The sequence below is a fragment of the Algoriphagus ratkowskyi genome (assembly GCF_002150505.1).
Taxonomy (GTDB): domain Bacteria; phylum Bacteroidota; class Bacteroidia; order Cytophagales; family Cyclobacteriaceae; genus Algoriphagus; species Algoriphagus ratkowskyi.
In genome coordinates, this window is the sequence record NZ_MSSV01000009.1 from 57,672 (window position 1) to 115,342 (window position 57,671).

The 57,671-nt window shown below is 38.7% G+C and carries 52 protein-coding genes, 1 tRNA gene and 1 pseudogene (2 of these 54 cut by a window edge); 28 read left to right on the top strand and 26 right to left on the bottom strand.

Going from position 1 to position 57,671, the window contains the following annotated elements; translation table 11 throughout:
• From dapA to BVH02_RS11465, 4 genes are all read left to right on the top strand, one after another.
• Nucleotides 1-201 carry the 3' end of a 4-hydroxy-tetrahydrodipicolinate synthase gene (gene dapA / locus BVH02_RS11450; RefSeq protein WP_086501591.1) on the top strand. Its footprint begins 663 nt before the window's first position, so 201 of the gene's 864 nt are visible here — the last part of the coding sequence; the start codon falls outside the window, past its left edge; the stop codon is at nucleotides 199-201.
• Between the two features lies 1 nt (nucleotide 202).
• Nucleotides 203-1,513, top strand: coding sequence for an exodeoxyribonuclease VII large subunit (gene xseA, locus BVH02_RS11455; protein ID WP_086501592.1), 1,311 nt, complete (start codon nucleotides 203-205; stop codon nucleotides 1,511-1,513).
• Nucleotides 1,510-1,698 carry an exodeoxyribonuclease VII small subunit gene (gene xseB / locus BVH02_RS11460; protein ID WP_086501593.1) on the top strand — a complete coding sequence of 63 codons (189 nt, stop codon included), beginning with the start codon at nucleotides 1,510-1,512 and terminating at the stop codon, nucleotides 1,696-1,698. Before xseA ends, xseB begins: the two co-directional genes overlap by 4 nt.
• Nucleotides 1,699-1,834: 136 nt before the next feature.
• Nucleotides 1,835-2,539, top strand: a complete 705-nt coding sequence (locus BVH02_RS11465) for a hypothetical protein (RefSeq protein ID WP_086501594.1) — start codon at nucleotides 1,835-1,837, stop codon at nucleotides 2,537-2,539.
• Between the two features lie 98 nt (nucleotides 2,540-2,637).
• On the opposite strand, the gene BVH02_RS11470 is transcribed toward BVH02_RS11465, so the two are convergent.
• The 6 genes from BVH02_RS11470 to BVH02_RS11495 all read right to left on the bottom strand — a co-directional run bounded on the left by BVH02_RS11470 (nucleotide 2,638) and on the right by BVH02_RS11495 (nucleotide 11,193).
• A complete protein-coding gene (locus tag BVH02_RS11470; RefSeq protein ID WP_086501595.1) occupies nucleotides 2,638-3,138 on the bottom strand; it encodes a UpxY family transcription antiterminator in 501 nt (166 codons plus the stop codon).
• A gap of 147 nt (nucleotides 3,139-3,285) precedes the next feature.
• Complete coding sequence (locus tag BVH02_RS11475; RefSeq protein ID WP_086501596.1) at nucleotides 3,286-6,690, bottom strand: efflux RND transporter permease subunit; 3,405 nt, start codon at nucleotides 6,688-6,690, stop codon at nucleotides 3,286-3,288.
• 4 nt (nucleotides 6,691-6,694) lie between these two features.
• Complete coding sequence (locus tag BVH02_RS11480; protein WP_086501597.1) at nucleotides 6,695-7,828, bottom strand: efflux RND transporter periplasmic adaptor subunit; 1,134 nt, start codon at nucleotides 7,826-7,828, stop codon at nucleotides 6,695-6,697.
• Nucleotides 7,829-8,082: 254 nt separating this feature from the next.
• Nucleotides 8,083-9,462, bottom strand: a complete 1,380-nt coding sequence (locus BVH02_RS11485; RefSeq protein ID WP_086501598.1) for a TolC family protein — start codon at nucleotides 9,460-9,462, stop codon at nucleotides 8,083-8,085.
• A gap of 42 nt (nucleotides 9,463-9,504) precedes the next feature.
• Nucleotides 9,505-10,131, bottom strand: a complete 627-nt coding sequence (locus BVH02_RS11490) for a TetR/AcrR family transcriptional regulator (RefSeq protein WP_086501599.1) — start codon at nucleotides 10,129-10,131, stop codon at nucleotides 9,505-9,507.
• Between the two features lie 507 nt (nucleotides 10,132-10,638).
• Nucleotides 10,639-11,193: an REP-associated tyrosine transposase gene (locus BVH02_RS11495; RefSeq protein WP_086501600.1), complete on the bottom strand. Its 555-nt coding sequence runs from the start codon at nucleotides 11,191-11,193 to the stop codon at nucleotides 10,639-10,641.
• 883 nt (nucleotides 11,194-12,076) lie between these two features.
• Here BVH02_RS11495 and purL point away from each other — a divergent pair.
• Entirely contained in the window at nucleotides 12,077-15,757 is a 3,681-nt protein-coding gene (gene purL / locus BVH02_RS11500) for a phosphoribosylformylglycinamidine synthase (protein WP_086501601.1), read from the top strand.
• 178 nt (nucleotides 15,758-15,935) lie between these two features.
• On the opposite strand, the gene BVH02_RS11505 is transcribed toward purL, so the two are convergent.
• The 5 genes from BVH02_RS11505 to BVH02_RS11525 form a co-directional block, all read right to left on the bottom strand.
• Entirely contained in the window at nucleotides 15,936-16,310 is a 375-nt protein-coding gene (locus BVH02_RS11505) for a hypothetical protein (RefSeq protein WP_086501602.1), read from the bottom strand.
• A 6-nt stretch (nucleotides 16,311-16,316) separates the two neighbouring features.
• Nucleotides 16,317-16,823, bottom strand: coding sequence for a tetratricopeptide repeat protein (locus BVH02_RS11510; protein WP_086501603.1), 507 nt, complete (start codon nucleotides 16,821-16,823; stop codon nucleotides 16,317-16,319).
• Between the two features lie 312 nt (nucleotides 16,824-17,135).
• Nucleotides 17,136-17,417 carry a hypothetical protein gene (locus tag BVH02_RS11515; protein WP_086501604.1) on the bottom strand — a complete coding sequence of 94 codons (282 nt, stop codon included), beginning with the start codon at nucleotides 17,415-17,417 and terminating at the stop codon, nucleotides 17,136-17,138.
• A gap of 3 nt (nucleotides 17,418-17,420) precedes the next feature.
• A complete protein-coding gene (locus BVH02_RS11520) occupies nucleotides 17,421-17,690 on the bottom strand; it encodes a hypothetical protein (protein WP_143244207.1) in 270 nt (89 codons plus the stop codon).
• A 478-nt stretch (nucleotides 17,691-18,168) separates the two neighbouring features.
• Complete coding sequence (locus BVH02_RS11525; protein WP_086501606.1) at nucleotides 18,169-18,351, bottom strand: hypothetical protein; 183 nt, start codon at nucleotides 18,349-18,351, stop codon at nucleotides 18,169-18,171.
• Nucleotides 18,352-18,816: 465 nt separating this feature from the next.
• Here BVH02_RS11525 and BVH02_RS11530 point away from each other — a divergent pair, with 465 nt between their 5' ends.
• The 5 genes and pseudogenes from BVH02_RS11530 (at nucleotide 18,817) to BVH02_RS11545 (ending at nucleotide 21,984) form a co-directional block, all read left to right on the top strand.
• Entirely contained in the window at nucleotides 18,817-19,281 is a 465-nt protein-coding gene (locus BVH02_RS11530; protein ID WP_086501607.1) for a PIN domain-containing protein, read from the top strand.
• Nucleotides 19,271-19,426, top strand: a complete 156-nt coding sequence (locus BVH02_RS21405) for a hypothetical protein (protein ID WP_158093884.1) — start codon at nucleotides 19,271-19,273, stop codon at nucleotides 19,424-19,426. Before BVH02_RS11530 ends, BVH02_RS21405 begins: the two co-directional genes overlap by 11 nt.
• Before the next feature lie 318 nt (nucleotides 19,427-19,744).
• Nucleotides 19,745-20,050 (top strand): annotated as a pseudogene (locus BVH02_RS11535) (phosphoribosylformylglycinamidine synthase subunit PurQ); the annotation flags it as partial.
• A gap of 238 nt (nucleotides 20,051-20,288) precedes the next feature.
• Nucleotides 20,289-20,822, top strand: a complete 534-nt coding sequence (locus BVH02_RS11540) for a hypothetical protein (protein WP_086501609.1) — start codon at nucleotides 20,289-20,291, stop codon at nucleotides 20,820-20,822.
• A gap of 328 nt (nucleotides 20,823-21,150) precedes the next feature.
• Nucleotides 21,151-21,984: a hypothetical protein gene (locus BVH02_RS11545; RefSeq protein ID WP_143244208.1), complete on the top strand. Its 834-nt coding sequence runs from the start codon at nucleotides 21,151-21,153 to the stop codon at nucleotides 21,982-21,984.
• A 331-nt stretch (nucleotides 21,985-22,315) separates the two neighbouring features.
• Here BVH02_RS11545 and BVH02_RS21765 read toward each other — a convergent pair whose 3' ends face one another.
• Together BVH02_RS21765 and BVH02_RS21770 are read right to left on the bottom strand one after the other, a co-directional pair.
• Complete coding sequence (locus tag BVH02_RS21765; RefSeq protein WP_223271865.1) at nucleotides 22,316-22,609, bottom strand: hypothetical protein; 294 nt, start codon at nucleotides 22,607-22,609, stop codon at nucleotides 22,316-22,318.
• Entirely contained in the window at nucleotides 22,606-22,842 is a 237-nt protein-coding gene (locus tag BVH02_RS21770) for a transposase (protein WP_223271864.1), read from the bottom strand. Before BVH02_RS21770 ends, BVH02_RS21765 begins: the two co-directional genes overlap by 4 nt.
• Before the next feature lie 344 nt (nucleotides 22,843-23,186).
• On the opposite strand from BVH02_RS21770, the gene BVH02_RS11555 reads away from it, so the two are divergent.
• The 3 genes from BVH02_RS11555 to BVH02_RS21655 all read left to right on the top strand — a co-directional run bounded on the left by BVH02_RS11555 (nucleotide 23,187) and on the right by BVH02_RS21655 (nucleotide 26,160).
• Nucleotides 23,187-24,986 carry a DUF885 domain-containing protein gene (locus BVH02_RS11555; RefSeq protein WP_086501611.1) on the top strand — a complete coding sequence of 600 codons (1,800 nt, stop codon included), beginning with the start codon at nucleotides 23,187-23,189 and terminating at the stop codon, nucleotides 24,984-24,986.
• Between the two features lie 189 nt (nucleotides 24,987-25,175).
• Nucleotides 25,176-25,832: an endonuclease/exonuclease/phosphatase family protein gene (locus tag BVH02_RS11560; RefSeq protein ID WP_205635732.1), complete on the top strand. Its 657-nt coding sequence runs from the start codon at nucleotides 25,176-25,178 to the stop codon at nucleotides 25,830-25,832.
• A gap of 4 nt (nucleotides 25,833-25,836) precedes the next feature.
• A complete protein-coding gene (locus BVH02_RS21655; RefSeq protein ID WP_205635733.1) occupies nucleotides 25,837-26,160 on the top strand; it encodes an endonuclease/exonuclease/phosphatase family protein in 324 nt (107 codons plus the stop codon).
• A gap of 204 nt (nucleotides 26,161-26,364) precedes the next feature.
• On the opposite strand, the gene BVH02_RS11565 is transcribed toward BVH02_RS21655, so the two are convergent.
• Both BVH02_RS11565 and BVH02_RS11575 read right to left on the bottom strand, forming a co-directional pair.
• Entirely contained in the window at nucleotides 26,365-27,531 is a 1,167-nt protein-coding gene (locus tag BVH02_RS11565) for a hypothetical protein (protein ID WP_086501612.1), read from the bottom strand.
• Between the two features lie 355 nt (nucleotides 27,532-27,886).
• The gene (locus tag BVH02_RS11575) at nucleotides 27,887-28,345 is read right to left on the bottom strand and encodes a COG2426 family protein (RefSeq protein ID WP_086501614.1); all 459 of its coding nucleotides are present in this window, start codon (nucleotides 28,343-28,345) and stop codon (nucleotides 27,887-27,889) included.
• Nucleotides 28,346-29,053: 708 nt separating this feature from the next.
• Here BVH02_RS11575 and BVH02_RS11580 point away from each other — a divergent pair.
• The 10 genes from BVH02_RS11580 (at nucleotide 29,054) to BVH02_RS11630 (ending at nucleotide 39,914) form a co-directional block, all read left to right on the top strand.
• The gene (locus BVH02_RS11580) at nucleotides 29,054-29,287 is read left to right on the top strand and encodes a hypothetical protein (protein WP_146260387.1); all 234 of its coding nucleotides are present in this window, start codon (nucleotides 29,054-29,056) and stop codon (nucleotides 29,285-29,287) included.
• A 107-nt stretch (nucleotides 29,288-29,394) separates the two neighbouring features.
• Nucleotides 29,395-30,999: a SulP family inorganic anion transporter gene (locus BVH02_RS11585; RefSeq protein ID WP_086501616.1), complete on the top strand. Its 1,605-nt coding sequence runs from the start codon at nucleotides 29,395-29,397 to the stop codon at nucleotides 30,997-30,999.
• A 30-nt stretch (nucleotides 31,000-31,029) separates the two neighbouring features.
• Nucleotides 31,030-31,680: a carbonic anhydrase family protein gene (locus tag BVH02_RS11590; RefSeq protein WP_086501617.1), complete on the top strand. Its 651-nt coding sequence runs from the start codon at nucleotides 31,030-31,032 to the stop codon at nucleotides 31,678-31,680.
• A 467-nt stretch (nucleotides 31,681-32,147) separates the two neighbouring features.
• Nucleotides 32,148-33,419, top strand: a complete 1,272-nt coding sequence (locus BVH02_RS11595; protein WP_086501618.1) for a DUF445 domain-containing protein — start codon at nucleotides 32,148-32,150, stop codon at nucleotides 33,417-33,419.
• Nucleotides 33,420-33,614: 195 nt separating this feature from the next.
• Entirely contained in the window at nucleotides 33,615-34,076 is a 462-nt protein-coding gene (locus BVH02_RS11600; protein ID WP_086501619.1) for an SRPBCC family protein, read from the top strand.
• A gap of 144 nt (nucleotides 34,077-34,220) precedes the next feature.
• A complete protein-coding gene (locus tag BVH02_RS11605; protein ID WP_086501620.1) occupies nucleotides 34,221-35,648 on the top strand; it encodes a bifunctional metallophosphatase/5'-nucleotidase in 1,428 nt (475 codons plus the stop codon).
• A 465-nt stretch (nucleotides 35,649-36,113) separates the two neighbouring features.
• The gene (locus BVH02_RS11615; protein WP_086501622.1) at nucleotides 36,114-37,181 is read left to right on the top strand and encodes a sensor histidine kinase; all 1,068 of its coding nucleotides are present in this window, start codon (nucleotides 36,114-36,116) and stop codon (nucleotides 37,179-37,181) included.
• 296 nt (nucleotides 37,182-37,477) lie between these two features.
• Nucleotides 37,478-38,290, top strand: coding sequence for an alpha/beta fold hydrolase (locus BVH02_RS11620; protein ID WP_086501623.1), 813 nt, complete (start codon nucleotides 37,478-37,480; stop codon nucleotides 38,288-38,290).
• Nucleotides 38,291-38,298: 8 nt separating this feature from the next.
• Nucleotides 38,299-39,495 carry a sensor histidine kinase gene (locus BVH02_RS11625; protein ID WP_086501624.1) on the top strand — a complete coding sequence of 399 codons (1,197 nt, stop codon included), beginning with the start codon at nucleotides 38,299-38,301 and terminating at the stop codon, nucleotides 39,493-39,495.
• A 17-nt stretch (nucleotides 39,496-39,512) separates the two neighbouring features.
• A complete protein-coding gene (locus BVH02_RS11630) occupies nucleotides 39,513-39,914 on the top strand; it encodes a response regulator (RefSeq protein ID WP_086501625.1) in 402 nt (133 codons plus the stop codon).
• Between the two features lie 191 nt (nucleotides 39,915-40,105).
• On the opposite strand, the gene BVH02_RS11635 is transcribed toward BVH02_RS11630, so the two are convergent.
• Nucleotides 40,106-41,125 (bottom strand): zinc-binding alcohol dehydrogenase family protein, encoded by a 1,020-nt coding sequence (locus BVH02_RS11635; protein WP_086501626.1) that lies wholly within the window; start codon nucleotides 41,123-41,125, stop codon nucleotides 40,106-40,108.
• Nucleotides 41,126-41,171: 46 nt separating this feature from the next.
• On the bottom strand, nucleotides 41,172-41,909 hold the full coding sequence (locus BVH02_RS11640; RefSeq protein WP_086501627.1) for a phytanoyl-CoA dioxygenase family protein: 738 nt from the start codon (nucleotides 41,907-41,909) through the stop codon (nucleotides 41,172-41,174).
• Between the two features lie 313 nt (nucleotides 41,910-42,222).
• On the opposite strand from BVH02_RS11640, the gene BVH02_RS11645 reads away from it, so the two are divergent.
• Nucleotides 42,223-43,125 (top strand): sugar phosphate isomerase/epimerase family protein, encoded by a 903-nt coding sequence (locus BVH02_RS11645; protein WP_086501628.1) that lies wholly within the window; start codon nucleotides 42,223-42,225, stop codon nucleotides 43,123-43,125.
• Nucleotides 43,126-43,302: 177 nt separating this feature from the next.
• Here the strand turns inward: BVH02_RS11645 and rapA are convergent, their stop codons facing one another.
• From rapA to BVH02_RS11665, 4 genes are all read right to left on the bottom strand, one after another.
• Nucleotides 43,303-46,131 (bottom strand): RNA polymerase-associated protein RapA, encoded by a 2,829-nt coding sequence (rapA, locus tag BVH02_RS11650; RefSeq protein ID WP_086501629.1) that lies wholly within the window; start codon nucleotides 46,129-46,131, stop codon nucleotides 43,303-43,305.
• Nucleotides 46,132-46,608: 477 nt separating this feature from the next.
• On the bottom strand, nucleotides 46,609-46,950 hold the full coding sequence (locus BVH02_RS11655; protein ID WP_086501630.1) for an STAS domain-containing protein: 342 nt from the start codon (nucleotides 46,948-46,950) through the stop codon (nucleotides 46,609-46,611).
• Between the two features lie 107 nt (nucleotides 46,951-47,057).
• Entirely contained in the window at nucleotides 47,058-47,531 is a 474-nt protein-coding gene (locus BVH02_RS11660) for a Fur family transcriptional regulator (protein ID WP_086501631.1), read from the bottom strand.
• 54 nt (nucleotides 47,532-47,585) lie between these two features.
• Complete coding sequence (locus BVH02_RS11665) at nucleotides 47,586-49,802, bottom strand: RelA/SpoT family protein (protein WP_086501632.1); 2,217 nt, start codon at nucleotides 49,800-49,802, stop codon at nucleotides 47,586-47,588.
• Between the two features lie 156 nt (nucleotides 49,803-49,958).
• Between BVH02_RS11665 and BVH02_RS11670 the strand changes: the two genes are divergently transcribed.
• The 4 genes from BVH02_RS11670 (at nucleotide 49,959) to clpX (ending at nucleotide 53,431) form a co-directional block, all read left to right on the top strand.
• Nucleotides 49,959-50,040 (top strand) — tRNA-Leu (locus tag BVH02_RS11670).
• A 92-nt stretch (nucleotides 50,041-50,132) separates the two neighbouring features.
• Nucleotides 50,133-51,455 carry a trigger factor gene (tig, locus tag BVH02_RS11675; RefSeq protein ID WP_086501633.1) on the top strand — a complete coding sequence of 441 codons (1,323 nt, stop codon included), beginning with the start codon at nucleotides 50,133-50,135 and terminating at the stop codon, nucleotides 51,453-51,455.
• Between the two features lie 75 nt (nucleotides 51,456-51,530).
• Nucleotides 51,531-52,205 carry a ClpP family protease gene (locus tag BVH02_RS11680; protein WP_086501634.1) on the top strand — a complete coding sequence of 225 codons (675 nt, stop codon included), beginning with the start codon at nucleotides 51,531-51,533 and terminating at the stop codon, nucleotides 52,203-52,205.
• Nucleotides 52,205-53,431: an ATP-dependent Clp protease ATP-binding subunit ClpX gene (gene clpX / locus BVH02_RS11685; protein WP_086501635.1), complete on the top strand. Its 1,227-nt coding sequence runs from the start codon at nucleotides 52,205-52,207 to the stop codon at nucleotides 53,429-53,431. The genes BVH02_RS11680 and clpX overlap by 1 nt, the downstream gene beginning before the upstream one ends.
• A 31-nt stretch (nucleotides 53,432-53,462) precedes the next feature.
• Here clpX and lpxB read toward each other — a convergent pair whose 3' ends face one another.
• The 5 genes from lpxB to BVH02_RS11710 all read right to left on the bottom strand — a co-directional run.
• On the bottom strand, nucleotides 53,463-54,584 hold the full coding sequence (gene lpxB, locus BVH02_RS11690; RefSeq protein ID WP_086501636.1) for a lipid-A-disaccharide synthase: 1,122 nt from the start codon (nucleotides 54,582-54,584) through the stop codon (nucleotides 53,463-53,465).
• Nucleotides 54,585-54,675: 91 nt separating this feature from the next.
• Nucleotides 54,676-55,062 (bottom strand): four helix bundle protein, encoded by a 387-nt coding sequence (locus tag BVH02_RS11695; RefSeq protein WP_086501637.1) that lies wholly within the window; start codon nucleotides 55,060-55,062, stop codon nucleotides 54,676-54,678.
• A 72-nt stretch (nucleotides 55,063-55,134) separates the two neighbouring features.
• Nucleotides 55,135-55,554 carry a 6-pyruvoyl trahydropterin synthase family protein gene (locus tag BVH02_RS11700; RefSeq protein ID WP_086501638.1) on the bottom strand — a complete coding sequence of 140 codons (420 nt, stop codon included), beginning with the start codon at nucleotides 55,552-55,554 and terminating at the stop codon, nucleotides 55,135-55,137.
• Between the two features lie 157 nt (nucleotides 55,555-55,711).
• On the bottom strand, nucleotides 55,712-56,557 hold the full coding sequence (locus BVH02_RS11705) for a DUF1735 domain-containing protein (protein WP_086501639.1): 846 nt from the start codon (nucleotides 56,555-56,557) through the stop codon (nucleotides 55,712-55,714).
• A 22-nt stretch (nucleotides 56,558-56,579) separates the two neighbouring features.
• Nucleotides 56,580-57,671 carry the 3' portion of a SusD/RagB family nutrient-binding outer membrane lipoprotein gene (locus tag BVH02_RS11710; protein WP_086501640.1) on the bottom strand. Its footprint extends 492 nt past the window's final position, so the window shows 1,092 of its 1,584 coding nt (coding positions 493-1,584); the start codon falls outside the window, past its right edge; it ends in the stop codon at nucleotides 56,580-56,582.

Below are 57,671 nucleotides of genomic sequence, written 5' to 3' on the forward strand. Positions count from 1 at the left end.
GGAACTGAAGATAAAAGTCTGCAAGCGGCATTTTCACTTTTACCGCTGAATAACCTGATGTATGCAGAAAGCAATCCTGTGGGAATCAAAAACCTACTGTACCACTTGGGGATTTGCGGAGATCAAGTTAGACTTCCTATGCTTCGCGCCAGTCTAGACCTGAATCAAAAAATCAAGGCGGAATTCCAAAAATTGAAGTAGCATGCAAAATGCAAGATCGATATCTGAACTCAATCGGCTAATCCAACAAGCCTTGGAGACGGAACTTGATCCGGTGATTTGGGTAGTTGGCGAAATCGCGGATTTTCGTCAGGCTCCTCAGGGACATGCTTATTTTGAACTGGTAGAAAAGCAAGGGAACACCGTACAAGCGAAGATCAAAGCCAATCTTTGGTCGTTTGCCTATCGCTCAGTCGCAGCTAGATTTGAATCCATAACTGGTTCCAGCATCAAAAATGGAATGAAAGTGTTAGCGCAAGTCGCGGTCAACTTCCATCCAGTGTATGGGTTGAGTATCAACGTGAAAGACATTGACCCTTCTTTTTCATTGGGTGAAAGAGCTAGAGTCCGTCAAGAAACTATAGATAGACTGACGAAAGAAGGTTTATTGAGGCTAAATGCGAGACATTTACTTCCTGCCGTAATTCAAAAAATTGCGATCATTAGTAGTCCTACAGCAGCAGGATATGGTGATTTTGTAAATCAACTTGAAAATAACAGCTACGGCTATCGAGTTTATCACAAACTTTTTCCTTCTGCAATGCAGGGAAATGAAGCAGTGGCTTTCTTGATTAAAAGTCTAGAACAAATAGAAGCTGTAAAAGATGAGCTGGGTATAGAGGCGGTAGTGATGATACGCGGAGGTGGAGCCCAATTGGATTTAGATTGCTTTGATGAATATAGGCTTGCTGCCAAGATCGCTAATTTCCCCATACCAGTACTCACAGGAATTGGGCATGAGCGAGATGAAAGTATAGCGGATTTGGTAGCACATACCCAACTTAAGACACCTACGGCAGTGGCAGAGTTTTTACTTTCTGGATTCAGAGAATTTGAGGAAAATCTAGGCATAGCGATGCAAAGACTAGATAGAGCCACTCGTCAAAAACTCAATGAAGAGCAATCCAAAGTACATCAGATCACTCATCAGGTAAAAGCACATTCTGAAAGCCGTATGAAGTTGGAGGCTGAGAAACTTAACGCAGCTTTTAATAGAATCCGGGTTTCAGGTAAAAATATTTTGCAAATTCAGGAAAATACTCTGGCTAGTTTTGAAAAAAACATAGTAAGGGGATTGAATGGCTTTTTGCAAAAACAAAAACAAATTATAGATTCCAAGGAATTAGTGCTTCGTCAATTGAATCCAGCCATTATTTTAGCCAGAGGCTATACGCGGACAGAAATCAAAGGTAAGCCGATTACTACTGCTCACATCCAGCTTGGAGATGAATTGCAGACACATACATCCAAGCAAAAAATCAGTAGCATAATTACACAAATTGAGGAAAAATGAGCGAACTAAACTACAACCAAGCTATGAGCAGGCTAGAAACAATTCTGGCTGAACTTGAAGAAGGTAAGAAAAGTGTGGATGAACTTTCTGAACTAGTAAAAGAAGCTGCCGAGCTTGTTAAAACCTGTAGAAACAAATTAAAAACGACTGAGGAAGACATTCAGAAGGCCTTTGATGGTGCTTAGTATTATGTATTTGTTATACACATTTCTGTAGATCTCTGCCTTTTTTACAATTTCATGTAGTGTATTGGCATATTTGTTGCCCAAAATAACACAAGTCCTACTATCAAGTCATTTACTCTTTTTAGGATTCGTAGTTATGTTAAAAAAAATCAAACTCTCCGCATTCATTCTTTTCCTTTTCGCAGGCATGCAGTTGTCCGCCCAAAGTTTTTACAAAGAGATGCAATCAAAAGATAATATTATCAGTATAGGAATAGGTCCATCCTTCGCATATCTTGACAATGGAGGACAGTATAGAGATTATAATTTCGAACTTAAGCCTTCTATCTCCGCCTCATTTTCTAAAAGATTAACAGATAGGTTTGAGATCAAAGCAACGGGTGGAGTGCAGTGGATTACGAGTGGAGGAAATCCTAGTACTACTGCTACCAATATATGGAAAGCTAATAATTCCTCATTTACAGCCATCGGCTCTGTTTACTATTTTGATGTGATGCCCAGCATGTATTTAGTTCCATTTGGAAATCACATGAACCGAAGCTTATTTAACTTTTACGGTGGATTTGGATTAGGAGTAATGCATTCGAGCACTGAGCAGACCAAATCATTCAATTCAGAAGAAAAACCAGGTCGCGAAAAAATAACCACGGGTTACGTTCCTATCAGAGTTGGTCTTAGCTACTCACTCGGTCCATTATCAGATATTGCTTTGGAAGGCTCAATGCTGGCTTCATTCACAGACAATTTAGATGGAAATGTTGGCGTCAATAAATACAGCGACCACCTCGTTCAGGGTCAGATAGTTTTTAGAAGATATCTCTTCTCCACTTTTGATAGATAGAAAAATCAAGTAATTAGTGATATCTTGGTTCGAATCTGCGACGCTATAAACAGCTCAGTGGCATAAAAATTCGTAATCTCATCCCAGGAGATCAAAAATTAAATTGTTACCTCTAAAAATTTTCGAGGAACCGAAATCAATAAATTTTGATAAATTCCGGGAATACGAACTAGGAAATAATCTTTATTTCCTTTCTCAATCACCTCTCCAGTCATATTTTGTAAGGGTCCGCCTATTACGACAACTTTTTCACCAAGATCTATCGATGACCCGTCTGATTCCACTCCTACACCAGTGTCAATTACACGCTTGATAATGTCCAAATCCTCCTCACGAATAGTAGCATGCTGTCCCGAAAAATGCACAAACTTAACTGCGCTGGGAACCTGAAGACACTCCCAAAGCTTATTACGAGTGGTCTTGACAAAAACATAACCATTAAACATTGCACGCTGTACTTTCTTTTTTCGATCAGACCACTGCCGAAGCTCCTCTATCATAGGTAAATAAACTTCAAATCCATTATCTCTCAAACGATCAGCCACCTTCTTTTCTGATCGTGAGGCTGTGTACATCACATACCACTTTACTTCTTCCATCAATTAATTCTACTATTTGGGTGAGCGAATTTACAAATTCCATCCCTTACATCCTTTAAAGTGAAATGTTAATGTGCTCAAAAAGCAAAAAACCTCCGAGACATAGCCTCGGAGGTTTTAAAAAAAAAACCACCAACCTTAATCCAATCAAGATTTAAGTTTGCTGATTCTCATATTGAGTTTATCTGCCAACAAATACATGACTGGTACGATGACTAACGTAAGGAATGTAGCAAAGGTTAGCCCAAATATTACTGTCCAAGCCATCGGTCCCCAGAAAGCTGCATTATCTCCACCTACATAGAATTGGGGATCAAATTCAGTCAGCAAAGTTCCGAAATTAATATTCATACCTATCGCCAAAGGAATTAATCCTAAAACAGTAGTAATTGCCGTAAGCAACACTGGTCGTAATCTAGTCTTTCCAGACTCTATGATACTTGCTACCATCAATGGATAAGGCAAACATTGCTTTGGCCCTAAATCTAGCTCATCTCTCTTTCGCTCACGAACCAGATTAGTATAATCTATCAGTACTATCGCATTGTTTACCACTACACCTGCTAGAGATATAATTCCAATCCCAGTCATAATGACCACGAAGTCCATATTGAATATTACTAGACCTAAGAATACTCCGATCGTACTCAAGACAACGGAAGCCATGATGATAAAAGGCGTTGTGATAGAGTTAAACTGAGCTACGATAATTAAGAATATCATTGACACGGCGATACCTAATGCTCCTAGCAAAAAGTCCATTGACTTCTGCTGCTCCTCTTGCTCACCCGTGTATTTGACAGAAATCCCGTCAGGCACCTCAAAATTTTGGAGTGCTGCCTGAATCTGTGCATTCACAGCAGTTGGATTATACCCATCAAGCACGTTAGAGAAAATCGTAATCGCTTTTTCTAAATCCTTTCTTTTCACAGAACCATAGGTGGAACCATACTTTATATCAGCAACCGCCGAAATAGGAACTTCTCGCTTATCTCCAAATTTATCTCTAAAGCCAATTTTTTTGTTAACAAGGGTATTTATATCATATCTGAAATCTTCTTTTAATCTCAATTGAATAGGATAATCGTCCTCTCCCTCTTTGTATTTAGAAACTTCCAGTCCAAAAAGAGATGTACGTAAGTCAGTGGCGATCTCGGAAGTAGAAAGACCAAATCGTCTTGCTTTATCCCTGTTAATATTTAAGATCACCTCTGGATTCCCCAATGACAAATCTGACTTCAATTCTTCAACACCAGGAACATTTTGATCATTGAGGTATTCCTTGGTTTTATTGACAAAAGCAATTAGCTGATCGTAATCTTCACCCGCAAACTCCAAATTGATTGCCTTCCCTACTGGAGGACCATTGCTTTGTTTATCTACAGTCACAAGTACGCCCGGGTATTTATCCGCCAGCACTCGGATCTTCTCCATGGCGCCGTTGGTATTAATCCCCTGTCTGTCTATATAGTCCACAAAACCTATGGTGATCTTAGCTTTGTGTGGCGTAGGCTGACCACTTGGTCCTTCCATAGGATCGCCCGTTCCTTCTCCCACTTGAGAGATTACCGATTCCAAAATATTGGTATACTCATCGAGTGCTTCCATTAGCTCATCTTCCATTACATCCACAAATTCATTCGTGGCCTCGATGTCCGTACCTATAGGAAACTCAATAAAAACGTTTACCAATTGAGGCTGATTGTCCGGAAAGAAAAGCACCTGAGGAGCCCTCACAACCAGCAAAACTAATGACAGAACAAGCAATAGAACTGTACCGCCAAGAAAAGCATACGGCTTTTTCCCATTAAGGGCATACAATAAAGATGACTCGTAGAAATTCTCCATCTTGACCAGAAAAACTGTCTGGAACCAACGGATAGCTCTTCTAAGAACGAACACATTGAAAATAGTCAGCACACAAACAATCAGCATTAAGGACCCCATAGCCACCCATCCAATGATGTAAAACAAGGCGGAGAGAATTAGAAATACTCCAGCTACAATAATCGATTTCTGCTTGGGCTTATTCACGCTCACGTCTTCCACTTTCATGAAAAGTGCTGTCAAAACCGGATTGATTACTAAGGCTACAAAAAGAGAAGATGACAGCACAATTATCAAAGTGATCGGGAGGAATTTCATAAACTCACCTACCGTATCCTGCCAAAATGCTAAAGGTAGAAAGGCCGCCAAGGTAGTAGCTGTAGACGTTATAATCGGCCAAGCAACTTCTCCTACGCCTTCTTTTGCCGCTTGAGTCGCACTTTTTCCTTCAGACATCAGTCGGTAAATATTCTCTACCACCACGATCCCGTTATCTACAAGCATACCTAATGCTAGGATCAAGGAGAATAGCACCATGAGGTTTAGCGTAATCCCAAATGCATTCAATATCAGGAATGAGATAAACATGGAAAGCGGAATTGCTATTCCCACAAAAAGTGCATTTCTAAATCCTAGGAAGAACATCAACACCAATACCACCAAGATTACCCCGAAGATGATAGAGTTTTCCAAGTCACTTACTTGAAGTCTCGTAGCCTTGGACTGATCATTAGTAATACTAATCTCTAGATCCGGAGGGAATCTATTTGCTTTGGTTTTATCGATTATCTCCTTGATTTTATCAGCTGCATAGAGCAAATTCTCACCACTTCTTTTTACTACGTTTATCGTCACTACTGGGAGATTCTTACTTCTAGCGTAGCTAGTTCTCTCTTTGTATGTATCCTTTACCTCTGCTACATCTCTGAGGTAGACAATCTTCTGACTATCTGTTTTGACAATGATATTCAGGATTTCCTGAGGGTCGGTAAACTCGCCATCGATACGAAGCGTGCGTTGAAAATCTCCCGATCGAATATTACCACCAGAAATAGTCACGTTTTCTGTTTGAATTGCTGTAGCGATATCATTAAAACTTACCCCTACTGATTCCATTTTATAGGGATCAGCATTGATTTGAATTTCTCTTTCAACAGTTCCAGCTAAGTCAGCTTTCGATATTTCGGAGAGTTTCTCAATTTCATCCTCTAGGTACTCACCAAATTTTTTCAGTTCCGCCTCAGAATAATTTCCTGAGATATTTACATTCATGATCGGGAAATCCGACGTATTGATTTCCAATACATTAGGATCTTGATCTAGGTCTGTTGGCAACTCACTTTTGGACTTGTCCACAGCATCCTTTACATCCTGAATCGCCTTAGAGATCTCCACGCCAGGGTTGAACTCAACTACAATAGAAGAGAAATCCTGAACAGAGGTTGAGGAGATGTTTTTCACATCGTTCAGAGACTTCAGCTCTTTCTCTATAGGTCTAGTAATCAGATTTTCCATATCCACTGGTGAATTACCAGGATAAGGCGTTCCTACGTAAACTGTAGGTATTACAATCTCAGGAAAGCTTTCCTTCGGCATGTTGCGATATGCACTCAAGCCAAGGAAGGTAATAATCAGCGTAAGAATCACCACTGAGGTGGAATTATCCACCGACATACTGGATAATCCGAACTCGCGTGTTTTTATTGGTTTTTGATTTTCCGCCATCTTATTACTGCTGAGCTACGTTCACGTTGAAATTATCTCCTACTTCTCGAAAGCCTTTGTCTACAAGCACTTCGTTCCCTTCTATTCCTTTTAGGATTTCGGTATCCCTGTCAAAACTTTTCCCTCTTTCCACATACTTTTTCTTGGCTACTCCACCCTCAACCACAAAAATGTAATCACCTCTATTATCACTTAGTATAAGATAACTCGGCACAATGACTGCATCATTATTTTCGTAATCCTGAATCTTTAAAACAGAAATCATATTCGGTTTTACCATTGGAATCCTTGGCAGAAAAACTTCCACTTTGAAGGTTCTATTGTTAGAGTTGATGATGGCACCTACAGCAGACACTTTAGTTTGTAGCGACTGATTGATTGAAGGAAAACTTACATCTACAGAATCTCCTTTGGAAAGTACTCCAACGTATGACTCAGAAATATCTGCTTCAATAAATAGATCACTATCACCCACAAACTGAAACATGGAGGCACCTGGCTGTACTAATTCTCCCAATCTTACCTGAACAGTTTCGATAGTTCCTGCGAAGGGAGCACGAATTATAGCTTTCGCAAGCTCAGTCTTCACAGAGGCAAGATTTCTTTCCAAACCTTCCTTTCTATTTTTTGCTTCCAAAAACTGTACTTCTGTACCGATTTGCTGATTCCAAAGTCGTTCTTGCTTTTCAAATAAGGTATTGGCCAGATCCATGTTATTCTCCAATTCATCTATAGATCTCTGAATAGACTCGGAATCAATACGTGCCAGAACAGCGCCTTTTTCCACTCTCATACCTTCTACAGCTGGCACTTCAAGGATTCTACCAGATGTTTCAGCACTGATATTCACATTTTTCTTAGAAAGTACAGAACCTGTCACTTCTACATAATGCTCAAACCTTCCCCTCTTCGCCTGAGCTGTGGTAATGAGAATTGATTTCTGATTCGCTTTTGCATAGTCAGGATCAAGTTGCATCAACTCCGCTTCAATTTCTTTTATCTGATTGGCGATTTCGTTTGACTCAGTCTTAAGACTCTCCAGTTCAGCTTTTTTAGCTTCCACTCCTTCTTCTTTGGCACAGGAAAGAGCCAAGAAGGCTAGCGCAATTAGTGGTAAAAATCTATGTGTTACTTTCATATGATTACAATTTGTTTTTTAACTGTCATATGGAATCTCGCAAGGCTTTTTGTTATGCCTGTTTGTGGCTTATGAGTCTTGCTCGATTTCAACTGATGATATTTTTTTTTAACTGTCATCCCGATTACTATCGGGAGAAATCTCGTATAGGAAACTCATCCTAATGTGGGATGGTTTGCAGCTACTTGATTTCATGATTTTTTTGATAATGTGGTAGTTGTTTACTTCTCTTTAGGCAAAAAAGGAAGGTTAGGTTAATCGTTAATTCCCTCTTTTAATATTCCAAGAGCCTTTTCCAAATCTACTTTGGAAATCAATCCATCGTAAAGTGCGCCTAGGTAATTGATTTCTGATTCTATCAATGCAGCATCTGCTTCCACCACCTCTAGGTTAGAGCCCACACCTTCATTGTATTTAATTTTTGAAATATCATATACTTCTTGCGCCAAGGCCATATTCTCCTTTTGCACATTCATGATATTCAAATCATTCTTCAAATTAGTTTTAGCTTGAAAAATCTCGAGAGAGATATTATCATCTAGAAAATAACGTTGATTATTCAATTGATCCAGTTGGATACGGTTTCTCTGGATACGCGCACTTTTCAAAAAGCCATCAAAAATTGGAATTTGCATCGTGACACCTAGTAGTGAGCTACTAAACCAATTTCGATTATCATAGATGTTACCCAACTCATTGGAGGCGCCAGATCGCTGATAGTTTGCATTAAGTGTGATTTTTGGAATGTATTGCACCGTATTATTTCTCAAATCCAGTCCCACTAATTCTAAATTTTTCTCCAGTTGACTGACTTCCACTCTTGTCACTCCTTCCATAGTCAACAACTGATTCAATTGATCTCCAGGATTTAAATCTGCTAAGGTTTCTGTAATCAGAATATCATAATCTTTAGGTAGGCCCATTTGAATTTTCAGCAATTGCTTACTGATCTCATAGGCGGTGCGGCTGCGCTCTACCTGGGTGTAAGTGTTGTTACGCTGAACTTGGATTCGCGACACATCAATTTTTTCCGCTAATCCAGCCTCATAGATTGCTTTGGTTTCATCCAAAAGTGAATCAATCCTCGTGAGATTAGCCTCAGCAAGTTTGATACGTTCTTTATTCACCAAAACGCCAAAATAGGCTTTCTTCACATTTACGAGAACATCATTCTCAGTTTTAATCCTATCATATTCTGTAAGCTCACGAAGGGTTTTTGAAGCTCTCAATCCGACAAAGAAAGATCCATCAAACAGCATCTGACTCGCAGTCACTCCCAAACCCGATTGATAGCTTACACCAAATCTTGCTGGAATTACATCCGAGTCAATACTTGGATCTCCGAAAGGAGGCTCATTTGGAAGAAAGATCACCTGAATAGCAGGATTGTAATTGAAATTAAATGATCCATTAATCTGGGGAAGACCTTTGGACAACTCCTCTTTCACCGTAGTCTCGGCTATTAAAAGCTCCAACTTGGCATTCTTCGCATCCACATTATTCTCCAAAGCATACTCAAGAGTCTCCTTAAGATTGAGTTGTAGCGTCTCCCTGGGCGGAGCTTCTTGTGCAGTAGCTTGTAACTTGAATAAACTCAAGGCAATAACTACTAAATAAATCTTTGATTTAAACATGATATAATTCTAAAAGGATCTTTTCTCTGTTAATTACTAGGGTTAGACTGTTTCTATTCCCTGTGTTATTTTATCTGACTTTTGCTTCTGCAAATAAGCCTGTCTGCCTTTTTCGGTAAATATTCCATGGAGGAAATGATCCAACATTTCTAAGTGAAGCGTTAAAAGGCTAAATTCTTTATTAGCAGAGCTCTGGCTCATCATGGTGGCGCTAATTTGATCCACCCTCATATTTGCTAAAATCTTTGCGTTGATCTCTGGACGAAAGTAGCCAAGTCGCTTGCCTTTTTCAATGACACCGACGATGTCTGTCACAATAATTTCTTCCTTAAACTCATTAAACATTTTCCATACTTCAGGGAAGTATTTCTGAATTTCGAGCAGAGCCATAGGATTCAAGTTTGCAAAACGCTCACGAACAATCTTGGAAGTATAAACTAAATGCTCTATTACTCCATCCTCACCGGCCATCACTTTGTTTAACACGTATTGATCTTCTTGCAAAACCTTTGTGAAGGCATCTTTGACAAGTTGCTTTTTATCTTTGAATTCTTGATAAATAGTCTTTTTGGAAATCCCCGCCAAGCGTGCAATATCCTCCATAGTAATGGCCCTAACTCCATACTGGCTAAACTGTTCGCTTGCAATACCTAAAATCTTATCTCTCATCTACTCATTTCCACTTATTATGCGATGCAAAACTACGGAAACTTTGAACAACACAAAAGTTTCCACCGTCTCAAAAACGAACAATCTTCGGTGTTAAAAGAAAAATTATATAGAAAAGCGTGCGAAAATGGACATTAAGTTGCTCTATTAGAATTTAAGATGGTAGAAAGTTAAAAGTAAGTAGCAAGACATAAGTATCAAGACTTTAGATTTTAGACAGGTTTGGTTCAAGTCTTTAGAGTGTCTGATTCAAAAGAGTGCCTGGTTCAAGTCTTTAGACTTGGACCACAGCAATGAAGTCTCCTGACTTCCGTTTCAATTTTAAACTATAGCAGTCTGAAGACTGCATTGGAAATAGACACAAGTAATGAGACTTGCGCCAATTAAGTATAATAAACAAGTCTGGTTCAAGTCTTCAGACTTGGACCACAGCAATGAAGTCTCCTGACTTCCATTTCATTTTCAAACCATAGCAGGCTGAAGACTGCATTAAACCCAATTAGTCAACTATTGAATATGAATCACATCAATCAATTTTTCTGGAAAACCTGCATAGCTTGATGCGCTGCTATAGACATAATCCTCAGCTGAATACACCAATCCGGCAATTACTGGATTCTGGTGTATGTAATGGAGACATCTACTGATCCTTTCATTTGTATTTAGCTCAATAGGATGATTATGTTGTTGCCATAATTGAAAATTCGTGTTGTTTGAGTTTTTTGCCCCCGCTTTCCTAAAATGATCAAGCAAAAACTCTTTTCTGCTTTCATCTTGGCTGGTCTGGATACATTTAAGTATTTCTGTAGCAGTAAATTTTTTGAAGTCACGTATAATTGCCTCGATGGTTGGTTCACTGTTTCTGCCAATGATCAAATGAATATGACTTGACATGATGCTAAATGCACACAAGTCCAAGCCTTTATTGTTTTGGCAGTATTTTAAAGATTCTATCAGGATATCTCTATAGTGCTTTCGAGTGAAGAGATCTATCCATTCTACTATCGTGAAAGTGACAAAATATAGTTTCTCCTGATCTCTGATTTTGTATTTTCTGCTCATTTAAAAAATGATTTGGCAACTACTAGTAAGTTACTTAAAAGTGAACTATAATTTTTCATGAAATAGGTATATATCGTATCTGGTTCAAGTCTTCAGACTGGACCTACAATAATGAAGTCTCCTGACTTCTATTTCATTTTCAAACCATAGCAGTCTGAAGACTGCATTGGGTTAGGCACAAGTCATGAGACTTGCGCCAATTAGGGTCTTTAGAGTGTCTGATTCAAAAGAGTGCCTGGTTCAAGTCTTCAGACTTGGACCACAGCATTGAAATCTCCCGACTTACGTTTCAATTTCAAACCGTAGCAGTCTGAAGACTGCATAGGAATAGGCACAAGTCATGAGACTTGCGCCAATCAAGGCTTAACTGTGAATTGGATTTTAAACCTTTAGAACCATACTTTATCAGTCAAAAATGACTATAATAGGTATCTTAGTAAGCTAGGCAGCAGGTAACAGTTTATCCTTTAAACTTAATTCTAACTCATGTTTCCAACTTCGTCACTTTATCACAGAGCTTTTCGTTTTCCAAAAACGTATATGAGACGCAGGAAATTTCTTGCTTCAATGGTAGTCAGCTCACCTGGCATAATCAGGCCTAAGACGAAAGGATGGTTTCTTTTTTTTAAAGATAAATTGGTTTCAAAAACACGGGAAATTTGAATAAAAAAGCAATCTCATCTGATTAAGCCTCTTGCTTCGTTCACAAAAATTTGAAACAGGTTACACCTCCTCACAAGGACGAGCACCTATAAATTGTCACTGTAACTTGTGACTGATCACTATATTTCCCTTCCCGCAGCAGTGGACACGTTATTTCCATTTTCAAATTTTTCAATCTACGCCTCAATTCCGTACCTTTGAAGCTTACCAGCCAAAGGACATGATTTTCTTCTTTGAATCCCCTCTCAAAACCGTTTACGCTGTACAATCTCCACAACCTTTCGCATCCGAAGACTTAGAAAAGCTGACTTGGCTTTTCGGCGGAGCTACAGCAATTAGCAACCCATCGCTCACCGGAAATTATTCAGGACCTCGCAAGGAAATGATTACTCCATGGTCAACTAATGCAGTGGAAATCACCGCAAACATGGGGGTCCCTGGCGTCATCCGTGTAGAGGAGTTCTTTCCAATGAATGAAGGAGACAGCATAGACCCAATGCTTCAGCATAAGTTTGATGGACTGGATCAGGAGATTTTTGATATACACTTGCAGCCAGAAGCGATCGTAGAAATCAACGATATCGCTGCATACAGCAAGGCAAATGGCTTGGCGCTTAGCCAGGAAGAGGTAGATTATTTGGATAATATTTCCAAGCAATTGGAGAGACCACTGACGGATTCTGAGGTTTTCGGATTTTCTCAAGTGAACTCGGAGCATTGCCGACACAAGATTTTCAACGGTACTTTTATAATAGATGGAGTAGAAAAGCCACAGACGCTTTTCCAACTCATCAAAGAAACTGCTAAAGCGCATCCTAACCGTATCGCTTCTGCTTACAAGGACAACGTAGCCTTTGTTGGTGGTCCAAAAGCACAACAATTCGCACCGAAAACAGCGTATCAGGCTGACTTCTTCGAAACTCGTGAGATCGAAACAGTAATTTCCCTAAAAGCTGAAACACACAACTTCCCAACTACCGTGGAGCCTTTCAACGGCGCGGCCACTGGAGCTGGTGGAGAAATCAGAGATCGTATGGCTGGCGGAACTGCCTCTATTCCTTTGGCGGGAACGGCAGTTTACATGACTTCTTATCCTCGTTCCGAGAAAGGAAGATCTTGGGAAAGCAAGCTTGCTGAGCGTCCTTGGCTGTACCAAACGCCTATGGATATCCTGATCAAAGCTTCCAACGGAGCTTCTGATTTTGGAAATAAATTTGGTCAGCCGCTGATCTGTGGATCTGTTTTGACTTTCGAGCATGAGGAAGATGGCAAGCACCACGGTTTTGACAAAGTAATCATGCTGGCTGGTGGCGTAGGCTTCACCAATGCTAAATACACCAAAAAGAACGAACCAAAAGCCGGTGATCAGATTGTGATCATGGGTGGTGACAACTATAGAATCGGAATGGGCGGTTCGGCGGTTTCTTCCCTGAATACCGGAGAACTTTCCAACGCAATCGAGCTTAATGCAATTCAGCGTTCCAATCCTGAGATGCAAAAGCGTGTTTCCAATGTGATCCGCGCTATGGCCGAAAGCGAAAACAACCCAATCATTTCCATCCACGATCACGGAGCTGGCGGACATTTGAACTGCCTTTCTGAACTCGTGGAAGATGCTGGGGGAACAATCCACATCGACCAACTTCCAGTAGGTGACCCTACCCTTTCTTCCAAAGAGATCATCGGAAACGAATCTCAGGAACGTATGGGATTGGTGATTGGCAAAAAAGACGTAGATACTTTGCATCAGATCTCCGACCGTGAGCGCGCGCCATTCTATGTGGTGGGTGAGACCACTGGAGATATGCATTTCAAATTTGAAAATAGCAAAACTGGCGAGAAGCCGGTGGACTGGAACCTCAGCTACATGTTCGGCTCTTCTCCTAAGACCATTTTGGAAGATGATACCACCAACGCATCTTTTGCGGAAGCAAACTACGAAGCTGACCTGATCCAAGCATATATCCGCGAGGTATTGCAACTGGAAGCAGTGGCCTGTAAGGATTGGTTGACCAATAAAGTCGATAGATCCGTGACGGGTCGTGTAGCTACGCAGCAGACCGTCGGCGAGATCCAACTTCCGCTGAATGACGTCGCCGTAATGGCATTAGACTTTACTGGAAATAAAGGAATCGCAACTTCCATCGGCCATGCCCCAGTGGCAGCTTTGGCAAATCCAGAAGCAGGTAGCCGATTGGCGATCGCTGAGGCGATGACCAACTTGATCTTCGCACATATTCAAGATGGCTTGCAGGGAATTTCTCTTTCTGCCAACTGGATGTGGCCTGCGAAAAACAAAGGCGAAAACGACAGACTTTATAGAGCGGTAGAAGCAGTTTCTGAATTTGCGATTGAGATAGGTGTGAATATCCCTACGGGAAAAGACTCCCTTTCTATGACTCAGAAATATCCTGATGGAAAAACGGTTTATTCTCCAGGTACGGTGATTATCTCCACGGTAGGCGAGTGTAGCGACATCAAGAAAACTGTGAAAACAGCACTACAACCTATCAAAGGAAGTAGAATCCTGTACATAGATTTTTCTAAGGATGAGTTCAAACTGGCTGGATCCAGCTTCTATCAGGCCTTGAACAAGGTTGGAACAGAAACTCCAGACGTCAAAAACCCTAGATACTTTGCAAAAGCATTTACGGCTGTTCAGGATTTGATTGATCAGACTTGGATCCTTGCAGGCCATGATATCTCTTCAGGTGGATTGGTTACGGCCCTTTTGGAAATGTGTTTCCCTACTCAGAATGTAGGCTTGAAAGTAAAACTAGACCGACTTCATGAAGGAGATTTGGTGAAAGCATTATTCGCTGAGAATCCAGGAATCCTGATTCAAGTAGAAGATGATCACGCAGTGGAAGCCTTATTGGTGGAAGCTGACATTGATTATGTGGAACTGGCGAAAGTGACTGACTCTGGAAACATCGAGTTTGCAGGAAAAGACCTGACGCTGGACATCGCTGATCTTCGTGATGTATGGTTTAGATCTTCTTATTTATTAGATAGAAAGCAAAGCGGTGAGCAACTTGCCAAAGACCGTTTTGACAATTATAAAAATCAGCCACTTTCTTATGACTTCGCTGAAGGCTGGAAAGGTAGTTTCGAGACTGCTGGATTAGATCCATTCCGTACCGAAAAGGGTAAGGCGAAAGCAGCGATTATCCGTGAGAAAGGCGTGAACGGCGATCGCGAGATGGCTTATTCACTCTGGCTGGCAGGATTCGAAGTGAAGGACATTCACATGACTGATCTGATTGCCGGTCGAGAAAATCTGGAAGATGTGCAGATGATCGTCTTCGTGGGTGGATTCTCCAACTCCGATGTACTAGGTTCGGCCAAAGGCTGGGCAGGTGCATTCCTCTACAATCCAAAAGCCAAGCAAGCACTGGACAACTTCTACGCTAGACCAGACACCTTGAGTTTGGGTGTATGTAACGGTTGTCAACTGATGGTAGAACTTGGCCTGGTCACACCAGATCACACCGACAAACCAAAGATGCTACACAATGCATCCCATAAGTTCGAATCTACCTTCGTGAACGTGACTATCCCTCAAAACGAGTCAGTGATGCTAGGATCACTTAGCGGACAGAGACTAGGCGTATGGGTAGCACACGGAGAAGGTAAGTTCTCACTTCCACAAGCTGAAAGTGACTACAACTTCGCGATGAAGTACAGCTACGATGCTTACCCAGGCAATCCAAACGGTTCCGATCATGCTACAGCAGGTATCGCTTCTGCCGACGGTCGTCACTTAGCGATCATGCCCCACATCGAGCGAAGCTTGAAACTATGGAACTGGGCACATTATCCTGCTGACAGGAAGGATGATTTCACACCATGGATGGAGGCGTTTGTGAATGCCAGGGAGTGGGTGGAATCGAATTCATAAAGCTGAAATCAGAAAGCAGAAAGCAGAAGCTTGACAAAAACATTAATTCCCTCGGAGAAATCTGAGGGATTTTTTTTGAAGTCAGAATATCTTGACATAGGACTTTAGAAGAAAGTTCTAGATTTTGGAATTACTTAACCGATAAACCTTGTACAGGGCATTATTGAGCGAAAAGAAATTATCTTTCGATAATTTTAAAAAACCCATCATTTCTTTTAAAATCTTCAAGACTCTGATATTTGTTTAATTCTGATAAATTTATTTTACCAAAAAAAACTTCAGAATTACTCTCTTCACCATATTTATCTTTTTTTGTGTAAATATAAACCAGATCATAAGCCCCCGTTTTATTTCGAAATTCATCCCATATAAGTTCGTCAAATTCATCAGCATTAGTTGTTACACTGGAAGGGCCCTCAATTCCAGTTACGTATCTAAAATTATGGAGATATACTTTGTTGTTTTTGAGTTCTACACTTGGCGAATTTGAATCGCAACTTGCAACCAATAAAATGAATAGGAAAAAGAACGATTTAATAAATATTTTTCTCATACAATATTAATTACAAGCTTTATTGATAGTTAAATAAGCTTTAGAATAACCTAATTCTCCTGATTTTGACAAATCAATGCAACCACTTTCTGTTTTTCCCAATTTAATTTTAGCGATTCCTCTTTGGTAAAAGAAAAGTGAATTTTTAGGATAGTACTCTATAGCCTTAGTAAAGTCCGAAATCGCTCCAAAAAAATCACCTAGATTCCCCTTGCATTGCCCTCTTGCAGCGTAAAGCCCTCCCTCGGAGGGATTTAAATCGATCGACTTTGTGAAGTCAATTATGGCTTCCATATTTCGTTTAAGTTCTACCATTGACAGTCCTCTTGAATAATAGTAAAAAAATTCATTTGGGTTAAACATAATAGCTTCTGAGTAAAATTTTATAGAGGCTTCAAAATTCCCTTTTTCAAATTCTTCTTGCCCCCATTGAAATAATGCGACATCGGGCTTCTGGCAAAACCCTGTGACCGAATTTTGAGTGAGACAAATAAACATCAAGAAGTACTTCATTTTTTTGAAACTAGGATTAAGTGAAAGTCAAAAAATACGTATTTTCATTCTATAATATATCTAAAAATACAAAGTTAAATTGGTGTAAAAAATTAGTGGTATACAATTGAAATCCTCATCTAAGTGTAGTCAGATCATCCTTGAGATTTTGTGTAGTTTGTAACCCCCTCAAGGATTAGCCTGATCGTTCTTGAAACTGGGTGTAATTCCCTGTCTAGGCGTAGTAACATTTCTCACAACACTGGGTTAATTTGCCTACCCAACAAGCTGGCCTAAGGCTAAAAAAATCCTTAGAAACAGGGCTTTTCATTATTAAAGGGTTATTGTATTCCTGACCGCTTCCTCTGGTGTTCTGCCAATTTCGTCCATCTTGACATAATGCCTGGATTTGTCTGGCCCCAAATAAAGTTCGATCAGAATTGCCTTAGGATCTTCATTTGTATCAAGAACTTCTATCACCTCACAAGGGAATACCTCATTGGACCCAAATGAAAAATAGTATCTCTCGGACAATGAAATCTCGAAAGGCACACGATCAAAGATGTGCAGAGGCTTCACTTTCGGACTGACTTTTATTTTATTTCTCCCTTTCATTACTTAGCTAATAAAGGTAATCCCTAGTTCTCCCCCCATATTATACATCATAAACGTAAATCGCCGATTTACCTCTAGCCTATTGATGATTTCGGCTGATTCAATCCTAATCGAACAGTCTTTGAAGAGCTCTTTAAATTCATTAGGAATAGTCCAGCTGCCATTTGAGGCACCTAATCTATCCAATTCAATTTCAATTCGATCTCCAACAGGAATAGTTCTAAACCTATTACGGAGCTGTACTAAATAGGACATCTCAATACTTCCATCCATAAGATTCATTGTTTGGTTTAAAGAAAAGTACAAAATAAATGATCTTAACAAACTGAAATACAGATAAAATTTACTCAGATCCGCCACCTGTTGATTGAGGTTTATGTCAAAGATCACGGTCAAAGCCCCCCACCAAGCGTCGTCTATTCTCTTTCACTCTTGAATTTCACGAAGGCGCTGGACTGGGTGTAGTTTGCCTACCCTACTATCCGGCCCAAGGCTAAAATCATTCACAGAATGATTTTTTGACGCCTTGTCCTGCCCAAATATCCTACCCGATTTGAAATCGGAAATTACTGCAAACTAGTGTCCAGCGATGAAATCGAACTGCAAATTCTTTGTGATAGGAAGGCGTAGTTACTCCCGTCCAACTGTCGGAATTACACCTAGCACTGGTTTCTCAGGAGCTTAGCTGTATAGCACAGCCCTAGAAGTAGTTTGTAGCTACTCATCTATAACCTCTTATTTAAGAGTCGATCTAAAACCAACTTGGATTATATTTTAAATCCTCTTTAGTGATTCCATTTAGAAGATATACATCATGCTGGTCATTAACGATATGATGAAGCTTTCCTCTCGATTCTTGAAATGCGATGACCATCCTAGCTCTGCCTACATGACCATCGTTGATGTCGATAATTTGTTGTTCAGTTAAATTCATAATATTATAAATTAATTTCTCAAAGATAATTGAAAACAGAATAATTGTCAAGTAAATTGAATATAAACCAAATTTAATATATTATAATTATTTGATTTTAGAATAACAATAATTTATTATTTCGTCACAATAAAAGACATATTCCCCTCTAGGTGTAGTAACATCGCTCGTGGGAATGGGTGTAGTTTGCTCTCCCTGCAAGCTGACCCAAGGCTAAAATCATTCACAGAATGATTTCTCCACTCCTTGTCCTACCCTAATTTTCTTACCGATCTGAAATCGGAAATTACTCCAACCTAGCGTCTAGCGATGAAATCCAATTTTCAATTGGAACAAAACCATTGAATCAATATGAACTTGATATAAGATGAAGTAACAACCTTCACTGCATTGTATCTAATCAACAGGTAGATAGAAAAACACTAAGAGGAATTGACAATTCATCAAACCTTTTAAATTTGAAGAATGAAAAAACTACGGATTTATCTGGACACATCTGTTTTTGGAGGTCTATTTGATGAGGAATTCCAAGAATACATAGAACCCTTGTTCAAAAGGATTGAGAACGATGAGTTTGTAGTCATTTTTTCAAATATCACGAAGGACGAACTCTATTCCGCACCTCAAAATGTCCGACAAAAAGCCGAAGCTTTAGCACTGAAATCAACTGAATTTGTAAAATCTGACCTTGAGTCTGTCACATTGGCCAAAAGGTATATTGAGGAAGGTGTGGTAGATAAAACATCCTATGCAGATTGTCTTCACATTGCACTTGCTACCATTTACAACGCTAATATTCTCGTAAGTTGGAATTTCAAACATATTGTGAATGTGGTTCGTATTATTGGTTATAATTCCGTAAACTTAGTAGAAGGCTATAAACAACTAGACATTCGTTCACCAAGAGAACTTCTATCAAATGAAGACTAAGGAAAAACAAAAGGCAAAGAATTTCGACGCAGTGAAATACATGCGCGAGCAAAGAGATCGAATATCGAAAGACATCATGGATTTGAGTCCAGAGGAAATCGTTGCTTATTTCGAAAAACAAAAGGACAGAAAACCGGGTGTCTGATTTTTAATGAAATCCGAGCCTTCCTACCCCTTTCTAGATTGAGTCAACTCTATTTCAGTTTTGAAGCTCACGACGCCGCTAGACTATGTGTAGTTTGACCACTCTACTCCCGACAATTGTCACGGACTGGCCCAAGCCTAAAACGACAAGCCACGGAGGGTTGTTTTTTCACGGCATGTCCTTCCCTAATTTCCTGACCTATTTGTAATCGGAAACATCTCTAACCTAACGTCGGTGATGAAATCGAATTACAAATTCGTTTGAATAGGAAGGCGTAGTTACTCCCGTACGCCTATCGGATCTACGCCTAGCACCAGACAACGTCTCGGCGTATGGGTAGCACACGGAGAAGGCAAGTTCTCACTACCTCAGGCCGAAAGCGACTACAACTTCGCGATGAAGTACAGCTACGAGGCTTACCCAGGCAATCCAAACGGTTCTGATCATGCTACCGCAGGCATCGCCTCCGCAGACGGACGCCACTTAGCCATCATGCCACACATCGAGCGAAGCTTGAAGCCTTGGAACTGGGCTCACTATCCTGCGGATAGGAAGGATGATTTCACTCCTTGGATGGAGGCTTTTGTGAATGCTAAGAATTGGGTTGATTCTCATTCTTCTTAAACTTCGATATTCAGCATTCGATGTTCAGCATTCGAAATTCTTCTGATTGGAAAATTCTAAAATTGGAAGATTGAAAGATTTCGAACTACAGCCACTTACAAATCCCTTGGAGAAATCTGAGGGATTTTTTTTGGTTTTTAGGGATTTATGAGGGAAATATACCCTGTACAGGGTATAGAGTTGTCTAGAATTTGGGTTTTATTTGGCGTTCACAATTCATACGTAAATCCATGATGTTATGTATTTCCAAAATTTCAAAATCAGATTGAGAATAATAATTACGGTACTTTCAGTGTTCGTTGCGTTAGCATCTTGCAAAGAAACCTACCAGGAAGAATTACAAGTAGCTCTAGAAAAAAATTTAAATCTTCATTCAGAGATCACAAAAGCAGAGGACGAAGTTAAAAAATACAAACAACTTCTTATAGAGTGTCAGTCAGTTCAAACTAAAGAGATTGAAAAGACTATTACAGAAAACACAAAACCTAAAGTTGATCAAGGGGTCTCCAAGAATCCTGAAATTGGAATATGGAAAACTCCTGCGATATATGGGGGAGGAAATGTGAGAATATTTAAAAAGGGTAATGACTATTTTAAAACAGAATCATATCCAGATGGCACTTCATTTACACATAGAATGAGTATGACAAAGCAAGGAGAAAACCGAGTGTTTAAATCCCTAGAAAAAGTCTCGTCAGATACTTGGGTAGTAAATCAAAGCAACAAATTAAGCATAGTTGATAAAGTAGGTTTAGTATACTCAGTTGATTAATAAAGATGATTAAACATCTCAACTCAACCACTTTTTATAACTAGTATATCTGAGCAATGAAATAAAGCTCTCTACTTAGAGGAATTTTTCTTGGTTAAAAGGAAATTATGAGTTAAACACACCCTTTACAGGGTATAGAATTAAGTTGCTAAAGGGTTTTATTTGAATCACCATTACCTACACCTGAAATCTATAACTAAGTAGGCTTTTGGAATAAAAAAACATCTCTTATACTGATAATAGCAAAACATGAGGATAGGTGTAAGCTACGAAAAGAGATAGCAGATAAAAGTAACTCAAAAAAGAAACAAACTAAAATGAGAACATCATGAAATTGAAAAGCACTATTTATGTAATTGGAATTATGACAATAGTATCAAGTTGCGGAACTCCACAAATTGATTATGATAAAATAATTACTGAAAATCAGGAATTAAAAACAAATATTGAAAAAATAAAATCAGAATTGGAGGAATGTCTAAATGGAGCTGAAAAAACTATTGCAAAAGTTTTAAAAGCATACTCAGAAAAAGATTTTGTTGTTGCAAAAGAAAACATTAAAAAGCTTTCAGAAAACCATCCCGAATCCTCTAAAACCGCTGAATTCAAAGATTTATTAGAGACAATTAAAACAGAAGAATTGTCTTTAATGAAAGTAAAAGAAGCAGAAGAAAAAGAACAAATCAGATTAGCTAATATTAATAACACAGGAATGTGGAGAGTTGGACATTACGTAGATGAATTTGGAGAATCAACTAAACAAGGCTTCATAACTAATTCTTCATATATCCAAGGTGTTTTCAGCAATACTGCTACTCAAGATTCAAAACTGAATGTTAATTTTTTAATCAACAGCTCTTCAAAAATATATATTCAACTTTATGAATATGCTGGAAACAATCCAGTTAAAGCATATTCTGCCGAAAATTATAGCGTTTTAGTTCAGGACAATGATGGTGAAAGACTAAAATTGAGAGCTACGAACTACTCTGACAGACTTGGTTTTGAAACGTCTGATTCAAAAAAATTGCACAATGCGTTATTGAAAGGCGGTAGCCTTAAATTTAAGATTTACGAAATTGACTCACCTACTACTGAATATGAATTTACAATACAGAATGTAGATTGGTATGATAATGCTCATAAGAAACTTGAAAAATAGAACAAAACTACAAACATGCATTTAAAAAAAAAGGCCAAACAGTAGTAAACATACTATTTTTGGTTGAGAATAAAGATAGGTGTTTGTAACTATACACTAATATCCTAACCGGTTTGTAATCGAAATCCAACTCAAGCTAAAGTCCAGCATGAATTCAAATTGCAAATTATTAACGATGCCATGCGAAGTTATAAACTACGCCTAGCGCCATTCCACCACCAACTCTAATTTCAAGAAAGGAAACATTTTATCATCGAAACAGAATTACAAATTCATTTAGAAGCAAAAACTTACAAACTACGCCTAGCGTCCGTCTGATCAAATTAAGCCGCTACCAATAATCGACATCAATCAATCCTTTCAAACCAGAATAGTTCCTGGCGCTCGAATACAGATAATCTTCTTCCATTTCAACTATCCCTGCCCGAACTGGATTTTCATGGATGTACTTCATTCTACTTTCAATCATGTCGGGCCTTGACAATTCAATCGCATGATTTTCATGCGTCCAGAATTGCATCCCGATGGCTATCGGGACGTCAGATCGCTTATTGAACTCGGCGTGATATTCAAATGCCTTTTTTAGCCATTCTCTTCTGCTTTCCTGAGGGTTTTCCAGGGTCATTTCAACAATTTCTTGCTGGTGTATTTCTTGAAATCTCGCACCCAATCAGACAGTTTTCCATCTTTCTGCTGGACTACTAAGTGGATGTGATTGGTCATTACCACATAGCCAAATAAATACAACCCTTTTTCTTTTCTACAATAAGTCAGGTTTGTAAGAACCAAATCCTGATATACTTGTCTGGAAAAAACATCCGCCCATCCAACAACTTGAAAAGTCAAGAAGTATAGCATTTCATGAGTTTGAAGTTTAATTTTATTGGCCTCATGGAATCTCGCATGGATGGTAACTACCTCATTTTTCAGATCTAATTTTGCTCGATTTCCTGGTCTCTAATCTGGTAAGCTTCATCCATAGAATGAAAATAATTCCAATTGAGCGAATTACAAATTCTTTGTCATATAAAGGTGTAGTTACTGCCGTACGGCTGTCGGGACTACACCTAGTCCAAGGCTTTGCACTTAGTGTAGTCTCGAAAGTTCCGCATAACCTTAACCACAACTTTTAACACAATTACCTATACTTGTAATGTCTCAATTTGAAAACATTTTGCCATCCACAATCAATCATCACATAAATGAAGCAACCTCTAATTCTCACCTTTCTTATTCTACTGTCTTACGGATGCAAAGAGAAAGCATCAGATCTATTTTCAATTGATACGATTTTTGAAGAGTATTATAAATTCAAAGATCGTATCAATCCAATTGAGGCAACAAAAGGCGGCAATTACGAATACAATGATTTTATAGCGAATTACATTTCTGATGACTATCAAGAAGACTTGAGAAAGAATTACTCTCACTTTTTGAATGTGTTAGCAGAATTGGATACCACAGCACTATCAGAAGCGGACCTGTTGAGCATGAAAGTGATGAAATGGGACTGTGAGGTGAAGTTGGAAGGCCTAAATAATTCCATCGTAACCATGGCATCCCCGATTTATAACTTACCTAGTTTTGAATTGATGCCAATATTTCAAATACAGTCCTTGCATCTATATGTTGCGCAATTGGCAGCTGGAGGGAGTGTTCAGCCTTTTGAAACCGTTGAAGACTATGACAATTGGTTGAAAAGAGTGGATGACTACCTTATTTTTCTGGATACTTCTATTGCTATGATGAAGGAAGGGATGTCTAAAGGCATCGTGCTACCGAAGTCACTGGCTCAAAAAATAATCCCTCAATTGGATGAGTTCATCACCAACCCAGTTGATGCGCATTTATTCTACAAGCCAATCGTAGCCATGCCTGAAAGCATCAACGAGGCCGAGAAAAGTCGCATTTCTGGGGAATATAGCGCGATGATTACAGAGAAGTTGAAGCCAAAATACACAGAACTTAAGCAGTTTTTGGTTAATGAGTATTTGCCAGCCTGTAGAGAAACTTCAGGAATTGGTGCTTTGCCAAATGGAACAGAAACATACAATTATCTGATCAAGCTGCATACCACTACCAATATGACAGCTGATGAGATTCATGAACTTGGGAAATCTGAAGTGGCTCGCATTCTGATTGAAATGGAGGAGGCGAAAAATAAAATAGGCTTCAAAGGTGACATCAAAGCATTCTTTGAGTCAGTCCGTAACAGTCCAGAACAAATGCCTTTTACTGACCCTCAACAAGTAATTGACAATTTTAACAGCATTAAGGAAAGAATTAATGTGACGCTGAATCAGGTTTTTGACTTGAAACCTAAAGCAGATTTTGTGGTGAGACGTACTGAAGCTTTTCGCGAAGCCTCCGCAAGTGCTGAATATGTTCCTGGAACAAAAGATGCTTCAAGACCAGGAATTTTTTATGTACCAATACCTGATGTTACAAAATACAATACCTATTCTGATGAAGCACTTTTTCTCCATGAAGCCATTCCTGGCCACCATTATCAATTATCACTGCAACAGGAAAATAAAGATTTGCCGGAATTTCTACATCCAGAAAGCATGGGAGTCTTTGTAGAAGGTTGGGGGTTGTATGCAGAATCATTAGGAACTGAACTTGGTCTTTACGAAGATCCTATTCAGTATTTTGGAATGCTCAGTATGGAAATGCATCGTGCGATTCGCTTGGTAGTGGATACTGGAATTCATAGTAAAGGATGGACACGCGAACAAGCCATTCAATATTCGTTGGACAATGAAGCAGAATCTGAAGAATCGGTGATTGCAGAAATTGAACGTTATATGGCCACTCCAGGCCAAGCTTTGTCCTATAAAATCGGTCAATTAAAAATTAGAGAATTAAGAACCAAAGCCGAAAACAAGCTAGGTAGCAAGTTTAGCATTACGGAGTTTCACAATCAAGTACTAAATTCTGGAAGCTTGCCTCTAATATTGTTGGAAGAAAAAATTGATAACTGGATTAATTCACAAATTTAGATTCTCCTCCAATTGTCGTAGTCAATTTGCCTTGAGTTCTCAGGCGACATTTCAGTTTTGCATAAATCAAATAGTGACAGCGATGAACAGTTCGAAGAGTAACTAATTTCTGGTGTAAGAAAAAAACCTTAAACCAAAGAAACGCGACAGACTAAAAACATATATTGAACCGACATAATTTGAGACCCAATGAGAAAATTTATTCACATTCTAATTATTGTAATTTCAAGTATCCTTACCCTTTGCGCTATACTTTCTTTGTTCAGAGATACTGAAATCCGGTATCTGAAAATGCTTGACTTTCCGCGCATACAATTTTTTATTATTACTTTATTGAGCCTGATTTCACTTTGGGTGATGACAAAGAAATGGAATTGGTATAATCTCCTATTGGTCTCTGGGTTAGTTTTTGGATTGGTAATACATGGTAAATTTTTAATCCACTACACAAGTTTGGTTGCTGTAGATGTTCCTTGGGCAGAAAAAAATATATCATTCAAGGATCAATTAAGTCTATTGCTTACTAACGTCAAAATGGAAAATAGAGAAGCACAACTTTTAATCGAACTGGTAAACCGTAAGAAACCAGATTTGATTTTGGCGATGGAGACCGACGAGTGGTGGGATGAACAACTTAAGGTTTTGGAAAAGGAATACCCTTTTTCCAAGCATACTATTAACGACGTTGCTTATGGAATGATCCTGTTCAGTAAGTTTCCTTTAGAAGATGTTGAAGTCGAATATTTAAATAATGAAAATGTACCATCTTTTGACCACTATCTCACTCACCAGCGGCAAAAAACTGACGCTTCATTCTATCCATCCGGTACCGCCAACATATTTTGAAGATTTGCCAGACAATGAGGGTCAGAAGGAAACTGCACTTCTACAAATTGGGAAAAAACTCAAGGATCGGCAATTACCTACTATTGTAGCTGGAGATATAAATGATGTAGTATGGTCTTACATGGATGAGTTGACAAACACAAAAAATATACTTTTTGACGTGAGAGTGGGGAGAGGATTTTATAATAGTTACAATGCAGAGAATATATTTATGAGATGGCCATTAGATCATGTCTATGTAACTAAGGAATTTAATTTGACAAAGTTGGAACGCTTATCTAAGATTGGTTCCGACCATTTCCCCATTTATGTAAAGTTGGGACTATGAAGATCATGAAAGCCCAGCTTGGTTTAGTCTTATATCTTTCAATTTTGAAGCTCACATTGGCGTTGGGTTTGTTGTAGTTAGCCCAAGCTACTCCCTCCAATACTTGTAGATTGGCTGCCTGTCAGTTCTTCAATTTTAGATAGAATTCATTAGCTATTGATATGAGATTCTTACTCACATTGATTTTAGGACTACGAGTGATTTCTAAAAATAATATCCCAAATTAACATTAAACCTTGCTTCCCAAGTTGCATTGGGATTTCCTTTAGCGAAATCATCTACAAAGTTCCCTCCTAGCCAGGAATGATTGTATCCTGCTGCGTAATCAATGTAGGTATAAACGTTTCCTGCAGCGACTAAAACTCCGGTGACGTTCATAAATGAATCAGTAAACCCAGATACATTTTTGCCCATAAAAGCAAAATCATTATAAAACTTCAGGCTTGAGACAGGCCCCCATTCTACAGGTACATTTCTAGCGACATTCAAGGTATAGATAGTAAAGTCTGAAGCGACTTGATAAGGAGCACCATAAGCTGCCATTGAAACTATTTCTCTTGATTCTCCAGCGGCATTTTCTGGATTATGGGCAGCGCTGATAAATTGCACTTTCACATCCCAAAGTCCTTTAGTTAATTCGTAATGAATGGACAGGGCAGAGTGATTACCCATTTCTTCAGTATCGAGATTGTACAAGCCTCCATATTGCAGCGAAATCCCTACTCTACTTAAATACTCCTTTCCAAATTTGTATACAAATTTCCCGTTGATCTGATTTGCTTCTTTGTTCCTTCCAGCTATATCGTAGGAATACCGGCTAGGGGAAATCTCCGTATTATCACCAAATTTCAATTCTTCAGCATTCTTAAAGAAAGCCAAGTGGTATTCTATTTTTTCACCTGTATGCACGTACTTCACCCCCATATCAAGATCATCTTCCAAACCAACATAATATGGCAAATTAAAAAACCAATTATTCGAATTATACTGTTGAATCCCAAAGGGAACCTGAGTTAACCCCACTTGGATCTGATTCTGATCATTAAAATTGTAACCAATCCAACCTTGCTTTAACATTCCCCCTCCAAATTCACTAGAATACAATCTGTATTCAGCATCCAGAAATATTCCTTTGTAAGAAGCTTTTGTATTTATTCTAAACAAATCGTACCCAAAATCACCACCTCGTTTTTTCTGACCATCTTTCCATGAGGATAAATTATAATTGAAACGCAGTGCGCCACCAATTTTGAGTTCCGGCTTTTCTTGTGCCACTGAGGGATAAACCTGCAGCAAAGCCATGACTATAAGAAAAAAGAACCTTTTCGCAAACAGTAAAGAATAATCTCTTTTAAATTGTCCTTGAGCCATTTATCGAATTAAAATGTTGAAATATTGCAATTAAGTGAATATAATCTCATGCAGCAAATAGTTAATATAAGCAATATGACTAGTCAATTCGTCAACTAAACTCAACTTGATTGCTAGTACTAGTCCTAGCATTATAGCTGCAATCCATTGCCCTATTTCCACTCTTTACATACAAATAGACATTGGCACCTACTTTCAATTGGAAATTGATAATCAAACGAAATGGCTCAGAGAGAATTAGCTGCTGTAACCCACCTGAGAAAAGTCCGATAGCATTTAAGTAGAACCGAACAGTAGCAGGAAGTGTTTGCACGTAATATCGGACAAAGTCTAAAAACTCTCAATTCAAAACTAATTAATTGAAACCACCTGTAGCTATTACCGTAGTGGTCCATACAATGGCGCACGAGAAGAAAATCCCTATGGTATTTGCTAAAAAAGCTTGCTTTCTATCCATGGCAAAAAGATATGCTGCAATAGAACCTGCGTACACTCCAGTGCCAGGAATAGGAAGTAGCACGAAAAACATCAAACCCCAGAAACCATACTTTTCTACATTTTTTCCTGCACCGGTTTTGGCTCTACGCCCGACAAAAATCGCTGCTTTTTTGTAATGATTCCATTTCATGAAATAACGATTCACTACGTTTAAAAAAAATGACATGAGCGGAAACACAAGCACATTGGCAATAAAGCATAGTACAAAAGCTAGGTAAATATTTACCCCATTCAATATGGCGTAAGGAATGCCGAATTTCGCTTCTCCAAAAGGGGAAATGCTCCATAACATGGCAATGAGAATCTCGAGAAACATTTTGTGGTGATTTGAGGCAGCAAAAGTAATGAATTTCTTACCTGCGACCGCTTAGTATATTTTCTAATTGATAAAAGAAACGCTTTGGCGTCCAAAAGGATTTATATTCTTTCACGATTAAACAGAATCACGCCATTAGCCTAATTAAAACCCCTATTCAACGCTACGAACCTCGATAAGCTCAGCATCCTAGCTCGATCTACGGATAAATTTAAATTTTTAGAGAGGTGGACATCTGAATATTTGCCACTCTATTCCACCTCTCCACCACGACATCTGAGAACTAACCTGTCAAGGACATTTTATTAAACTGGCAAAAAAGAGTACGACCCTAATTTTTATAAACTTGCTGTTCCTTCTTCTTACCCTCCACCTCTACCGAAACCCCTACTTCATTATAAAAACAAATTTCTGAACTATCCCTCTGAATACAAGCATGAGGTAAAAGCCACCCAAATCTTTGAAAATCACTGATTATATACATACCCCCAAAAACCATTAATTTAATCTTAAGCCTTTTTTTTTCGAAAAACGTAAAAAAACTTACACATATTAAACAATTGACATAAATTTGCGTTGAGCTTTTAGTAATTCGCTAAACCAAGCCATCAAGTAATACCATTGATTTTCAGCAAAGCCACATATAGTCTCATTGCATTCGGGTTCTTAGTCATTCTAACTTCCCTTCTAGTGGTGCCTTCTATAATCGTGTCAGCTATAGATGAAGAAGCGGATATTTCTATGGTTTATTCTTTTGCGGAAGAAGAGACTAAAGAACATGAAATCAAGATCTCCGCAAGTTTGGATGAATACACCTCTACAAGCGGCTATTTGCACGAAAGAGTATTCTCCAAATTAATTTCAGCCAAATATCACACAGTCGTATTTTCGACGATCCTATATCACCCCGGAATTATCGTTCCTCCCCCTGAGTTTTCCTGATTTTTTCTTTGACCATGACACCTTTTGCTGTTCTTGGTCAACCACCTTATCGCATAGGTAAAATCTAATTTTACCACAGCAGGAATTTTAACTCATAATTAAATTACATGAAAAGTAATAATCTATTTGCGCATCTGAAATCAGATGTTGCATCAGGTTTGGTAGTATTTCTAGTAGCACTCCCTTTATGTTTAGGAATAGCTTTGGCCTCTGGGGCACCGTTATTTGCAGGAATTATTTCAGGAATCATTGGAGGCATAGTGGTGGGATTTTTAAGCCAATCTCACATAAGTGTTTCCGGGCCAGCCGCTGGATTAACAGCACTCGTATTTGTGGCTATAGCGGATCTTGGCTATGAAGCATTTTTAGTAGCTGTTGTTTTAGCAGGAGCGATGCAATTTGTTCTTGGTCTGTTAAAAGCAGGAACAATATCTAATTACTTTCCTTCGAGTGTTATTGAAGGGATGCTTGCTGGTATTGGGATAATTATTCTTATTCAGCAAATCCCATTGGCCTTGGGTTCAGATGTGGAAGTCAGTACAGGTTTCGGAGTATTTGCAGATTTGTTTGCTGCCTTTCAAGACATCAAACCAGGCATCTTAGTGATCACTGCCGCTTCCCTAGCTGTGCTCATAATCTGGGATAAAGTCCCAGCTTTGAAGAAGCTGAAATTAGTTCCGGGAGCATTGGTAGCCGTGTCTATTGGAATATTGATCAATGGGATATTTATATTGACTGATAGTCCATTGGTAGTCACTTCCGAATACTTAGTAAGCCTGCCCGTGCCCACTAGTTTCGAAGAATTCAAAAGCATTTTCGCAATTCCATCTTATAGTGCCATACTTAATCCAGGCGTGTGGGTAGTAGCTATCACCATAACTATTGTTGCTTCGATAGAAACACTACTATGCATAGAAGCAACAGAAAGACTGGATTCATTGAAGCGATTTGTCAATACAAACGTGGAATTAAAAGCTCAAGGAATAGGTAATATAATCAGTGGAGTTTTAGGAGGATTGCCAATGACATCTGTAGTAGTGAGATCTTCTGCGAATGCGAGTGCAGGAGCAAAAACGAAAATGTCTGCCATCGTCCATGGTTTACTCCTCCTTATAAGCGTGCTAAGTATCCCAACTATTCTAAATATGATTCCAATGGCTACGCTTGCTGCAATTTTGCTCCTTATAGGTTACAAATTGGCAAATCCTGCATCTGTGAAGCATTTCTGGAAGCGGGGGAAATATCAGTTTATTCCCTTCATTGTTACAGTACTAGCGGTGGTTTTCTTAGGCTTGCTAAATGGCGTGGCATTAGGTATGATAATGAGTATAATTTTCATCCTTAGAGGTAATATTAAAAAAGCATACTTTTTCAGAAAGGAAGAATATTTAAGCGGGGATGTAATTCATGTGGACTTGGCACAGGAAGTTTCTTTCCTCAACAAGGCAGCTATAAAGCTGACTCTCTATAAACTTCCTAATAACTCGAAGGTCATTATTGACGCATCAGATACCGTATATATAGCACAGGATGTGTTGGATTTAATTAACGAATTTAAGATGGTAAATGCTGAAGAAAAAGGTATTGACCTTGTGCTCGTAGGCTTCAAGAAAGCTTATAGACTTGAAAATGATATTGACTCAAATAATAAAGTCTACATGGAAAAGCGCGTATTGAAAGAAGAAAAGTTCAGCGAATTATTCCAAGACTAATTTATCTCCCCACAATTTAACACTAATAAAATGAGAGCACATACAGCAGAAACTCAGGCATCAATCACTCCAGCTAAGGCATTAGCTATACTAAAAGAAGGCAATCAAAGATTCGTCAACAATCTGAAAATCAACAGAAATCTACTTGAGCAAGTGAATGAGACCAAAGACGGTCAATTTCCCTTCGCTGTAGTATTGAGTTGTATAGACAGCAGAACCTCAGCTGAATTGATTTTTGATCAGGGTCTAGGAGATATTTTCAGTATTAGAATTGCTGGGAATATTATTAATGAAGACATTTTAGGCAGCATGGAGTTTGCATGTAAATTAGCTGGATCAAAATTAATCGTGGTCCTTGGTCACAGTAAATGCGGAGCTATTAAAGGCGCTTGCGCAGGAGTAAAGATCGGGAACTTGACAGGTTTACTGGAAAAAGTTAATCCAGCTATACAAGATGTCAAAGATGAAATGCCAGATACAGATCCTATGGATCCAGAATTTATAAATGCAGTGGAAAAACAAAATGTGATTTGCATGATGGACACTATTATTAAACAGAGCCCCGTCCTTAAAGAACTTTATGAAAGCGGAGAAATCGGGATGATTGGGAGCTATTACGACGTAGAAACAGGTGACGTAAGTTTTATGAAAGCCAGCATAGAGGAACCAATTGCGCATTAAAGCTTAGGTATTTCCCGAGAGCTTTGCATTTCCTGTAAAAATGGGATTTGGAGTTCAAGTCCAGCAGTACTCGTTTTAAGAAGGGACAAAGGTGATTTCTTAAGATGAATGCCAAGATGATAAGTTGTCTGAGTTCGTACGAATTCATATTTTAAACTTTTGGATTAAGCAGTTTTAGCGGAATTATGTGAGAGATCATTTAATGCTGCATAAAACTGCTTTTTCATTTTCTATCTCTGAGAGTAGAACAGGCATTGAAGTCTGTAAATAGAAATCCTATTCTAATCGATTTTTTATTGAAAATAGACGGAGGTAGTGTGATTTAGCTATTCCATATTTCTAAAGGTTAGACTTGGTTTTAGTAGCTGAGTTTTTACTAGAACAATAATTGTAGAGTTGACTGCAGAAGCAAGAGCTAAATTAAGTTTGGTTTATATATTGCAGCGGCCCATCTATCTAACGATTATATGAAAAATAGAATTGGAACAATCTCATTGGCTGTCGCCCTAATCGGGTTGGTATTTTTTGAACTGATGTTACGCGGAGGACATCTGTCGCATCAAGGCTGGAAAGTAGTACTGGCAGGTTTTGAAGCAGCAGCAATTGGAGGATTTGCAGATTGGTTTGCAGTAAGTGCCTTGTTCCGCGAGATACCCATCCCCTATTTCAAAAGACATACAAATATCATTGCTAAAAACAGAGATAAACTGACCGAAGGCATAGTGGATTTGGTCACGAACCAATGGCTATCTCCAGTTGTCATTTCGGAAAAAATCAGTGAGATAAACCCAACCCATACTATTATATCCTTTCTGAAAAAGCCCCACAACCAGCAGAAAACTATTGCTGTGGTGAAGAGAATAGTAGTGAAGTTGGCCGACGAAGTCGACAATCCTAAAATGGCTTCTGCACTAAAATCTATCCTTAACGAACAGATCCACGAGCTGGACCTAACCTCTACCTTAGCAAAATGGCTGGAGAAATCTATTAAAAACGGTGATCATCATCAGCTGTGGGAACTGGTGATTGAAGCAAGTTCCACTGCGATAAGCAGCCCTGACACTAGAAAACTTTTGCTAAGCAAACTGGAATATGCAGCCGCTGAGTATGGACATAAAAGCTTAGTAAAAAGATTAACGATTTCCATTGGCAAATCTGTCGGAGGAATTGATCTCGATGTACTTGCTGAAGAACTTCTCCGAAATGCGGAGGAATTTTTAACTGAGGCCAAGGCAAATCCTACTCATCCGATTCGCTCCAAATTTGACGAATGGATGCTGGATTTTGCGCAGAAAGTAGCTTCTGGAGATGGAGACAGTAGAAAAATGATAGCTGATTTCATTCAAGGATTAACGCAACATTCCGATGCAGAAAAGATCATTCAGAACCTGCTGACAGGATTTAAAGAAACTATAAGGCAGCAATTGAAACATGATGAGACTCCGCTTATGCAATTTGTAATTTCTAAATTGAACAAGGTGATTCTCGAGATGGAAACCGATCTAGAAGTACAAAACAAAATCAATCATTGGATAAAGGATACTGTCTCTCAGCTGATCACTCAGTTTCATGGGGAGATCGGAAATATGGTCCGAAATAGCCTCAGCAAACTAGATAACGAGGAGTTAGTCGCTCAGATTGAAGACAAAGTTGGAAGTGATTTGCAATATATTAGACTCAATGGAGCTGTGGTCGGTGGGTTAGTCGGGATAATCATTGCTTTGATTAGGTTGATTTAATGAAAACTCCGGTCTTACTTACACTTATTATACTTAGAATTAAAATGGCCTGAGGGGACAGAAGTCACGATAAAAGTTCATCATCCATCTCTGTTCAAATTCAAAACAACTGACAAAACAAATCTCCCGCTTCCATGTTTTATTGGTTTAAAACACTTTTTAAGTTTTAAGTATTACAGCAAAAAGTAGAAATGAATGGGAGTTTACCAATTTAAGCGAGAACAGACTTTTAATCAGCCGATAGAGAGACTTTGGGACTTTATCTCGGATCCGAAAAATCTAAAGAAAATAACACCTACATACATGGGGTTTGATATCACATCAGAGAATCTTCCTGATGATATCTATGAAGGAATGATAATTAGCTATAAAGTTTCTCCGCTCCTTGGAATTAAAACCACCTGGATCACTGAGATTACGCACATACAACACCAAAAATATTTCGTAGACGAGCAACGTGTCGGTCCATACAAACTTTGGCATCATCAACATTTTTTGGAATCTACTCCCCAGGGAACTGTCATGTCAGACATTGTCACTTACCAACCTCCATTTGGGATTTTGGGAAGTCTTGCAAATTCTATCCTGATTAAAAAAAAGCTAGAAGAAATCTTTGATCACCGTTTTAAGATAATGGCACAACTTTTTGGTAATTAAGTCTAGAACCTAGGAAGAGTGACTTAGGAATTCATCAGATTTTATTGCCTTTACTACTTTCTTAATGTTTGTATCATAGAGAACATTTTCGAGAAAAACAGTTTTTAAGGCCATATTTCACTGAAAGAGATAAATACGCAAAAAATGATACTGGATATTCTATTTATTAATGATGTTCACGGATACATCGCTCCGCATAGCGAATTATTTTACGATGAAAACGGCGAATACGTAGCAGAAGCTGGCGGTTACGCTCGTCTTTATACTAAAGTAGAAGAAATCAAAAAAAATAATCCAAACACCTTATTGTTTGACGGTGGAGACACTTTCCATGGAACTAAACCTATTGTGGATACTAAAGGTCAATCCTTAATTCCGATTCTGAATAAAATGGGGTTCGATGCAATGACGAGCCATTGGGACTTTGCTTACGGTCCAGAACACCTAAAAAATCTGACTAGCCAATTAAATTACCCTCATTTAGCCTGTAATATTTTTAACCAAAATGGGGAATTGTTTACTTCAGCTTCGAAAATTTATGAAGTAGAAGATGTGAAAATAGGAGTAATAGGAGTTGCTGCATTCATCGTAGATAAGGTAATGCCTTCCTCCTTTGCTGGTGAATTGAGCTTCACCAATGGAATAAAAGAGGTGAATGAAGAAATCAAAAAACTCAATAAAGAAGGGGCGGATTTGATTGTATTGCTTTCACATAATGGATTGCCCCAAGACATGGAACTTTTGAAAAAAATAGATGGAATTGATATTTGTTTGAGTGCACATACTCATAATCGCATATATACTCCCTTAAAAGTAAATGGGGCTTTGGTCATACAATGTGGATGTCATGGATCTTTCTTAGGAAAAATGAAGCTAGATATCCAAGATGGAAGTATACAATCACATCAATATGAACTCATTACGATTGACAACAAAATTGAAGAAAATGCAGAAATGAAAGCATTGGTAGACAGTGCACTAGAAAATTTTGCGGAAATTTCTAAGAACTACGTAGGTAAGACGACCCAACTATTACATAGATACACTACTGTAAATGCCAATTTAGATGAATTGATGCACCAAGGAGCATGCTTTGTCACCAATACTGATATATGTTTTTCAAACGGCTGGAGGTATGGCGCACCTATCGCAGAAGGTTTCATTACAGAGAATGATCTATATAATATGGCTCCTATGAATCCTCCAATTTCAGTGGTAGAATTAACTGGTAGGGAGATTAAAGAAATGTTGGAGGAAAATCTGTCACGCACATTTGCTTGCGATCCTATGAAACAGATGGGAGGATATGCAAAGCGTATTTTTGGGCTTCATCTAAATATAAGAATTGAAAATCCTGATGGAGAAAAAATTCAGGAGCTTTTTTATAAAGGAGATCATTTAGAGATGGACGAAACCTATAAAACAAGCTTCATAACAGTTCAAGGAGTTCCTTCAAAATATGGAAAAAACAGAAAAGAGTCAGAATTCAAATTGATTGAATCCATAAAGATGTATTTGGAAAAGCATTCCCCATTTTCACCATTGAAGAATCCGACCTATAGATTGGTGTAAATCCTGTATCATCCACAAGTATTCCAAAAATCGAATTTCTTAGCTGTAAAGGGTAAAATGTACAGGTTCCTGCTTATAGTTGATTTAATAGCATTTTTAAACTATCCTTCTAAAAAAAATTGCCCGATTTATAATTGTTAAGTCGAATCCATGATTCCCACAGTTTACTTCGTAAATATTGGGCTACCCGAAAATTATTTTTTAATCAAAGTAATACAGATAAGTAGTGAAGTGAAAAATATGTTGGACCCTTTAATGGATTCCTACACTAAAAAAAACACCCTTAAAAGTATTGCTATTGGAAGTAAACTGAAGATATTCGGCTGCGCTAAAATCGATGTGCAATGAGCTGTTGACGCATACCTACCTAACAATTCATATCGATTGAAGTAGAAAGCATACTAGTTAATCTTATCCAACAATTAGAGACTCTTATAGAGATGGACTATCAAAAAACATTATGGGATGAAGTTTATTAAAAAAATTAAGAGGAAACACATCAGTTTGCCTGTAGCGATAGTTACTATTCTTTTCATTGGATATGTTGACTTTTTATCAGGAGATGAGTTTGCTTTTTCTTTTTTTTACCTTTTACCGATAGCATCTCTATCCATATCTCCAAAGACAAGTGCTTCAGCAATAATTCTATGCGCAACTTTAGCAGCAATTGAATGGTTTATCGCCGAATACTTGACACGAGATTACACCTTACTTTTTTTTCCCATTTGGAACGCTGGAGTCCGACTTGTATTCTTCATTTCTATAGGCTTACTTTTATATTATCTCAAAGCAAATGAGAAGAAACTTAAATATTTAAATAGCCATTTGAAGTCAATAAATAATGAGAAAAATAAATTTATAGGAATAGCCGCGCACGACATCAAAGGCCCGCTAGGCATTATTAATGCCTTTACCGAAATTTTAATTCAGGACTATAAGGAGGAGTTGAATCCTGAAATCACCGAAATTCTTAACATAATTAAAACAACGAGTAGCAATAGCATCACCGTAGTCAGAAATCTGTTGGATGTTTCAAAAATAGAAGCTGGACAACTAGTATTAAACTATAAGCTACAGGACTACATCTCATTTATCATTAATCAAGTTCACATCAACCGAATACTAGCTAAAAATAAAGACATTGAAATTAAACTTGATTTGTCTAAAGATCAGCTATTTGTCGATTTTGATGAACATTATTTCAGTGAAGTTATAGGGAATCTGTTGTCGAATGCGATTAAATACTCGAATAGAAATACAGAAATTTTGGTAAAAGTCTCTTTATCTAACACAAATCAAGTGCTTACAGAAGTAATAGATAATGGAATAGGGATTTCGGAGTCGGAACAAAAAAGTCTTTTCAACTATTTTCAAAAAACAAGTTCCCGACCTACCGAAGGAGAAGAAAGCAGCGGATTAGGTCTCGCTATTTCTAAGCAGATCATCAGCTTGCATCATGGGCAGATTGGCGTCAAAAGTTTTAAAAACCAAGGTTCCACCTTTTTTTACACCATACCACTTATAAGGCCATAATTGGAACTTTGTCCAGATATAGTCAGATCAGCATTTAGTCTGGAGGCATCATAGAAACAATAGTGAGTATTAACTACGCTTTCTAATTCTAATCTATGCTAAATTTACCTTACCAAACCACACTTAGCTTTATGCCCACCCTCATAAAGGTAAATTTCACCAAGAAATGAAACTCATCAAATTCTCCCAAAATAAATATTAGGCAGACTCCCCCAAACTGGCATTCTTTGATCAGACAAATTCCGAGTCCTTTTGTGAAATTTATATTATTTTTGCCAACAATTAAAAAAGATCAAATGTCTGCAAAACTTCCACTCAACTCTATTTCATCTAGAAACCATGTGAAAATTTTGGGTACAGGTTCAAAAACCATACTTTTTGCCAATGGCTTTGGTTGCGACCAAAATATGTGGCGCTTTGTCACTCCTGCATTCCAAGAAGATTTCCGAATTGTCCACTTTGACTATGTGGGTTCTGGCAAGTCTGACATTTCAGCGTATATCCCAGAACGGTACGTGACCTTGCAGGGATATGTGAAAGATGTCTTGGAAATATGTGAAGAGTTGGAGCTTCGTGATGTCATTTTCGTGGGTCATTCTGTCAGCGGAATGATTGGTCTGCTTGCAGCTATTGAGCAACCAAAGTATTTCAGCAAAATGATTATGATAGGTCCTTCTCCTTGTTACATAAATGACGGAGATTATATCGGTGGTTTTGAACGTAAAGATATTGAAGAGCTACTGGAGATGATGGATAAGAATTACATTGGCTGGGCAAATTTCCTCGCACCTAATGTAATGGCAAATTTTGATCGGCCTCATTTGGGTGAGGAGTTGACCCAAAGCTTTTGCTCAACAGATCCAGTGATTGCCAAAAATTTTGCTGAGGCAACTTTCCTAAGTGATAATCGGGAAGATTTGAAATTTAACACCATAGAAACTTTAGTATTGCAGTGCTCTGAAGACATGATTGCGCCTCTTGAAATTGGTGAATACTTGACTAAAACTCTACCTCATAGCTCTGTAAAGGTTATGAAAGCCTCCGGTCACTGTCCTCATATGAGCCACCCCGATGAAGTGATAGAATTGATTAAAGAATATCTATCCTAATATAGCTAATGCATGATTTCTACCAGAATAATCCCTGCGTATGCTTTTCCTCGTCTTCGGACGGACTAATTATTGAAGTCAATCAAACTCTATGTAAATTTCTTGGCTATAGCCGGGAAGAATTAATAGGGCAGAAACTTGAAAGAATATTTTCTTTAGCAACCCGCATATTTAATCAAACACATTTTTATCCTTTGCTTCAGCTGAAAGGTCATGCCGAAGAAATTTACATCACACTTATAAACAAGGAAAAGGAGGATGTGGCAGTCCTGATTAATGCTATCCGAACCGATGAAGCTGGGGAATATCAATTGCACTATGCAGGCATTCCGATTAATGAGCGTAAGAAATATGAAGATGAAATTGTGGCTGCGAAGAAAGCTGCAGAAAAAGCTTTGAGAGAAAACACAGAATTAAAAGCGGCAAAAAATGTCCTTCAAAAGCAAAGTGAACTACTAGATCTTCAAGTATCACAAGCTAAACTCCAAAATCAAGAGTTAAAGCAAATCAACCATTTACTTACGCATACCTTACAGGAACCTGTGCGTAAGCTCATGTACTACTCCAACCAACTTACAGAGGTGGATGCTAACTTCGAAAAGGAAAATTATCGGATCAGAAAAATTACGGAGGATATGCACACGAAACTGAAAGGACTCCAACAATACGTGTGGCTTTCCGATGAAGAATTGACTTTTGAAGAGGTAAACATCTCTCACCTGATAAGAGCGGCTGAGGAGAAAATTAAATCTGAAAACACCAACCTCACGTTCTCCATTTATTTGAAAGAAATTCCAGTAGTGGAAGCTAATCAGGTCCAAATGCAACTATTAATACTGGAGATCATATATAATGCAGTACAATTCAGTAAGCCTGGCAGTGAAGCAAATGTGAAAATACACGCGAGTGTTGTATCACTAAATCAGTTTCGGTATTTAACCAATAACTACAAATACACGCCATTCTTAAAGCTCCATATCCAGGATGAGGGAATTGGGTTTGATGACAAATATCAACTTCAGGCATTTGAAATTTTTAGAAAGCTTCATCCTAGCAAAGGTCAGGGAATTGGACTTTCTCTTTGTAAAAAAATAATCGATAATCATGGAGGCACTATTTCTTTAGAAAGCCAACCCGATCAAGGTACAAGTGTCATCCTATATTTACCTTTGAAACAAGAAAAAGTTATAAATTCGCATCTGTAAAATAGAAATAGTAATAAATGAATTTTAAAGAGAAAATAATTCTCCATGTAGATGACGATCCAGATGATAGGGATCTTTTACGGGAGGTAATGCAAAAGGTAGCTCCGAATGTGAAATTGACATTTGCAATTAATGGGCTCCAAGCCTTAGAAACATTGAATCTTGCTAAAGAAACTCAATCACTTCCTTGCCTGATTGTGCTTGATTTGAACATGCCTTACCTCAACGGAGCACAAACTTTCGAACGAATTAAAGCAGATACTTCACTTAGTAAAATACCAATTGTAGTACTTAGCTCGGGAGAAAATCCTTCAGATAAATCTATGTTTAGCCAAGCTGGTGTTGATTATTTTGCCAAACCCATAGAATTCTCCGCATTAAAAGCTATTGGTAGCCACTTGGCAAATCTGTGTTGCTGATAATTATCTTTATTTAAGCAACTTTTTCTCTCCAACTGATTCTCACTGATTCATTTTTGAAATTGATATTACTACGCTGATATTGACACTTTTTTCGTCAGGCCTATAACATTATCTACCACGCCTATTATTCTAATTTAAGGGTCATATACACAAGGAAGAATGGTCTAATCTGGGACGTTTTTATTGCTTTACAAGGCAACCACCGTTTTAATGACTTTGCTTTTAGGATCAAGCCAGTCATTAAAAACATGGGGCAAATCATCAAAATCTGCTCTATGCGTTACCCATGGTTTTATGTCTATTTTACCGTTTTCCATCAGGTGAATAATATCAGAAAAATCCTGTGGCAGGCTATTTCTACTTGCCAATAGGGTGATTTCTCGACGGTGAAAAAGAGGATCGTCAAAAGTAACTTCGCCAATAAATAAGCCTACAAAAACCAATTTTCCTCCAAAGGACACATAACTGAATGCATTTTTCATTGAGTTGGGATTTCCCGTTGCATCAAAAACGACTGTTGGCAAAAAACCATCTAAACAGCTTCTCAATGCATCTGGAGCGAAATCTTCCGTAGCTTCAAGAATAAAATCTACCTGCATCTGCTCTTGGGCAAAATTCAAACGCTCTTTGTTGATATCCAGAACTACCACCTTAGCACCTCGTAATTTGGCAAATTGCATCACAGATAAGCCAATTGGACCGGCGCCAATAACTAATACCATGTCCTTAGCTGTGACTTCTGCCCGCTGCACAGCGTGAGCTCCAATGCTTAAAGGCTCAACCAAAGCCAATTGCTCATAGCTCAAAATTTTTGATTGGTGTAATTTGTGGATAGGGACTTTCAGATACTCCGTCATACCACCATCCACATGCACACCCAGAACTTGCAGATTTTGACAGCAGTTGCTCTTATTATTCAAGCATGATTGACATGTACCACAATTTAAATATGGCTCAATAGTCACTCTATCGCCTACGTGAATAGCATTCTTTTCGCCACCTAGTCTCACCACTTCCGCCCCCAATTCATGTCCTAATACACGAGGATAACTGAAAAAAGGCTGCTTACCTCTAAAAGCATGATAATCAGTACCACAGATTCCTATTTTCCTAATTCTCACTAGGGCTTCATTGGCTTGAAGGCTTGTTGGCGCTTCTTGCTCTTGAAACTTGAAAACTGTTGGGCTATCTAAAACAATTGTTTTCATTTTTTACTATTCTAATATTGAAACTCACCACACATATATTTGACTCTTATACATCCAAAATATGTCTGCCCTTTTCACCTATCCGCTGCAAAGTTTCCTCGGTGACATATTTTTTTTGGTCAATCTGCTGAGGTTGCTCTCTGCTGCAGAAATAACTATGAATACTCCTCCGAACCTTGTCAGTTTGATTGGTCGTACCGCCATGCCAAACGTGCGAGTTAAAAATAAATACTGAACCTGCAGGAGCAATAATCCGAATTTCATTAGGATGCTTGTCAGTTGGATCTGCCATCACTTCATCAGGCAAGCTGCTTAACTTATGCGATTTGGGTACGATTCGGGTAGAACCATTATCGGCTGTAAAATCATCAAAAAGCCAAATACTGTTGCAGACTTTGTACGCGCCATTCACGACCGTATTTTTCCAATCCACATGAAGTTTTTGCAGTCCTTGATTGGGTTTTGCTGCCCGATAATTGAGCGAGGACAATTTGTAAGTCTTACCTAACACTACTTCAATACCCGCTAGAACTCGAGGATGGGTATAGAAAACATCGAATACCGGACCCTTATTGACCAAATTAGCCAGACGGTCTGCCCCCATCTCTTTGGGGTGACGAATATATTTTGACTCTGCTAATTCTGCCCCCGCATTTTCACCTTCTGACTGCATCAATTCCTCAATTCTAGAATTGACTTGCTTGACTTCATCATCGGTTAATAATTGACCTAAATTAAGATAGCCATAAGTATCTAAAAATTCTATTTCTTGTTCCGTGAGCATTTCAAGATCTTTTAGTAGTATAACACTGTCAATATACCAATGACAGCAATATTTTGAACTCTTTATTTTACAGGACAACAGACCTACCGAAAGTCCTTTTGGCTAAATTCAACTTACTAACTTCTACGGATCCCTATTGATCCACAGAAATTAATCCTGATATTAGAGAGGTTTGAATCTCGAAATAAAACGCTATTTACAAGCTCATAACATTAATGAAAACATAATTCAATGATTCGAATTTGGCTCTTCCAAGAAGTACTCTTCAAGAATTCAGAAGGTTTTCTAAAATATCAAAATACTGATACAAGCTATGGATAAGAAAAGAAGAAATGTAATACGTAGTTTGGCAATAGCTCCAGCTTTACTTGCCTCACAGCAACTAATTGCAAGTGGTAAAACTGATCAAACGCCTGGAGCAAGATTACAATACAGCGTCAATGCTTATTCATTTAATTCCCTGCTAAGGAGCGGTGAAATGACATTTTTTGACCTGATGGAATTTGCTGCCGATATCGGTCTAAATGCTGTAGACCTGACTGGATACTATTTTCCTTCTTATCCTGACACTCCTCCTACTAGTGATCTTTTTCTCCTGAAGCGAAAAGCATTGGAACTTGGACTAAATATCTCTTGGACTGGAGTAAGAAATAACTTTGTCAATCCAGATCCTGCTTTGCGTGTAGCAGATAGAGAGCTGATCAGGAACTGGCTGACAGTTTCGTCTAAGTTAGGCGCATCCATCATGCGGATTTTCGACGGAAAACATTCACATGACGGTTTCACAAGAGATGAAGTAAAAAATTGGTTGGTAGAAGAATACAAAATATGCGCTAAGTATGCGGAAGAAACTGGCGTGATACTGGGTCTACAAAATCACAACGAGTTTTTACTGCAGAGCGATGAAGTTATAGACATTCTCAAGAGAGTGGAATCAGAATGGTTTGGATTGATTTTAGATATAGGTAGCCTAAATGCGGGGAATACTTACGATGAAATTGAAAAGCTTGCTCCTTATGCAAGTTATTGGTTCATCAAAGAACATGTTTCTCCGAAGGGCATTAAAACTCCTGTGGATATGAAAAAGATCGCCACGATCATCAAAAATCAAGGTTATCAGGGATATATTTCGTTTGAAAGCCTTTCAGAAGGTGACCCAAAGCAAATCGTCTCTTCTATGTTTACAGCATTTAAAGAGGAGTATGAAAAGCTCTGACAACTTCCCAAATCAGGCACATTAAACTATATAAAATATATCTGCTTTTGCCCCAGTAGAATACTAAAAGCGACTTATTATATTGTAGACACTAGCTTTGAGGGTTCTTCGGTCTTCCAGCCTTCAAAGCAAAGGATTTGAGTTTACTGGCTTCATCACGGATAATCACATTAAGAATTATTCCTTCCTGATCAGCTGTACCGAATCCAGTCTAACTCTCGCCTTTTTTATAAGTGATGAAAGCGTATCACGTTCCTCAATCGCAGTCTGAATTTCGTCGATCCTGATGTCTTTATTCTTTTTTTGCAAAGCAGTAAGTCGGTTGATTTCATGATCCAGTGTGCCGTTCATTCGTTCTAAACCCTTTGCTATTTCCAGATTTCCCATTTCTTCAGCCATTTGCGTGGCGGATGAAATCATCTTTGGCAGTAGAATCTCCACAAACGCTTCATTGTCTAGCAAGGGATCAATCTTTCCAGGAATAACGCTTTTATTGAACATTGCTACGGTATAACTGGCCGTCACTTTTTTGCCCATATGATCTACCACTATCCTCAGAGGCATATGTGGGAGGAAACGGTCGATGTCAATACTTTGCTTTCCTGCTGTTTCAAGTACAAAAATCAACTCAAGCAATAGACCAGGATTACTTGTTCCTCGGATCAGTCCGCAACTGGCTGTTCCCATGCTTGAGCTTAGCACCTTATCAATAGCGCCAGTGGCCATGGGATGATCCCAAGTCACAAAACTCACATCCTCTCTGCTTAATGCTCGCTGCCTGTCAAAAGTTATCTGCACCCCTTCTTTGGGAATGGATGGAAAAACGGATGCACTAAATGAAGCCGGATGCAACAAGTACGTTCGAGCAGCAAGATCTTCCATCTCTATGTCAAAATGCATGAAAACTTTGGTGAGGTAAGTTTCTAGCACTGGACTAGTATCTTCCGCTTGTATCTGTTGAATTAATTTCTCAGCAACTTTCGGGCGAAATGAATTCATTTCCAGCATACTATCTCGCCCTTCTGCAAGATTTTTCTTGAGTACTTTTTGATAGTCTGCAGTCTCCCTGATTAATGATTTCAATTCAGATTCAGCTTCTTTATAATCTGATAGTTTGGAAATCGTGAGTAGTCGATTACTAAATAATTTAGAAATTATATTACCTCCTTCTAAGTTCGTGTTAAACGCATTTAGGCCTTCATGAAACCACCTGACAAGAAGTTCTTGTGGGCTACCGATCAGATAAGGATTATATATAGTAATATCTCTTTTTTGCCCTATACGGTCTAGACGACCTATACGCTGCTCCAGCAATTCAGGGTGAAAAGGCATATCAAACAAGACGAGATGATGCGCGAATTGAAAGTTCCTTCCTTCACTTCCTATTTCTGAACAAATAAGCAGTTGAGCTCCGTCAGGCTCAGAAAAATAAGCGGCGTTTCGATCTCGCTGAACTAGCGTAAGATCTTCGTGGAAAACACTTGCTGTAAATTCAGGATAACTCTCCAAAGCCGATGCCAATGCAAGTACCTTTTCCTTGGATGTGCAGATCAAAAGTATCTTGGCTTCTTGCAATTCCTCCATTTTGCCTACAAGCCAGAGGAATCGAGGATCTTCATCAAACCAAAACGCCTGATCCTGTCCTGATTCTGAAGTGCCTTCCATGTCATAGAAGAACTCATTTCGCAGTCGTTCTACCCATAGACTTTGATTATCTTGATCTTGAAGCGGGATGAGATGAGGTATCCGCTTTGGAAATCCACTCATGGCCTGTCTCGTGTTTCGAAAGAGAACTCTGCCTGGACCGTGTTGATCAAGCAAATCTTCTATAAGATTATGAGTAGTTATCTCATCCTTATTGGCAAGTAAAGCAATTCTTTCCTTAGAGAAAATAGATTCCAAAAGTGTGGTTTCTTTCGGTTTTAAAACCTTGCCCTGCGAAAGTTTTTCGATAATTGCAGCTATGTCTTTATTACCCTCAGATTCATTGATGAAATCATTGTAATTAGTATACCGATTAGGGTCAAGTAATCGAAGTCGTGCAAAATGACTTTCTACACCCAATTGTTCTGGGGTGGCTGTAAGTAGCAACAATCCCTTTGCTACCTGACTTAATAGCTCCACAATACTATACTCAGGACTTGCTTCCTCCACGGACCACTCGAGGTGGTGAGCTTCATCTACCACCAACATGTCCCAGTTCGCAGAAATAGCTTGCTGTGTTCGCTTTCTTGAACCTGCCAAGAAGTCGATACTGCAAATGACCAACTGATCGTCGAGAAATGGATTTCCTTCAGGCGCTCCTTTTTCTAGAGACTTGCAACGTTCCTCATCGAAAATATTAAACCATAGATTAAATCTTCGCAAGACCTCCACAAACCACTGGTGAACCAAGGATTCGGGAACAAGAATTAGAACCCTAGAAATTCTACCAGTCACCAACAAGCGATGTAAAATCAGGCATGCCTCAATTGTTTTCCCTAGTCCAACCTGATCGGATAGCAAAACACGAGGAGCAAATCGTGAACTCACCTCATGGGCGATATACAATTGATGCGGAATCAAATCCACTTTTCCCCCAACAAATCCATGTACAGGAGAAATCCTTCTCTGATAATCGTGATCGAGCGTTTCTCTGCGCAATGCAAAAAGTTCAGGAGTATCTACATCTCCTGCAAACAGCCGGTCATCCACCGTATGCGAAGAAGACACATCACCAAGTCCGTCTTCACGCAATTCCCTGTCATCCCCATAGTATGTATAAAGGCCCTCTTCGTATTCAAGCCCTTCTATCACCATGGATTGTCCCTTTTGATCCACGATGGTATGTCCTGGTTTGAAAATAGTGCGGAGCAAGGGAGCACTTTCTATGGAGTAAAGTCTTATATCGTCAGCTACTGGAAATGAGATTCGCACCTTCCCTTTGCTTATTTCTGTGACAATACCCACGCCTAACTCAGGCTCTCCAGAACTGGTATATCGTTGATTTAGAAAAAATTCTCCCATGTACTATGGTTCTTATATAGATGATTAATATGATTCCCAACCAATGTGAAGCTTCTTTTGACCAAAAGTGCTTATCGGTTTGTTTACTGACACTACCCAGATGAGATGCGATTAATCTACTGACAGGGAGTGCCTTATAAATGACAACAGCGGGCTTGTGTTTATCATTTTTTAGCTTAATGCAAAGATAGCAGAAAAGTACCGAGCTGTTGATTTAGCTATGCTAAGCGTAATTCGAACTAAAGACTTTAGATGGAATTCCATTTGGAGCTGCTATCTAAAGAGTGCGCCAACTCATGAAATATGACTCCCCTACTTCTGGATTGATCTAATGAAACTGACGGAAATATATCCAGAACCAATCCTCCTTCTCCAATATGGAATTCCTTTTTCTCCGAAACAGTCAAAAAAATATCTTGCTCAGAAGCTTCCTACTCAGAACAAGATATTAATCAAATAGCTACACAGAATAGGAGACTACACTTGCTTTTTAAATTCTTCTATTGAGTCATAAACCGAAAATATATTATTCAGCTTAGTGATTATCAGCAACTTTTTCACGTGATCCGAAGGTGCAGTCAAGTAAACTTCTCCGTCTTTATTTCTCATTTTGGTGAGCATTGTGATTAAAAGACCGATTCCACTAGAACTGATATATCTTACCTCGCTAAGGTCTACTACAAATTTTCTGGCACCTACTTCAATTGCATCGGAAACTACTTCTACCAACTTCGGCCCTACATCATCTCCTATCAAATCACCTTGAATAAAAAGGTAATGTGCCAGTTCATCCTTACTAGAATTATATGTTAATTTCATATAAATATTATTTGTCTTTAAATGGTCATTTGGAATCTCGCAAAACCAAGCATCATTTCAATGAATGATGCTTGAGATATGGATGCCTGCCTTATACAGGCTCGCATTTACGGGGTCACTACTTTTCTGTTTTCACAAAAGTCTTTGGTACATGTACCATACAATATTAAGGAGTGATGAAGCACTTTGAAGTTAAGAATTTCTCCAACGGTATTTTGAATGTTTTGGATTCGGGGATCACAAAACTCAAGCACCTGACTACAATCTGTGCAAATCAAATGATCGTGTTGCTTAAAGCCATATGACTTCTCAAACTGAGCTAGATTTTTGCCAAACTGATGCTTGGTCACCAAATCGCATTCTACCAAAAGATCTAAGGTATTATAAACCGTTGCTCGGCTGACACGGTAATTCTTATTTTTCATGCTGATGTAAAGTGACTCCACATCAAAATGTCCTGTTCGTGTGTAAATTTCTTCGAGAATTGCATAACGCTCTGGAGTCTTCCGGAGCTTCTTATTTTCTAGATAAGCAGTAAATATTTTTTTTACCTCTTCGAAATGGGTAGTATTCAAAGCCATTAGTTGGGTGTTTTTTCAAATATAACTTTTGTAAGTAAGAAAAGATTCATTGAATCAGTCAAACCTTGAAACCTTTAGTATACCATCGACTTCAATCAGGTTTTCTATTAGATCATCTAAATGCTCAGTGCTATGTACATATAGTTTGATCGTCCCCTCAAAAATCCCTGCATCAGAATCCACCGTGATTGACCGCATATTCACCTTCAGTTCATTTGAAATCACTTTAGTCACATCATTGATTAAGCCTACTCTATCGGTACCTATGATCCGTAAACCCGCTAGAAAGGCTATTTCTTTATGACTCGTCCATCTCGCTTTGATCACACGATTACCATGATTTGAAAGTAGTTCCAATGCATTAGGACAGGAAGTCCTATGAATTTTGATTCCTTCATTTACCGTCACAAAACCAAACACATCATCTCCGGGGATAGGATTACAGCATTTGGCTAAAATATAATCCACTACATCCATGTCCTCACCTATCAATAATTGATCATGGTCTGGTCCCTTGAGACTTTTGATCTCTTTGGTAAATGAAGATTCATCTCTTACCTTCTCCTGATTAGACTTGCTATTAAGTTTTTGAGTGGCTTTGAAATCCTTAAATGACTTGATTGAAGTCGGGTCGATTGCGCCAATTCCTACCCGGAAGTAAAATTCATTGGCTGTTTTCAACTCAAAAAACGCTCTAAGTTTCTCAACAGATTCGGAGTTGAACTCCATCTTCATCTGCTTCATCTTTCGCTGCACGATCTCTCTACCATCTAAAATCGCTGACCTTTTATCCTCGCGAAGGGCATCTTTGATCTTGGCTTTCGCCCTCGTGGTCACAACATTGTTTAACCAGTCTTCCGAAGGCTTTTGCTTATTGGAAGTAAGGATTTCTACCTGATCTCCATTTTTCAACTTATGTGAAATAGGCACAAGTCGCTGATTGACTTTAGCACCTATGCATTTAGCTCCTACTTCTGTATGAATCTCAAAAGCAAAATCCAGTGCAGTAGAACCAAATGGCAAAACCTTCAGATCACCTTTAGGTGTAAAGACAAAGACTTCATCATGAAATAGATTTCCTCTGAAATCATCCATGAATTCAATCGCATTACCATCGTTAGACTCTAAAAGTCCACGAACTTGCATAATCCAATCGTCTAGTCCTGTAGGTCCCTTTGAATTTTCCTTGTCTTTGTATTTCCAATGGGCAGCATATCCTCGCTCAGCGATCTCATCCATCCTTTCGGTTCGGATCTGTACTTCCACCCATTGTCCAGTACCACTCATTACTGTAGTATGAAGTGATTCATAGCCATTCGAACGAGGTGTACTTATCCAATCTCGAAGTCGATCTGGGTTGGGTCTGTAGAAATCAGTGACTATGGAATATACCTGCCAACAATCTGCCTTTTCGCTATCCAAATCACTTTCCAAAATAATACGAACAGCAAACAAGTCATACACTTCCTCGAAAGGAATGCCCTGTTTCTTCATTTTATTATAGATGGAATAAACAGATTTGGGTCTACCTTTTATTGTGAAATCTAATCCGGTTCTACTCAATTCTTCCTCAATGGGTAGAATGAAGCTGCGAATAAATTTATTTCTATAGGATTTTGATTCATTGATCTTGAATATTATATCCTTATAAGTAGCCGTGTCTGTATATTTTAAATAAAGATCTTCTAATTCAGATTTGATCGCATATAGCCCAAGTCGGTGAGCTAAAGGCGCATACAGATACATTGTCTCCGAAGCGATTTTAAGTTGCTTGTGTCGAGGCATGCTACCTAATGTCCTCATGTTATTGAGCCTATCAGCAAGCTTGATCAAAATCACTCGAACATCATCGGAGAGCGTAAGTAGCATCTTACGGAAGTTTTCCGCCTGCTGAGAACTACCGTATTCGAATACTCCAGCGATCTTGGTGAGACCATCTATGATAGTCATGACTTTGTAGCCAAATTCCCGCTCAATATCCTCAAGCTCCCAATCGGTATCCTCCACTACATCATGTAGCAAAGCGGATACAATTGAGGTGGTACCCAGTCCTATCTCTTCCACACAAACCAAAGCTACTTCCAGCGGATGGTAGATATAAGGTTCACCAGACTTCCGTCGCATATCCTTGTGCGCATCTAGCGACACATTAAATGCCCTTTTTATCAGTTTGGCATCACCATCTTTTAAAATTGGTTTTGCCTGTCTCAATAGCCTACGATAGCGCTTGAGTATTTCTTTTCTTTCTTCTTCTATGTCCACTTCAATCATACAGGAGGAATTTAATACAAAAATGGGGCTCTAATCCCATCTTGTACCAAATGTTAAATATTTTTTTTAGTATGCTATTGCATATTATTTATTAGTACCTACATTTGCATCCACAATTCGAATAGGAATCTTTATTCTATTTTAACTGTACGTATTGCGGATGTGGCGAAATTGGTAGACGCACTAGACTTAGGATCTAGCGCCGCGAGGCATGGGGGTTCGAGTCCCTCTATCCGCACTAAATACCGAACCCTCAATCACTCAACTGTCTTCAACAACAGGGTAGGGATTGGGGGTTTTTAGTTAATCTTCATTCTAAAATTTTGAGCTTTGGAAATCACACAAGACAAGCATTCAGCAAATCAAGCTTTAATTAAAATTAAATTAAACGAAGCAGATTACCAACCTAAGGTTGAGGCAAAACTAAAGGACTTCGCAAAAAAGTCTAACATCAAAGGATTCAGACCTGGTAAGGCTCCTATTTCAATGGTGAAGAACATGTACGGCACATCAGTACTTGTAGAGGAAGTCAACACTATTCTTAGCGAATCACTGAATACTTACTTGAAGGAGCAAACTTTCAAGATCTTGGGAGATCCATTACCACAAGACCAAGGCACAATTGATTGGAAAGCCCAAAAGGATTTCGAATTTGATTACAAAATCGGATTTGTCGAGTCTGTTGAACTAACCCTTGATTCAAAAATCAAAGCAACCAAATACTCCATCAAAGTAGATGATAAGTTGATCAACGAAACACTTGATAGCTTGAAATCTCAATATGGCAACAGCACAAACCCAGAAGTAAGCGAAGAAGGTGATCATATCTATGGTGATCTAAAAGCAACTGAAGGAGAATTCGAAAAAACTGTTACTTTGGACTTGACTAAAATCACAAAGAAGCTAGCAGGCAAATTTGTAGGTATTAGCAAAGAAGCTGTAGTAGAATTCGAAGCTAAGGATGTAAAGAAAGGTCAGTGGGAGGAAGCTTTCGGTTTAAGTGAGGAGGAGTCTGCTGATCTCGATGGCCTTTTTACTTTGACAGTAAAAAACATCAATAGAACTGAGACTGCCGAAATGAACCAAGAGTTCTTTGACAAGATTTTCGGCCCAGATCAAGTTTCTTCTGAAGAGGAATTCATCACTAAAGTACGCGAGACACTTCAAGGCAATTACGATAAGGAATCTAAACTGTTTACTGAAGAGGAATTGAAGAAAGTTTTAACTGATGCTTCGAAAGTAGATCTTCCAGAAGCATTTTTGAAAGAGTGGCTATTGGTTGCCAATCAAGGCAAAGTCACTGAAGAAGATGTAGAAAAAGAATTTCCAGTGTATGCTAAGCAATTAACTTGGTCTTTGCTATCGAATGAGATTGCAACTAAGAATGAAATCAAAGCTGAGCATGAGGAAGTGATCGAAAGAACTAAGCAGATGGTTCGCGAGCAATTCGCCGCCTCAGGCCTTGGTGCTCAGATGGAAGACAGCATGGACATCTTTGTGGACAACTACCTTAAAGGTGAAGAAGGCCAGAACTATATGAATATGCTCACTTCAATTCAGAATGAAAAAGTACTTGCTTTTGCACTTGATAAAATCAGTGTGGAAGAAAAGGATCTTACGATTGACGAATTCAAGGAACTTTTAGCGAAGTAATTCGCTTAAATCATCATAAAAAAGCTCTTATTTAAGGGCTTTTTTTATTTTTGCTTACCACAACAAACTCGAAAGATGATCAACAAAGAAGAATTCCGTAAATACGCTATCCATAATCAAGGCGTAAGTGGCACTGCTTTTGACCAGTACACTCAACATATCGAAAACATGACTCGCTCTGTAATCGAGGAGCGTCCTCAGAATTTCAGAGAGATTGACGTATTCTCCAGATTGATCATGGACCGCATCATTTTCTTGGGAACAGGAGTAGATGATCACGTAGCTAATATCATTGTAGCACAGTTGCTTTTCCTAGAGTCAGTAGATTCTAAGAAAGATGTGTTACTTTATGTAAATAGTCCAGGAGGATCAGTGACAGCTGGCCTCGGAATCTATGACACTATGCAATTCATCAATCCTGATGTGGCTACTATTTGCACGGGCATCGCAGCTTCTATGGGAGCAGTTTTACTTGCCGGTGGAGCGGCGGGAAAAAGATCCGCCCTGAAGCATTCTAGAGTAATGATCCACCAACCTTCAGGTGGAATGCAGGGCAAATCAACTGATATGGAGATTTCCCTTAAACTTATCCTATCAATGCGTGAGGAACTATATGGCATCTTAGCAGAACATACTGGTAAGACAGCTGAAATCATTGAAAAAGATTCTGAAAGAGATTATTGGCTTAAAGCTGAGGAAGCAAAAGCTTACGGTCTTATAGATGAAGTACTAGTTAAAAAACCAAAATAATGGCTCAAGTTACCTGCTCCTTTTGCGGTAGAAATAAGAAAGATGTAGATCTAATGGTGTCAGGTATCTCTGCACACATTTGTAATTTCTGTATTGATCAAGCTCATTTGATTCTTGGCGAGGATGACAAAACCAAGAAACCAGGTGAAGTAAAACCAAAAATCAAACTCAAAAAACCTAAAGAACTTTCAGCCTATCTGGATCAATATGTAATTGGTCAGGAAGATGCTAAAAAAGTTCTGACGGTAGCTGTGTACAATCACTACAAACGTCTTGTTCAAAAAGACGAAAATGATGAAGTTAAGATTGAGAAATCCAACATTATCATGGTAGGCGACACGGGAACTGGTAAAACCTATCTAGCCAAAACTTTGGCAAAGACGCTGGAAGTACCGTTTTGTATCGCTGATGCGACTGTATTGACTGAAGCTGGTTATGTAGGGGAAGATGTGGAAAGCATTTTAACTAGACTGCTACAGGCTGCAGATTATAATGTAGAAGCTGCAGAGCGGGGTATAGTGTACATAGATGAGTTGGATAAAATCGCTAGAAAGTCCGACAATCCTTCAATCACAAGAGATGTAAGTGGAGAAGGTGTGCAACAAGCAATGCTAAAGCTTTTGGAAGGCACTATCGTGAACGTTCCGCCTCAAGGAGGACGTAAGCACCCAGACCAGAAAATGATCGCTGTAAACACGGAGAACATTCTTTTTATCTGTGGAGGTGCATTTGATGGAATTGCCAGACACATCGGTAAGCGATTGAATACCCAGCCACTGGGTTTCAGTAAAGCTGCCGCTGATTCTGTAGCTGACAGAGAAAATTTACTTCAATATGTGACAGCCCAAGATCTGAAAGCGTTTGGATTGATTCCTGAACTTATTGGTAGACTTCCTGTATTGACGCATTTGGATCCTCTTCATGCAGGTGCATTGAAGAGAATATTAACTGAGCCAAAGAATGCTTTGGTGAAGCAATACGCTAAGTTGCTTAATTATGAAGGAGTGAAAGTTACTTTCGAAGAAAGCGGCATTGACTTCATCGTGGAGAAAGCGGTAGAATTCAATCTTGGCGCTAGAGGATTGAGATCAATTTGCGAAGCGATCATCACAGATGCGATGTACGACATCCCTTCTGATGATTCCATCAAAGAATTGGTTATCGATGCGAAGTATGCACACGAGAAATTTGATAAATCGAAATTTAAGCGACTTCAGGTAGCTTAAAATCAAAACCCTGCTTCAATTGAGGCAGGGTTTATTTTTTGTCTATACTTTTTAGAATAAGTCCAGCCGCAGTTTCTGAAGCGCTTCCCTCTCCAATTTGTTCTTTTATCAAATCATAGCCCTGCAGCATATGACCTCTATACACTTGGTTACCTAATATCTGCTGTAGTTCAGCCTTTAAATTTGGAATAGAAAAATCATTCTGAATAAGCTCTTTTACAACTTCTCTATCAGCAATCAGATTCACCAAAGAAATGTATGGCACCCGTATCAAATTCTTTGCTATGGCATAAGAAATCGAACTCGTACGATACACAACTACCTGTGGAACTCTAAACAATGCAGTCTCCAGAGTCGCTGTCCCAGATGTAACTACCGCAGCAATGGCATGGGAAAGCAAGTCATAAGTCTGGTCATAAATAACCCGAATACCAGCATCAACACCACGCTGATAAATCTCTTTCCCAAGATCTCCGACTCCAGCAATCAAAAATTGAGCATTTGGAAATTCTTTTACCAACTTAATCATCCGATCTAGCATTCCATTGATCTCCTGTGCTCTACTGCCAGGCAATAAAGCTATGATAGGTTGATAGCTCAGCTCATTCTTTTGAAAGAAAAACTCATGAGGTTTAAACTTAGATAGTTCATCCAATAGTGGATTGCCCACATAATGAACATTCATATCATACTTTTCAAAAAATACAGGCTCAAAAGGTAAGATTGAATAGATCTGATCAGTAGTAGCCTTGAGTTTCAATGCCCGCTTTTGATTCCAAGCCCATACTTTTGGCGGGATATAATAATGAACTGGAATGTTATTTTCTTTTGCGAAAGCGGCAATCTTCATATTGAAGCCTCCGTAATCAACTAGAATGATTGCATCTGGCTTATAAGCCAGAATATCATTCTTTACAAGTTTCAGATATTTCAGGACTTTTCGAAAACCTAATACCACTTCCAAAAAACCCATCAATGCTACTTCCGCGTAATTCACTGCCAACTCTACCCCAGCATCTTTGGAGTAGCTCCCTCCCATTCCTCTTATCAATAGATTAGAATCCAGAGACAAAAGAGAACGAACCAGATTGGAGGCATGCAGATCTCCTGATCGCTCTCCGGAGATGATGTAGAGTTTTTTGGGTATATTCAAATGTAAAGTTTGTAAGTTGTCAGTGGTAAGTGGTTAGTAGTGTGTTACTATTAATCAGTAGTAATGTATATACATAGAGATAGACAAAAAATCACTTATCCCCTATCGTGCAGAACAAAGAAGCTTTAGACATCATCGCATTAAGTTTTTGGTTAATAACCTCACAGGATTTAACAATTAATTCTCTTTCCTGATCATTGACAAGTTCACAATCAAATGCAACTTCAATCCAATGTTGAGTTTCGTATTGCTCTGCATCTGAATCGGTCAGCTTAGCTATAAAATGATTTATATACCTCCGTTTAGCCCAGCTTTCCGCAATTTGAGCACCTACCGATCTAGAAGATCTTCTTATCTGATCAGTCAAAGAAAACTTTTCCTCCTTGGGAAAATTCTTGGATATCCTATAAACATCCTTCGCTAATTGCCTAGACAATTTGTAAACATCAAGTTCATAATAAAAATTTACGTAAGCCATAATTTATAAATTTTAATGAATACAAAACAAAAATCACAACTTACTACTTACTACTTACAATTCACAAAATTGTTACTCGCCGAAATACTCCACAAAATTCCTCGGAGTCTCGTAAAGAGTCAACTTATGTAGTCCTCCATGGGAAGTAATTTCATTCACAGCAGGTTCAAGAATTTTCCAGAATTCCATGATAAGATTTTCACAGCTGGCCAATTTACCCTGCATAAAATCTACATCTATATTTAGGTTCTTATGATCAACTCGTTCGATCACTAAGTTTCGAATAATGGTACTGAGCTTTTTCAGATCCACCACAAAGCCAGTGTCAGGATCTGGCAGGCCTTTCACCATCACGATCAACTCAAAGTTGTGACCATGCCAGTTGACATTAGCACAAGGCCCAAATACCTCCACATTCTTCTCATCAGACCACTTTGGGTTCCAAAGCTTGTGGGCTGCATTGAAGTGTTCTTTTCTACAAACGTAAATCATCTCTAATAGGAATAGGCCGCAAAGTTAACCAGAAGATGCGGAAAATGGAATTTGTGACAAATCATTAGGAGAAATTGATTTATCAAGTACAAAAAAAGCCATCCCGAAAATTCGGAATGGCTTTAAAATTATTGCCTAGAAGGCAAACGTTGTATGCTTATTTCTTCACATAAGTTTCAGTCATAGTACGTGAACCTACTGAATATTTTACATGTATCGTCTTCGTAGCAGGATCCCAAAAGTTCTCAGGAAAATTTGTAGCATTTCCTAATCCCGAAACAGAAATAACTTTTGCTTTATTATTTACTGGATCGATTTCGATGATAGTCTGATTAGAGTAAACCCCAATTAAACTGGAAGTAGTTCTGAATTCACCAATAGTTGTCATAGTGACAGTATTAGTACCTGATCCAAGTGAACCACTATACGTATGGTCATAATCACCAGCCCACTGATTGTTAGGTATTACTGCATAAATCATGTGTCCGAAGTTTCCACTTACTACACCGCTAGATGCAGAAGATATCTTCAAAGGAATAGCATAATTTGCATCAAACTTAAATTTATCAGGTTTAACATCAATCATGAAGCTAACTCTTTTCTCTCCTTTTGGAATAGTTACAGATACAGAAGATCCTCCTCCTGGAAGGGAATAACTTCCAGCATCTAACATAACATACTGATCAACGCCAGTAAGACCTTGGTCTGTATTGTAAGCTGGAAGATCTGAAGGAGAAAGCTCTACCGTCACAACTAAATCCTCTGGAGCATCGTAAGCGCCAGAATATTGCACAATTACTTCGATTTGATCTGCAGGAACAGCCTCAAACGTAAGTTTATTCAAAGGGTAAACACTCCCTACAGCTACTAGTGGTGCTTGTTCTACAAACTCAATAATACCAGTAGTTTTGTCAGGATCAAATAAAGGATCCTCATCCAAGCAAGACGTCAGTGTCAGCGCAGCAACACTGAACAGCCCTATTCTATATAATATATTTTTCATAGTTATTTCTATTAATTATGGATTATTGGGCTTGCCAGAATACCAAGCTAGAAAACTGATCAATTCCAGTTGGAACATTTGCAGGATTCAACTGGAATTCAGATGAAGCATAAAGATATCTTACTGGCAACTTATCAGCTCTTGGAGATGATGATAGAATAGAAGCAAAGCTCAATACCGGATTTGCAGATCCATTAACAATTTTAGGATATCCAGTTCTTCTGAAATCAGCCCAAGACTCATGACCATTTACGAAATTGTTCGCAATATACTTTTGAGTAATAATTGCTTCTAATTTCTCAGCAGAAGTACTTGCTAGATTGTAATTGACCAAATAGTTCGCTGGGTTGTCAGCTTTGTAAGTAGCTACTTCCGTTGCGAGAACCTTACCTGCTGGAAGAGCTCCAGAAATATCTCCATATAAGTACCTGAATGATGCAGTAACACCATTATCAAATGCTTTGAGATCATCGCCTACTAGAAATCCTTTCATAAATGCTTCAGCCTGTAGCAAATAAGATTCAGCTGCAAGCATAATAGGGAAACCAGCAGTCCTTCCTTTTAGAAGACCATTTGTTGCTACCGCATTAGTTCCAGTACCTGTACCTACGAACCAAGCAGTCTGACTAGCAAGCGCATCAGGATTGTCCACTAAATTACCTAATTGACCTACAGGTGTGCTACTGTTAAAGCTACGGTAAGTTACAGCACCTCTACCAGTGTCGGTAATCTTAGTTCCATTATAGAAGCTATAAACATATTTACTAGGGATAGCTGATCTACCTGAACCTGATAAAGTACCTGCCGCATTTGAGTGATATCTCTCCCAAAGCGGATTTTGTTTACCTGCAGTAGCTATGTAACCTGGGTTAACTTTAGCATCTTCTGTCATAAACCCAACCGTAGTATTCATTGCAGCAAATTCTGTTGTAGCGAATGCACTAGTTTCAGAAGAAGCAGCCATTTTCAATAGCATTCTAAGCTTTATTGTGTTAGCAAATTTCGCCCACTTACTCACACTACCACCGAATATTACGTCAGCAGAACCAAGGCTATTTGCACTTTTTGCATTCGTGAAAATATCAATAGCAATATTCAATTGAGACACCAAATC

Bases quoted from the DNA above. Each gene is read 5' to 3' on its own strand.
- xseA (WP_086501592.1), top strand. From the start codon at position 203: ATGCAAAATGCAAGATCGATATCTGAACTCAATCGGCTAATCCAACAA.
- xseB (WP_086501593.1), top strand. From the start codon at position 1,510: ATGAGCGAACTAAACTACAACCAAGCTATGAGCAGGCTAGAAACAATT.
- BVH02_RS11465 (WP_086501594.1), top strand. From the start codon at position 1,835: ATGTTAAAAAAAATCAAACTCTCCGCATTCATTCTTTTCCTTTTCGCA.
- BVH02_RS11470 (WP_086501595.1), bottom strand. From the start codon at position 3,138: ATGGAAGAAGTAAAGTGGTATGTGATGTACACAGCCTCACGATCAGAA.
- BVH02_RS11475 (WP_086501596.1), bottom strand. From the start codon at position 6,690: ATGGCGGAAAATCAAAAACCAATAAAAACACGCGAGTTCGGATTATCC.
- BVH02_RS11480 (WP_086501597.1), bottom strand. From the start codon at position 7,828: ATGAAAGTAACACATAGATTTTTACCACTAATTGCGCTAGCCTTCTTG.
- BVH02_RS11485 (WP_086501598.1), bottom strand. From the start codon at position 9,462: ATGTTTAAATCAAAGATTTATTTAGTAGTTATTGCCTTGAGTTTATTC.
- BVH02_RS11490 (WP_086501599.1), bottom strand. From the start codon at position 10,131: ATGAGAGATAAGATTTTAGGTATTGCAAGCGAACAGTTTAGCCAGTAT.
- BVH02_RS11495 (WP_086501600.1), bottom strand. From the start codon at position 11,193: ATGAGCAGAAAATACAAAATCAGAGATCAGGAGAAACTATATTTTGTC.
- purL (WP_086501601.1), top strand. From the start codon at position 12,077: ATGATTTTCTTCTTTGAATCCCCTCTCAAAACCGTTTACGCTGTACAA.
- BVH02_RS11505 (WP_086501602.1), bottom strand. From the start codon at position 16,310: ATGAGAAAAATATTTATTAAATCGTTCTTTTTCCTATTCATTTTATTG.
- BVH02_RS11510 (WP_086501603.1), bottom strand. From the start codon at position 16,823: ATGAAGTACTTCTTGATGTTTATTTGTCTCACTCAAAATTCGGTCACA.
- BVH02_RS11515 (WP_086501604.1), bottom strand. From the start codon at position 17,417: ATGAAAGGGAGAAATAAAATAAAAGTCAGTCCGAAAGTGAAGCCTCTG.
- BVH02_RS11520 (WP_143244207.1), bottom strand. From the start codon at position 17,690: ATGGATGGAAGTATTGAGATGTCCTATTTAGTACAGCTCCGTAATAGG.
- BVH02_RS11525 (WP_086501606.1), bottom strand. From the start codon at position 18,351: ATGAATTTAACTGAACAACAAATTATCGACATCAACGATGGTCATGTA.
- BVH02_RS11530 (WP_086501607.1), top strand. From the start codon at position 18,817: ATGAAAAAACTACGGATTTATCTGGACACATCTGTTTTTGGAGGTCTA.
- BVH02_RS21405 (WP_158093884.1), top strand. From the start codon at position 19,271: ATGAAGACTAAGGAAAAACAAAAGGCAAAGAATTTCGACGCAGTGAAA.
- BVH02_RS11540 (WP_086501609.1), top strand. From the start codon at position 20,289: ATGTATTTCCAAAATTTCAAAATCAGATTGAGAATAATAATTACGGTA.
- BVH02_RS11545 (WP_143244208.1), top strand. From the start codon at position 21,151: ATGAAATTGAAAAGCACTATTTATGTAATTGGAATTATGACAATAGTA.
- BVH02_RS21765 (WP_223271865.1), bottom strand. From the start codon at position 22,609: ATGACCCTGGAAAACCCTCAGGAAAGCAGAAGAGAATGGCTAAAAAAG.
- BVH02_RS21770 (WP_223271864.1), bottom strand. From the start codon at position 22,842: ATGCTATACTTCTTGACTTTTCAAGTTGTTGGATGGGCGGATGTTTTT.
- BVH02_RS11555 (WP_086501611.1), top strand. From the start codon at position 23,187: ATGAAGCAACCTCTAATTCTCACCTTTCTTATTCTACTGTCTTACGGA.
- BVH02_RS11560 (WP_205635732.1), top strand. From the start codon at position 25,176: ATGAGAAAATTTATTCACATTCTAATTATTGTAATTTCAAGTATCCTT.
- BVH02_RS11565 (WP_086501612.1), bottom strand. From the start codon at position 27,531: ATGGCTCAAGGACAATTTAAAAGAGATTATTCTTTACTGTTTGCGAAA.
- BVH02_RS11575 (WP_086501614.1), bottom strand. From the start codon at position 28,345: ATGTTTCTCGAGATTCTCATTGCCATGTTATGGAGCATTTCCCCTTTT.
- BVH02_RS11585 (WP_086501616.1), top strand. From the start codon at position 29,395: ATGAAAAGTAATAATCTATTTGCGCATCTGAAATCAGATGTTGCATCA.
- BVH02_RS11590 (WP_086501617.1), top strand. From the start codon at position 31,030: ATGAGAGCACATACAGCAGAAACTCAGGCATCAATCACTCCAGCTAAG.
- BVH02_RS11595 (WP_086501618.1), top strand. From the start codon at position 32,148: ATGAAAAATAGAATTGGAACAATCTCATTGGCTGTCGCCCTAATCGGG.
- BVH02_RS11600 (WP_086501619.1), top strand. From the start codon at position 33,615: ATGGGAGTTTACCAATTTAAGCGAGAACAGACTTTTAATCAGCCGATA.
- BVH02_RS11605 (WP_086501620.1), top strand. From the start codon at position 34,221: ATGATACTGGATATTCTATTTATTAATGATGTTCACGGATACATCGCT.
- BVH02_RS11615 (WP_086501622.1), top strand. From the start codon at position 36,114: ATGAAGTTTATTAAAAAAATTAAGAGGAAACACATCAGTTTGCCTGTA.
- BVH02_RS11620 (WP_086501623.1), top strand. From the start codon at position 37,478: ATGTCTGCAAAACTTCCACTCAACTCTATTTCATCTAGAAACCATGTG.
- BVH02_RS11625 (WP_086501624.1), top strand. From the start codon at position 38,299: ATGCATGATTTCTACCAGAATAATCCCTGCGTATGCTTTTCCTCGTCT.
- BVH02_RS11630 (WP_086501625.1), top strand. From the start codon at position 39,513: ATGAATTTTAAAGAGAAAATAATTCTCCATGTAGATGACGATCCAGAT.
- BVH02_RS11635 (WP_086501626.1), bottom strand. From the start codon at position 41,125: ATGAAAACAATTGTTTTAGATAGCCCAACAGTTTTCAAGTTTCAAGAG.
- BVH02_RS11640 (WP_086501627.1), bottom strand. From the start codon at position 41,909: ATGCTCACGGAACAAGAAATAGAATTTTTAGATACTTATGGCTATCTT.
- BVH02_RS11645 (WP_086501628.1), top strand. From the start codon at position 42,223: ATGGATAAGAAAAGAAGAAATGTAATACGTAGTTTGGCAATAGCTCCA.
- rapA (WP_086501629.1), bottom strand. From the start codon at position 46,131: ATGGGAGAATTTTTTCTAAATCAACGATATACCAGTTCTGGAGAGCCT.
- BVH02_RS11655 (WP_086501630.1), bottom strand. From the start codon at position 46,950: ATGAAATTAACATATAATTCTAGTAAGGATGAACTGGCACATTACCTT.
- BVH02_RS11660 (WP_086501631.1), bottom strand. From the start codon at position 47,531: ATGGCTTTGAATACTACCCATTTCGAAGAGGTAAAAAAAATATTTACT.
- BVH02_RS11665 (WP_086501632.1), bottom strand. From the start codon at position 49,802: ATGATTGAAGTGGACATAGAAGAAGAAAGAAAAGAAATACTCAAGCGC.
- BVH02_RS11680 (WP_086501634.1), top strand. From the start codon at position 51,531: ATGATCAACAAAGAAGAATTCCGTAAATACGCTATCCATAATCAAGGC.
- clpX (WP_086501635.1), top strand. From the start codon at position 52,205: ATGGCTCAAGTTACCTGCTCCTTTTGCGGTAGAAATAAGAAAGATGTA.
- BVH02_RS11695 (WP_086501637.1), bottom strand. From the start codon at position 55,062: ATGGCTTACGTAAATTTTTATTATGAACTTGATGTTTACAAATTGTCT.
- BVH02_RS11700 (WP_086501638.1), bottom strand. From the start codon at position 55,554: ATGATTTACGTTTGTAGAAAAGAACACTTCAATGCAGCCCACAAGCTT.
- BVH02_RS11705 (WP_086501639.1), bottom strand. From the start codon at position 56,557: ATGAAAAATATATTATATAGAATAGGGCTGTTCAGTGTTGCTGCGCTG.